Annotated in this window: 32 protein-coding genes and 2 tRNA genes; 21 read left to right on the plus strand and 13 right to left on the minus strand. The window is 42.3% G+C overall.

All coding sequences use genetic code 11. From position 1 onward, the window contains the following. From G3KMM_RS00335 to G3KMM_RS00365, 7 genes are all read left to right on the plus strand, one after another. On the plus strand, positions 1–504 hold a 504-nt coding region (locus G3KMM_RS00335; RefSeq protein ID WP_206660618.1), incomplete at its 5' end, for a pyruvate kinase alpha/beta domain-containing protein. A gap of 95 nt (positions 505–599) precedes the next feature. After that, positions 600–1355 carry a hypothetical protein gene (locus G3KMM_RS00340; RefSeq protein ID WP_129603916.1) on the plus strand — a complete coding sequence of 252 codons (756 nt, stop codon included), beginning with the start codon at positions 600–602 and terminating at the stop codon, positions 1353–1355. A 26-nt stretch (positions 1356–1381) separates the two neighbouring features. Then, positions 1382–2479: a phosphoglycerate kinase gene (locus tag G3KMM_RS00345; RefSeq protein ID WP_129603919.1), complete on the plus strand. Its 1098-nt coding sequence runs from the start codon at positions 1382–1384 to the stop codon at positions 2477–2479. A 44-nt stretch (positions 2480–2523) separates the two neighbouring features. Then, positions 2524–5004, plus strand: a complete 2481-nt coding sequence (locus G3KMM_RS00350) for an ATP-dependent Clp protease ATP-binding subunit (RefSeq protein WP_129603921.1) — start codon at positions 2524–2526, stop codon at positions 5002–5004. Between the two features lie 3 nt (positions 5005–5007). Continuing rightward, entirely contained in the window at positions 5008–5991 is a 984-nt protein-coding gene (locus tag G3KMM_RS00355) for a hypothetical protein (RefSeq protein ID WP_129603924.1), read from the plus strand. Positions 5992–6007: 16 nt separating this feature from the next. Next, entirely contained in the window at positions 6008–6613 is a 606-nt protein-coding gene (locus G3KMM_RS00360; RefSeq protein ID WP_129603928.1) for an ATP-dependent Clp protease proteolytic subunit, read from the plus strand. A gap of 18 nt (positions 6614–6631) precedes the next feature. Further along, on the plus strand, positions 6632–7240 hold the full coding sequence (locus G3KMM_RS00365; protein WP_129603930.1) for a non-canonical purine NTP pyrophosphatase: 609 nt from the start codon (positions 6632–6634) through the stop codon (positions 7238–7240). Between the two features lie 38 nt (positions 7241–7278). Here the strand turns inward: G3KMM_RS00365 and G3KMM_RS00370 are convergent, their stop codons facing one another. Both G3KMM_RS00370 and G3KMM_RS00375 read right to left on the minus strand, forming a co-directional pair. After that, positions 7279–7677: a type II secretion system protein gene (locus tag G3KMM_RS00370; RefSeq protein WP_164998450.1), complete on the minus strand. Its 399-nt coding sequence runs from the start codon at positions 7675–7677 to the stop codon at positions 7279–7281. Positions 7678–7684: 7 nt separating this feature from the next. After that, complete coding sequence (locus G3KMM_RS00375) at positions 7685–8272, minus strand: NUDIX hydrolase (protein ID WP_129603934.1); 588 nt, start codon at positions 8270–8272, stop codon at positions 7685–7687. A 38-nt stretch (positions 8273–8310) separates the two neighbouring features. Here G3KMM_RS00375 and radA point away from each other — a divergent pair, with 38 nt between their 5' ends. After that, a complete protein-coding gene (gene radA, locus G3KMM_RS00380; RefSeq protein ID WP_129603936.1) occupies positions 8311–9666 on the plus strand; it encodes a DNA repair protein RadA in 1356 nt (451 codons plus the stop codon). Positions 9667–9749: 83 nt separating this feature from the next. After that, positions 9750–10244 (plus strand): crossover junction endodeoxyribonuclease RuvC, encoded by a 495-nt coding sequence (gene ruvC, locus G3KMM_RS00385; RefSeq protein WP_129603938.1) that lies wholly within the window; start codon positions 9750–9752, stop codon positions 10242–10244. Between the two features lie 96 nt (positions 10245–10340). On the opposite strand, the gene rbr is transcribed toward ruvC, so the two are convergent. Beyond that, on the minus strand, positions 10341–10898 hold the full coding sequence (gene rbr / locus G3KMM_RS00390) for a rubrerythrin (RefSeq protein ID WP_129603940.1): 558 nt from the start codon (positions 10896–10898) through the stop codon (positions 10341–10343). A gap of 101 nt (positions 10899–10999) precedes the next feature. Here rbr and ruvB point away from each other — a divergent pair, with 101 nt between their 5' ends. Then, complete coding sequence (gene ruvB, locus G3KMM_RS00395) at positions 11000–12016, plus strand: Holliday junction branch migration DNA helicase RuvB (protein ID WP_129603942.1); 1017 nt, start codon at positions 11000–11002, stop codon at positions 12014–12016. A gap of 97 nt (positions 12017–12113) precedes the next feature. Further along, a complete protein-coding gene (locus tag G3KMM_RS00400; RefSeq protein WP_129603944.1) occupies positions 12114–12872 on the plus strand; it encodes a PH domain-containing protein in 759 nt (252 codons plus the stop codon). A gap of 52 nt (positions 12873–12924) precedes the next feature. On the opposite strand, the gene ruvA is transcribed toward G3KMM_RS00400, so the two are convergent. Next, the gene (gene ruvA / locus G3KMM_RS00405) at positions 12925–13503 is read right to left on the minus strand and encodes a Holliday junction branch migration protein RuvA (protein WP_129603946.1); all 579 of its coding nucleotides are present in this window, start codon (positions 13501–13503) and stop codon (positions 12925–12927) included. A 76-nt stretch (positions 13504–13579) separates the two neighbouring features. Here ruvA and G3KMM_RS00410 point away from each other — a divergent pair, with 76 nt between their 5' ends. Next, entirely contained in the window at positions 13580–14899 is a 1320-nt protein-coding gene (locus tag G3KMM_RS00410; protein WP_129603948.1) for a hypothetical protein, read from the plus strand. Between the two features lie 100 nt (positions 14900–14999). On the opposite strand, the gene G3KMM_RS00415 is transcribed toward G3KMM_RS00410, so the two are convergent. The 4 genes from G3KMM_RS00415 to tilS all read right to left on the minus strand — a co-directional run bounded on the left by G3KMM_RS00415 (position 15000) and on the right by tilS (position 16791). Continuing rightward, a tRNA-Met gene (locus G3KMM_RS00415) sits at positions 15000–15076 on the minus strand. 3 nt (positions 15077–15079) lie between these two features. Continuing rightward, positions 15080–15165 (minus strand) — tRNA-Ser (locus tag G3KMM_RS00420). 18 nt (positions 15166–15183) lie between these two features. Next, complete coding sequence (locus tag G3KMM_RS00425) at positions 15184–15885, minus strand: YebC/PmpR family DNA-binding transcriptional regulator (RefSeq protein WP_129603949.1); 702 nt, start codon at positions 15883–15885, stop codon at positions 15184–15186. Positions 15886–15930: 45 nt separating this feature from the next. Further along, positions 15931–16791, minus strand: coding sequence for a tRNA lysidine(34) synthetase TilS (gene tilS / locus G3KMM_RS00430; protein WP_164998451.1), 861 nt, complete (start codon positions 16789–16791; stop codon positions 15931–15933). A 61-nt stretch (positions 16792–16852) separates the two neighbouring features. Between tilS and lepA the strand changes: the two genes are divergently transcribed. Further along, on the plus strand, positions 16853–18652 hold the full coding sequence (gene lepA / locus G3KMM_RS00435) for a translation elongation factor 4 (RefSeq protein ID WP_129603953.1): 1800 nt from the start codon (positions 16853–16855) through the stop codon (positions 18650–18652). A 444-nt stretch (positions 18653–19096) separates the two neighbouring features. On the opposite strand, the gene G3KMM_RS00440 is transcribed toward lepA, so the two are convergent. After that, positions 19097–19729 (minus strand): AAA family ATPase, encoded by a 633-nt coding sequence (locus G3KMM_RS00440; protein WP_129603955.1) that lies wholly within the window; start codon positions 19727–19729, stop codon positions 19097–19099. Between the two features lie 131 nt (positions 19730–19860). Between G3KMM_RS00440 and G3KMM_RS00445 the strand changes: the two genes are divergently transcribed. The 7 genes from G3KMM_RS00445 to G3KMM_RS00475 all read left to right on the plus strand — a co-directional run bounded on the left by G3KMM_RS00445 (position 19861) and on the right by G3KMM_RS00475 (position 30056). After that, the gene (locus G3KMM_RS00445; RefSeq protein ID WP_129603957.1) at positions 19861–21909 is read left to right on the plus strand and encodes a BspA family leucine-rich repeat surface protein; all 2049 of its coding nucleotides are present in this window, start codon (positions 19861–19863) and stop codon (positions 21907–21909) included. 266 nt (positions 21910–22175) lie between these two features. Then, on the plus strand, positions 22176–23885 hold the full coding sequence (locus tag G3KMM_RS00450; protein WP_129603958.1) for a BspA family leucine-rich repeat surface protein: 1710 nt from the start codon (positions 22176–22178) through the stop codon (positions 23883–23885). Positions 23886–24021: 136 nt separating this feature from the next. Continuing rightward, a complete protein-coding gene (locus G3KMM_RS00455) occupies positions 24022–26091 on the plus strand; it encodes a BspA family leucine-rich repeat surface protein (RefSeq protein ID WP_129603960.1) in 2070 nt (689 codons plus the stop codon). 61 nt (positions 26092–26152) lie between these two features. After that, positions 26153–27040 carry an HrcA family transcriptional regulator gene (locus G3KMM_RS00460; protein WP_206660619.1) on the plus strand — a complete coding sequence of 296 codons (888 nt, stop codon included), beginning with the start codon at positions 26153–26155 and terminating at the stop codon, positions 27038–27040. A gap of 12 nt (positions 27041–27052) precedes the next feature. Next, positions 27053–27628 (plus strand): nucleotide exchange factor GrpE, encoded by a 576-nt coding sequence (locus tag G3KMM_RS00465; protein WP_129603961.1) that lies wholly within the window; start codon positions 27053–27055, stop codon positions 27626–27628. A gap of 66 nt (positions 27629–27694) precedes the next feature. After that, a complete protein-coding gene (locus G3KMM_RS00470; protein ID WP_129603963.1) occupies positions 27695–28870 on the plus strand; it encodes a phosphoketolase family protein in 1176 nt (391 codons plus the stop codon). Further along, on the plus strand, positions 28863–30056 hold the full coding sequence (locus G3KMM_RS00475; RefSeq protein WP_164998452.1) for a phosphoketolase family protein: 1194 nt from the start codon (positions 28863–28865) through the stop codon (positions 30054–30056). The genes G3KMM_RS00470 and G3KMM_RS00475 overlap by 8 nt, the downstream gene beginning before the upstream one ends. A 78-nt stretch (positions 30057–30134) precedes the next feature. On the opposite strand, the gene G3KMM_RS00480 is transcribed toward G3KMM_RS00475, so the two are convergent. From G3KMM_RS00480 to G3KMM_RS00495, 4 genes are all read right to left on the minus strand, one after another. Further along, on the minus strand, positions 30135–30872 hold the full coding sequence (locus G3KMM_RS00480) for a PIN/TRAM domain-containing protein (protein ID WP_129603967.1): 738 nt from the start codon (positions 30870–30872) through the stop codon (positions 30135–30137). Positions 30873–31021: 149 nt separating this feature from the next. Then, positions 31022–33274: a glycine-rich protein gene (locus G3KMM_RS00485; protein WP_129603969.1), complete on the minus strand. Its 2253-nt coding sequence runs from the start codon at positions 33272–33274 to the stop codon at positions 31022–31024. A 15-nt stretch (positions 33275–33289) separates the two neighbouring features. After that, entirely contained in the window at positions 33290–35539 is a 2250-nt protein-coding gene (locus G3KMM_RS00490; RefSeq protein WP_164998453.1) for a glycine rich domain-containing protein, read from the minus strand. Between the two features lie 22 nt (positions 35540–35561). Further along, on the minus strand, positions 35562–37799 hold the full coding sequence (locus tag G3KMM_RS00495; RefSeq protein WP_129603974.1) for a glycine rich domain-containing protein: 2238 nt from the start codon (positions 37797–37799) through the stop codon (positions 35562–35564). A 207-nt stretch (positions 37800–38006) separates the two neighbouring features. On the opposite strand from G3KMM_RS00495, the gene G3KMM_RS00500 reads away from it, so the two are divergent. Beyond that, positions 38007–40532, plus strand: a 2526-nt coding sequence (locus G3KMM_RS00500) for a transglycosylase domain-containing protein (RefSeq protein ID WP_164998454.1), incomplete at its 3' end; no start/stop codon positions are given.

Consider the following 40532-nt stretch of genomic DNA (forward strand, 5'->3'; position numbering starts at 1 on the left):
GCTGACGTTGTCATGCTTTCAGATGAGACCGCTCAGGGTAAATACCCAGTTGAAGCTGTTAAACAGATGAAGAAGATTATTCTTTACACTCAGAATCACGTTGGTGTTAATCCACTTGACACTGATCCAAAGGGTGACAATGAGAGCTACAACGCAGTCGCTAGTGCCGCTGTTAAATTAGCAGAAAAAATTAACGCTGACGTCATTGTCTGCGAAACTGCTTCTGGTGCCATCGCTGACTCAATCGCCGCTGAGCGCCCAACTCTCCCTATCATTTCCGTTACAAGTAGCGCCCGTGTTGCTGGTCAGCTCGCTCTCACTTACGCCAATGCTAGCTTCGTTCGTCCATACTCTGAGAATTACGGCATTGATCTAATTCAAGAGCTCAAAGCTGCTGGCTATGTTGCTCCAAAGGAAGGTTCCGATCAGGTCCTTGCAGTTATCGTTTCCGGTCAGCCGAACACCGTCTCTGGTACCGATACTATCCAGATTCGCAATATCTAATTTTTATAGGAAATTAGTTTTCATAAAATAATACCCAGCACTGGGTATTATTTTTTATACTTGCATAAAAAAATAACATCATAAATAATTGTTTTATGAAACATACAGTTATCTTTACTTTAAATGATTTTGATTCCGCCTATTCTTTTGATACCAAACAAGACGCAATTGATTATATTCATCAATGTTCTAGTCTTCTTGGTGACTCCATTACTGAGCTGAAGCAAGTTAGTGATATTAAATACGAAGCTAAGGTTGTCAAGACTGGTGGCAAGGTTAAATTTGATTTACTAGAATCCCAAGAATCTGATATTGCCTACGAGCTTGTCATCTCTGAGAACGATAAAATCATTGACACTCAACGTTTTGATAATCGCAAGTCCGCTCTCGAGTCTGTTGCAGAAAAGCTCGCTGATGAAAATTCTGAATTAACGCCAGGCTCTAGTGAAATGGGTCGATGGTATGTTATGGATGAAGAAAAAAAGATTAAAAAAATATATTCTCTCAATTTTCTATTCCTGGATCCCAATAAAACCTTGAAGAGTGCTCCAAATAAGGCTCCAGAACGTCTTGTCATGATGCGTTTTCCAAATACCGACATGCGCCAATTTATTGAAAAACAGAGGGAGTCTCTTGATTTAACCAAAGATGCAGTAAAACGTGCCAAGGCAGCTTCCGGCTCTGGAAGTATCGTGGGCGGTTTGCTAATGATGATTATTGGTGGCGCCCTTACATTTGGCTCATACTCCAGTACCAGACCAGGCGGCCGCTACTTTGTCTTCTCCGGACTCATGATTTACGGCTTCTTCTACTTTATTGCTGGCGTCGTTAGTAAGTTAAGGAAAAAATAAGCATAAAGATATATACTATAGATACTATGTTTGATAAAACTACTATCCGTGATATTGATCCGAAAAACAAAAACATTCTTGTACGTACCGATTTTAACGTGCCGATCAAAGATGGCCAGGTTACTAGCGATTTTCGCTTACGGGCTGCCCTCCCTACTATTCAATATCTAATAGACAGACAAGCAAACCATATCATCCTCATCTCTCATCTTGGTCGCCCAAAAGGTCAGGCAGACCCCTCGCTTTCCTTAGCTCCTGTCGCTCGGAAATTATCTCTCCTTCTTAATCGCCCAGTCACTTTTATTCCACATCTTACAGGTAGTCTAATAAAGGATCAGATAGATTCTCTTCCACAAGGCTCTGTGGTTCTTCTCGAAAACCTTCGCTTCTCCGCGGCAGAAGAAGAGAACAGTCTAGATTTTGCCAGGGAAATTGTCCATTCCACCTCCGCCGATCTCTATGTTCAGGATGGTTTTGCTGTTATTCATCGCGCGCATGCCTCTACGGCGCAAATTCCTCAACTTCTTCCTACTGTTGCAGGGTTTTTAATTGAAAAAGAAGTTACTAATTTAAGTCAAGTCCTTCAGCACCCAAAACCACAAGTCACGGTCATTATTGGTGGCGCCAAAATTAGTGATAAACAGCCGTTGATTGATCGTTTTTTGCCAATTGCTGACCATATTCTTGTGGTTGGTAAAATTGCCGCCGATGGCTACGTTTCTAATGATCCTAAAATCTACGTTGCTGAAGATTTTCGTCAGGATCAAGAGGGAAATAAACTGGATATTGGCGATCTATCACTATCTAAGATTCTCCCTACGATTAAATACAGTCACACAATTATCTGGAATGGCACTGCCGGCAAGACCGAGGAACCAGGCTTTGACTTATCCTCAAAAGCCATCGCCGAGGCTATTGGTCAGAAAAATCCAGAGTACAATCAGACAATTATCTTAGGTGGCGATACTTCTGGTTATGTTGAGAAACTTCTTGAAGAGCAGCCTGGCGCTTCACTAGGTCACGTCTCTAATCCTCTCGAATATAGCTTAATTTCTACTGGTGGTGGTGCCAGCCTCGAATTTCTCCTTGGCCTCCCGCTACCAGGTCTTGATGCAATTAATTAGCACTCTTATCTTGACAGTGCTAATTTTTGCTTTACAATAGAACTATGCAAGATGATTTTACAGAAATTATGAACAATTTGACCGAGAATGCCCGTTTTGCACTCCAAAAATCTGATTATTATGCCAAACGATATAATAACGGCTACATGAGTACAGAACACCTTCTCCTTGGTATCCTCTCTCAGGATACCAGTACTGGTGCCCGCTTTCTCGCGGACGAGGATATTAATCTCGAGTCAGTAGAAAAAACCATTAATCATACCGCTGTGGAGGTTCCAGGCTCCCAGATGGCTATGATGTCCCTTTCTGAAGCTGCGGTCCTTACTCTCCGTATGGCCGCCAATTTTACTAAGGAACAGGGAATCAAGATTATTGGTACCGAGCATATCCTCTATGCTCTCTTACGCCAACCAAACTCTCGTGCCAGTCTCATTCTTCAAGGCCTTAAAGTAGATTTAAATAGTCTTACTAATGCCATCGAGGAATACACTGAAAAACAGGCTGAAGACGCTAAGGTTGACCAGAAAAAAGCTGGCTTCACTCGTAAGGCTCCATTAAAATGGCTGACCAAGTATGGCCAAGACCTCACTGAAATGGCCAAGCAGGGAAAACTTGATACCGTCATTGGGCGTGATCAGGAAATTGAACGCACCGTTACCATTCTTTGTCGTCGCACCAAATCAAATCCTGTTCTCATCGGCGAAGCCGGTGTTGGTAAAACTGCCATCGTCGAGGGTCTCGCCACTCGCATTGTTAAAAATGAAGTCCCTGGTAGCCTAATTGGCAAACATATCTACCAGGTTGACCTCAGCTCTGTTGTGGCTGGTACTAAGTTCCGCGGTGAGTTTGAGGAGCGCATTAAAGGCATTATTGATGAAGCTTCCGGCAATAAAGATCTTATCCTCTTTATTGATGAGATTCACCTACTCTCAGGAGCCGGTTCTGGCGAAGGTAGTCTTGATGCTGCCAATATTCTAAAACCCGCTCTAGCACGTGGTCATATTCGTCTAATCGGTGCCTCTACTATGGATGAATATCGTAAAACCATCGAAAAAGATAAGGCACTCTCTCGCCGTTTTCAAACTGTCATCGTCGAGGAACCTACTGATACTGTTGTTCTACGTATCTTAAAAGGCGTCAAATCTCATTATGAAAAACATCATGGTGTAGTTATCCCTGATGAAATTTTAGACACTGCGATTAATATGTCCAAGCGCTACATCAATGATCGCTTTATGCCAGATAAGGTTATCGATGTGATTGATGAGGCTAGTGCCATTGCTAAGGTCGCTGCTGATAAAAAAGGCGGTGGTGAATACAAGAAACTTAAGATTGAGCGTGAAGACCTTCAGAAGAAGATTGAAGAGACCGCCGAGGCTGAGGATTTTGAAAAAGCAGCACTCTATAAGACTCGTGTAGCCAAAATTGATGAAGAGATTGAAAAACTTGAAAAAGCTGGCGTTAATGATCAGGTATCTCCTGTTCTCACCGAGGAAAATCTCGCTACTGCCATTAGCTTAAAAACTGGCATTCCTGTCTCTAAGGTCCACGGTTCTGAGGTGAAAATGCTCACCGATCTCGAAAAACACCTAGATAAAGCTGTTATCGGTCAAGAAGAGGCTATTAGGGCTGTCGCCAAAGCTATTCGCCGAGGACGCTCTGGTATTAGTGATCCAAAACGTCCAATCGGTTCCTTCTTATTTATGGGACCAACTGGTGTCGGTAAGACTGAGCTGGCCCGTGTTATTGCACGCGAGGTCTTTGGTGGTGATAATTCATTAATTAAGATTGACATGTCTGAATTTGGTGAAAAACATAATGTTTCTCGTCTTGTTGGTGCTCCAGCTGGCTATGTCGGTTATGATGACGGTGGTAAACTCACCGAAGCTGTTCGTCGTCATCCATATTCCGTCGTTCTCTTTGACGAGATCGAGAAGGCTCATCCTGAAGTCTTCAATATGTTGCTCCAGGTCTTAGAAGATGGTGTTTTAACCGACGGACAAGGTAATCATATCAAGTTTAATAACACTATTATTATTCTCACCTCAAACCTTGGTGCCGACGAAATGTATGATGATGCTGAGTTCGGTTTTGGTAATAAAGACAAAAAGAGCGATAAATTTATCGAAGAAGAATATGAGGCCAGTAAGAATGCAGCCATGAAGGCTCTCAAGAAATCTATGCGACCAGAACTTATTAATCGCCTTGATGCCATTGAGGTCTTCCACGCTTTGACTAAGAAGCAAGTTGAGCAAATTTTTGACAATATGATCTCAGACCTTAAGAAGCGTCTTGCTACTAAGTCATTTGGTCTAAAACTCACCAAAAAAGCTTCTGAATTTCTCATCGAAAAAGGCTTCGACCCAAAGAATGGTGCCCGTCCACTTCGTCGTGCCATCGAGGATCATCTTGAATCCATCATCTCCGACGCCATCATCTCTGAGAAGATTAAAAAAGGTGAGATTGCCGTTGTCGATCTTAAAGATGATAAACTCACGCTAGAAATTGAAAAGAAGGAAAAATAATCTATGAAGCATCGCGCAAGGTTTGGTAGTTTTCTCGTCAGCCTAATAATCATCGCTATCCTTCTTTGCGCCTATGCTTTTCAAGATGAATTTAAAGCGGGAGATTATGTCCTGACCGGCGATCTTTCATCTATCGCTTCCTCTCTCAATCTAACCAGTCGTGCGAAGCTCATCCTTCGTGCCACTCACCCAGAGTTGCAGGAAAAGGCTAGTTTCAATCAAAATTGTAATAGTCACAGCCAGGAGATCTATGTTCTTGGTTGCTATCGTGAAGATCAGGATCGCCTCTATGTCTACAATGTAAATTCATCTGAGATCCCTGGTGTTCGCGAGGTGACAACGGCACACGAAATGTTGCATGCCGCCTATCATCGCCTGCTTTTTTGGGAAAAGTTAGATCTAAAAGATCAGCTACAATCAGTTTACGATCATCTTCCTGCCGATTCTGATCTTCGCACTTCTATGCAAAATTATCATCCTGACGAATTTTATGATGAGCTGCATTCTCGCATTGGTACCGAGGTTAAAGATCTTCCCGCACCACTTGAGCGTTATTACCAGAGATATTTTACCGATCGTCAGCTAATCGTAAAATTTAACGAGCAATATCACAATGTCTTTACTGAGCTTCAGCGCCAAACCGATCGCCTCAAAGAATCTATTGAAGCTAAAAAGCAATCCATAGAAAATAAAACTAAAGAATATCAAACTCAAAAGCAGCAGTTAAATGAAGTAATTTCCGACTTCAATTCACGCGCCGCTCGTGGTGACTTCAGTAGTCAATCTGATTTTAATACTAAACGCCAATCCATTGTTTCTCGTATTGATACGCTTAATCGAGAGTATGATCAATTAAAGCAGGCTATCGAGGAGCTTAACTCAGAGATCGCAAAATATAATCAAAGCATCTATCATAACAATGAACTCATTGATCAGATTAATTCCAATTCCATTCCTAAAGTCGATAAGGGTTTATCCAATAGTTAATAAATAAAGGAGTAATATGAAAAATCAACTAAATAAAGCAAACGACTATCTCGTTCCTACTGTTATCGAGACCACTAATCGCGGTGAAAGATCGTACGATATTTATTCGCGTCTCTTAAACGACCGCATTATTTTTATGGGCGAAGATGTGAATTCCCACACCGCTAATCTTGTAATCGCGCAATTACTTTTCCTAGCCCACGAAGATCCTAAGAAAGACATCAAGCTCTACATTAACTCTCCTGGTGGCTCAGTTTATGACGGTCTTGCTATTATTGATACCATGAATTATATTGAGCCAGATGTTCAGACTATCGGTATTGGCCTGCAAGCCTCTATGGGGGCTATGTTACTTAGCTGTGGCGCCAAGGGCAAACGTTTTGCTCTGCCAAATGCTCGCGTTATGATTCATCAGCCAAGCTCTGGCACTGAAGGTAAAATTACCGACCAGGAAATCATGTTAAAGGAAGGTATTTTCTTAAAGAAGCGCCTCGCTGAGATTATGGCTAAGAATACTGGTAAAACCGTTGCTCAAGTCATCAAAGATATGGATCGCGATAATTGGATGTCCGCCGAAGAAGCCAAAGCATACGGCATCATCGACCAAGTTATCGAAAAGTAATAGACTTAATCAAAACTTATGAAAACAATTTTTATCGCAACTGGCAACACCTCTAAACTTCAAGATTTTGAGTTATATTTAGGTGATAACTTTAATATAGAATCGCCAAAATCCCTCAATATTAAAATCAATGTCCCGGAGGGCATCAATTCAATTGAAGACAACGCAATAGCAAAAGCACGAGCTTACGCCTACAAGACTGGGTTAGTTAGTATTGGTGACGACACAGGTTTCTTTATCGAAGAGTTAAACGGAGAGCCTGGAGTTGCCTTAAGGCGCTGGGGAGGAGAATTGCCTGAAGAAACTACTGGGGCTGAGTTTTGGAAATATCTTCAAGAAAAAACCAAAAATCTGAACAATTACAAGTGTTATTTTAAGCAATGCGTTGCTGTTGTTTCGCCATCGGGAAAAACGGAATTGGTATACAATATCAACCACGGAATTCTTAATAAAGAAAAATTGAAATTGCCATACAACGGCACGGAATATCCGTTGGCGGCAGCGTTCGAATCAGAAAACCGTAAAAAGACTTGGGATGAAATGAGTGATCAGGAAAAGAAAGATTTTGACAAGGTTTTTATTAATGAATTAGTAAAAGCAATCGACCAAGTCATCGAAAAGCAATAAAAAATATCCACCAACTCGGTGGATATTTTTTAAGTCTCCTAGCTTCTATTTTTCTTGATGTAGGTATCCTCTTTTTCCATCTGCGCCTTTAAAGTGTATTCCTTACATTTTCCATTAGAACAGTTCGCTGCTTCATAAGAATATGTACTTCCTTCACGTCCCAAGTTTACTCCACCTGGATCCGTAAAAAGGCTTGGATCCATCACTGTCAAATTCTCCTCAGAGATTTTCTCAGGGTAGTATCCATTCTTTGCGTGGAAGCCCTCCTCAAGTGCATAATACATGGCATTAATCGCCTCTTTGCGCTGTTCATCGCGGTGCATCGCATCCAAATTCAGCTTCTGTAAGAAGAATAGCACAAGTAACAGGGAAGCAAAAAAGATTACCACCACCAATTCAATAATCGTAAACCCCCTCTTTGTTTTTTGTTCAACCATACCCATATTATACACGATTTTCTGCTAAGAACTTTTTCACCTTCGGGGCGATTGCTGCAAAATGTGGCTGTTTATAGAATTCTTCCAGGTCAACCCACTGAAAACCATCAGATTCATTTGGATCGATTATTATTTCTTGCATTTCATTTATGTCAAACAAATAACCAAAATCATGATGCAAGTGTGCTGGCTCACCCTTTTTGGGATTTTCTGGAATCTCATGAGTACTAATATGAAATGGCACCAGTGGGTCATCTGGAAGAACTGCGAGATAGTTTATTTTATCCAAATCAAGACACCCTGTCTCTTCTTCAAGCTCTCGTAGTGCTGCTGCAAATGGCGTAGCGTCCTCTTTTTCGATATGTCCACCCGGTTGTAACAAAATATCTAAGGACTTATGTTTTAAGAGCAAAATTTTGCCAGAATTAGGGCAGAGAATAAAAGCTGAGGCCGTAAAATGGCCATCCGAGTTTTTTCTATCAAATATCCTTTCTTCATCCGTCCCCGCCTTTTCGGCCAGCTTCCTTGCCATCAGCAGATCTTCTGCTTCTTCCGGATAAAGCTCCAAATATTCGTTAATTAACTCTCTTATCATAAATTTATTTTACCACTAAAGCCTGCTATAATTTTAGTATGGGAAAAAACACTAGCCAGTTTGTCTGTCAGAATTGTGGAGCCAAATACTCAAAGTGGGCGGGTCATTGTAATAACTGTGATGCCTGGAATTCCATCATTGAAGATCTTGTGGTTAGTGAAGCTAGTGGAAAAAACGCCATCTCTCAGGCCAAGACTAGTGGCCAAATTCTTAAATTCACAAAGATTAATGAGATTACGGTTACTAGCGACAAGGAACGTCTTAAAACTGAATTTCCCGGCCTCAATGAAGTACTTGGTGGCGGTATTCTACGCGGTTCCGTCACACTTCTTGCCGGGCAGCCGGGAATCGGCAAGTCCACTATTTTAATGCAAATTTGTGCTGAAGTTGCCAAAAAACATCAGGTACTTTATGTCTCTGGTGAAGAGTCGGCCAGTCAAGTCAAAATGCGTGCCGCTCGTCTCGGTGCTGATTCTGATAAGTTGGTTTTTGTCAGCTCTACCTCTGGTAATGATATTGCCAAGACTATCCGTGAAGGTGACTTTGATCTTGTTATTGTTGACTCAATTCAGACTCTTGCCATCAATGAAATTTCTTCCGCACCCGGCACCGTCTCTCAAATTACTAATGCCGGCAACCTCATCATCCAGGCCGCCAAGTCCACAGACACCGCTGTGATCATTGTCGGTCATGTCACTAAGGAAGGTACTCTTGCTGGTCCAAAAGTGCTTGAGCACCTCGTTGATGTGGTCGTTAATTTTGAGGGCGATCGTTATGGTGGCTTTAAAACCATCCGTGCCGTGAAGAATCGTTTTGGTCCCACCTCTGAAGCTGCGATTTTTGAAATGAACGAAAAAGGCTTAAGCGAAGTGCAGAATCCTTCCGCCGCTCTACTCGCCGAGCGTCAAAATACTGATGGCTCGATCATTCTCGCCACTCTAGAGGGTACTCGTCCACTTTTGGTTGAGATTCAGGCACTTTGTACCACCACTAACTTTGGCTATCCTAAACGCGCCGCTTCTGGTTTTGATCTTAACCGTCTCAATCTCCTCATTGCCGTCATCGAACAGCGCACCAAACTAAATCTCAGTGATAAAGATATTTTCTTAAACGTGGTTGGTGGTATCAAAATCAAAGATTCCGCCGCAGACCTTGCAGTCTGTCTTGCCATCGCCTCTGCCGCCGCCGGCCGTAAGCTCTCCGAAGAATATGTGGTCTTTGGCGAGGTTGGACTTGGTGGCGAAATTCGTTCTGCCTTCCGCCCTGATCAGCGAATCAATGAAGCGAAGAAGCTCGGGTTCAAACACGCCATCGCTCCCGCTACCATCCGCGATCCCTTCGTTATTCCTGTCAAGGATCTTCGTTCCACTCTGATCCAATATGTTAATGAATAAATATATCACCAGATGAATAATAATTCTAAAATTTTCGCCAAACAAATCTCACTTCAGCTTCTCAAAAATCAGGAAACTAATCCATGCGTATTCTAGGAATTGACCCTGGTACTGGTATCTGCGGCTTTGGTGTTATTGAGATTAAGCAGCAAAATGGTCGCACTACTGGCCGTGCTAAGATGATTGATAATGGTGTAATTACTACTCCCGCCCACACTCCTCTTCAGGAGCGTCTCCTCGATATTTATGAGTCACTTCATGAAATCATTAAACTAGATCAACCTGACTGCGTTAGTATTGAAAAACTTTTCTTTACTAAAAATATCACCACAGGTATATCTGTTGCTGAAGCTAGGGGTGTCGCCCTTCTTGTTTGTCGGCAGCATAATCTTCCTACCTTTGAATATACGCCAAACGAAATTAAAAAGACCATGACTGGTTACGGTAGTGCCGATAAGAAACAAATGCAGGAAATGGTTAAGCTTCACTTAAATCTCTCCGAAGTGCCAAAACCAGATGATGCCGCCGATGCTCTTGCCGCCGCCATCACTCACTCACTAATGCATCTTGGGGAATAGTAAAACCCTCGCTCGTAACATCATCAGTTTGTTCCGCCTTTAGCTACATCTACACAAAAAATAAGCCCCACGTGAGGCTTATTTTCTAATACACTCTTAGTAATTAATTGCGCGAATCTCAAAGAAGGCCTGAGGATGGGCACAAACTGGGCAAACTTCAGGCGCTTCTTCGCCTACAAAAGTATAACCACAGTTGCGGCACTTCCAGACAGTTACTTTGTCTGACTTAAATACGACGTCATCATCAATATTCTTCATTAGCTTCAAATAACGCTCTTCATGGGATTTTTCAATCGCCGCCACACCTTCAAACTTGGTTGCAATCTCGATAAAGCCTTCTTCGCGTGCTATTTTTGCAAACTCGGCATACATCTCAGTCCACTCGTAATCTTCACCAGCTGCTGCCGCCTCAAGATTACTTCTCGTGTCGCCCACTTTTCCGCCGTGAAGGTATTTAAACCACAGCTTTGCATGTTCTTTTTCGTTGTCTGAGGTTTCATTAAAAATCGCAGAGATCTGTTCATAGCCTTCTTTTTTGGCCTGAGAAGCGTAAAACTGGTATTTCACTCTAGCCTGCGCCTCGCCGGCAAAAGCGGTTTGTAAATTCAAATAAGTCTTACTGTTCTTGAAAGTCTCAGTATCAATATCAGACATATAATCCTCCTTTAGTTAAACATAGATGTTACAATATATTATATAATACAGAACCCTCTAGCGCCAGCAGATAAAAGAGTAACCCGGAAGAAAGGACGACCATGGCAATTGAACGCGTAATTGATAATGTCTCGCATCAAGATGATGCTGAAGAGCAGGTGATTGAAGTCAGTCTACGTCCGACTAGTTTTCAGGAGTATGTGGGGCAAGAACGCCTCAAGCGCAACCTTAAAATTGCCATCGACGCCGTCAAAAAACGTGCCGACGGAACTTCGCTCGATCATGTTTTACTATATGGCCCTCCGGGTCTTGGTAAAACCACCATGGCTAACGTCATTGCCCATGAACTTGGCGCCAATCTTCGTGTTACCTCTGGTCCTGCCATTGAGCGTGCTGGTGATCTCGCCTCTATCCTCACCAATCTTCAAGATGGCGACGTTCTTTTTATTGACGAGATCCACCGTCTGCGTCGTGCAGTTGAGGAGATTCTTTATTCAGCTATGGAAGACTACAAGCTCGATATTGTTATTGGTAAAGGTCCGGCCGCTCGTTCCGTTCGTCTCGATCTCCCTCATTTTACCGTTATCGGCGCCACTACTCGTACTGGCTCTCTTGCTGGTCCGCTTCGTGACCGCTTCGGCATCACCCACCGTTTAGAATATTATAAGGTTCCAGAAATTGAACAAATTGTTTCTCGTACCGCTGCCATTTTAAATACTGAAATCAAGCCTGAGGCCACCGCTCTTCTCGCCACTCGCTCTCGTCTCACTCCCCGCATCGCTAACCGCCTAACCAAACGTGTTCGTGATTTTGCTGATGTTAATGGCGACGGCATTATTGATTCTGAAACCGCCACTCGTGCCCTCGCTCTTCTTGAGATTGACGATCTTGGCCTTGATCCCGCTGATCGCAACATGCTAGAACTAATGCTTGAAAATTATGAGGATCGCCCCGTTGGCCTCACTACTATTGCTGCTCTCACTGGTGATGAAACTACAACCATCGAGGATTATTATGAACCATACCTAATCCAGCTCGGCTTTATTGAAAAAACTCCTCGTGGCCGTCGTGTTACTGAAAAAGCTAAGCGCCACCTCGAGAAAATTAAAACCAGCTAATCTTTATCAAGTCCTTACGTATTCCGAACCACTTAAATAAATTTGCAAAAACTCCCTGAAAATGCTATAATAAATACCAATTAATTGGGACCAGATTATGGCAAAAACCTCCAAAAAACAGTTACCAGGCATCGCCTTTGAAAAAGGTGAGCATCTTGTTTTAGTAATTAAACGAACCAAGCTCATTCCTCTCGGTTTTTGGGCCGGTGCTTTTATCTGCTCGATCGTTCTGATCGCCGCAAGCATCCTTATCAATGGCGGCAGTTCATTTATTTTTAACCTTGATCCCACCTCTCGCTCTTTCTTCCTTATGATTATTCTTGTCGTGCTTGGTACTATCTGGATCGCTACTTTAATCTCCACTCATGTTTACTCTGGTAACTGCCTCTACGTCACCAATAAACGCCTTATTCAGAATTCTGTCACCTCTCTTTTCTCAAGCTCCACCAATGTGATTGATCTTGTCGCCGTAGAAGATGTTAGTTTCAAGCAATCTGGGATTTTTGAACATATGTTCAGTGTTGGTACACTTCGTATGTCCACCATCGGTTCTGAAACTACATATACCTTTGAGAATGTTGATACGCCAACTGATGAGCTTGAGATTATCACTCATCTTGTCCATGTTGAGAAAGGTGAAGCTCCAGCTGAGGCCTGTGTCGTAAATGGTGCGGCCAATACTGCATCCACCGTAATTAATTCTAGTGCTCCTACCACCGTTGTTGCCACCCAGCCAGTCACCTTTGCAAGCACTAACGACTCAGTCCCTCCAGTCATCGAAGTAATCGCTCCCAACACTCCATCAGCCGAAGGTGTTGATACTAGTAGTACAACTTTTAATCCTCCAGCCAATTAGCCCCCATAAAACAAAAAAATACCTGGCAGTACCAGGTATTTTTTATGTATATTTATCGTTGCTTGAGTGCTAGTCTAATACGCTCTTCAATCGGCAGGTTCGCATCAACCTTCGACAGTGCATCGGTCGCCTCCTTCAACGGGAAGCCGAGCGCCATCAAGGCATCCAGCGCCTCATCATTTTCTGGCTGATTTTGTACTGATACAACCTCAGTTGCGCCGTATCTTGTCGGAAGACCCACTTTGTCTTTCAAATCCACGATTACACGTTCTGCAGATTTCTTACCCACGCCTGTTGCCTTACTCACAAATGTTGCATCTGCATTAGCGATTGCGTTGCGTACTTCTTCTGGTGCCGCCAAAGAAAGAATTGCCATAGCCGCCTTCGGTCCCACTCCGTTCACTGAGATCAGCATTTCAAATATTTTCTTCGCCATTAAACTCGAAAAACCATACAGATCTTCAGAATTCTCCCTTATCGCATGGTATGTATAAAATTTCTTCTTCTCGCCCACGTTAGTTTCTTCAGAGTCAATCTGTGATAACCCAAGCTCATATCCCACTCCATGAACATCAACAATAATTGAATTTAAAAATTTTTCGGAAACTTCTCCCTCGATGTGTGCAATCATATCACTATTTTATCACAGACAGATTTTCTCTTTCAGCCATGACTTTCTTTGGTATAATAAGCGTAAAGGTTTTAAAATGGCTGAACAACTTAATCAATTCTATTCCGTAGAGAATCAAGACTCCCAGGTCGTCAATGGAGAAGCGTCGCTCTCGACCTTCTATCAGCCCGAGCTACAACAACAATTTTCTGATCCCGAACTTGATCTTCTTTTAACACTCTCTTCAAGTCTTCAAAGACAAATTGGCATAAAAATGGAAGACTTTAATTTAGACGCCACAGAACAGGATGATAGTCCTGAAGATGAATATGATGATAATGATGGCTTTGAGGAAGAAGAGAACTACGAAAATGAATATGACGACGAAGATGAGCGTATCGAATTCCGTGATAGCTACAAGAAAATCAATCAATATCCCCTCACTCCTGAAATTTACGAACGATTTCCATTTCTTCACGAACTCCCGCAAGGTGTCGCTGTTATGGGTGGCGTCGCCAGGAGTATTACTAGGCAATTTCTCACCGGTGACATAGAACCGATCCGCGACATTGATCTCGTCCATATCAATGATCGTGAAGGTGATCAACCAGTTTCTCCTGAAGAGCTAGAGCATCTCTCTCAAAAGTTCATGCCGGAAGATTATGCTTTTGGCCATGGTATCCAACCAGAGTCTTTCGAACATTACTTCCGTACTCGTGACTTCACCGTTAATGAAAGTCTAATTTTAAATAATCAGCTTTATTTTACCGAGTCTGCCAAGAATGATTTTCTGGAAAACATCATCCGACCTACTTACAAGGAATTACCAAATTATCAAGATGAACTAAGTAGTCGTCTCTTTCTCAAGGCCCTGATGATGCAAAGTGTCATCGCTGAATTCACCGACTCCATTCCGACCCTAGAAGATATTAATTATGTTGACCGTATCCGCACTTTTGATATAGCTCTAATGCTTAATAAATGCATTAGTCGTGGTGCCGAGGTCGCCCAAAGTTTTACAGCTAACCTAGTCGACTGGGATGTTATCTCAGAAGATTTTCTGGGCCGCCCACTTGCCGCTGCCAGGGACCTTCGTCAGGACTTATATAATTTTAACTACTATCCATCCGCCTATAAGCCAAATCAGGATTCATCCTCAAATGAAAAATCTGATCGCGAGATTAAGGAGTATCTCAAATCAATCAACTTTAAGGAATTTGATCTGCCAGACTCAATGTCTAGGTTTCATACCTCAGATCCCAGTATTCGACTGGCTATCAAAGAATATGAAGAAGGCTCGACCGATCAAATCCGTCTACCTATTGATAAAGTTCCGATTGATCCCGATGATTATCCAGAGCGTTTTCACGGCCAATATGAAGACTATGATTTTGACTTTATTAATTCTGAGGACTAAGCGCTTACGCCTTTAAATATCTAATCTTTTATCTTCGAGCGATATAAGACTTCGCTCAATAAAAAATAACGAATCTCTTCGTTATTATCCTGCTATATCTTGGTAGCACCAACTGGGATCGAACCAGTGACCTTAGGCTTATGAGTCCTACGCTCTAACCAGCTGAGCTATGGTGCCACTTGGCGGAAGGGACAGGATTCGAACCTGCGAAGCGTTAACTTGCTGGTTTTCAAGACCAGTGCCATCAACCACTCGGCCACCCTTCCGCTAACTATTCTAACAGATTATTCGGCGTTCGTAAATACGTTTGTTACATCGTCGAGGTCATCAATTGCATTTAGTAATTTATCAACTTTTTCTGCATCATCCTCGCTCACAGGTACTGAAGTGTTCGCAATGTAGCGAAGTTCTGCGTTATCAACCGAGAGACCAGCATCAATTAAAGCTTGTCTGACTTTCATCAAGTCAGTCGCCTCTGTAATGACTTCGATACCTTCCTCACCTTCATTAGCATCCTCAGCTCCGCAATCAAGAGCTGTCATCAAAGCGTCTTCACCTTTTTCGGCAATTTCAATCACGCCCTTCCTAGCAAACTGGAACATCACGCTTCCTGGATCAGCCATGCGCCCACCATTTTTAGATAGAGCATTGCGTACCTCTGGCATAGTGCGGTTCTTGTTGTCGGTTGCAACTTCAATAATAATTCCGATTCCAGCTGGTCCGTAAGCCTCGTAGGTTTCCTCAATCATCGCCGCCGCACTCTTGTCGGTTGCCCTTGCAATTGCGCGCTCGATATTCGCCTTAGGCATATTTGCCTTACGTGCTTTTTCAAGCACCATCGCAAGTGTAGGGTTCATCGTCGGGTCGCCACCACTTCTTGCGGCAATCGCAATCTGGTTTGCAATCTTCGTAAAAGCTGCGCCGCGTTTTGCATCGACAATAGCTTTCTGGCGTTTAGTTGTCGCCCATTTACTGTGTCCTGACATCTTTTGACCTTCCTATTTTTATAATTTCTTCTCTATATTATACCATTAAAGTCGTACGAAATCTCTAGTGATTGTCGCCATCTTATCTTTTGGTAAATTAAATTTCTTTCCAGGCTGGTAATTTTTAATAGCCTCCAAGAAATTTAGTAGTTGAGGTCTGGTCAGCGATATGTTAGCCTCAAGACAAATCGACCTCAAAATTTCAGAACTCACAGCAGATTCTTCGGCTTGAAAACAATCTCTTCTAAAAAATATCTCACCTTGTGAATTTTTCATCACTATTGTTTCTAATAGGTTTCCAAGATTTTTCTCGATCTCCTCACGTAGAATCTTCTGCTTCTCAGTAAGTTCCAACACTGCCACTTTCTTTTCTTTCTCCAGGCTTTTTAAGGATTCTCTGACTCGGTTGCGTAAATAGTCATTCTGATAATTTGTTGGGTCCTGCCGAAAACAGAGGTGATTCTCGCCCGCATAACGTAAAATATCAGTCTTGTTCATTTTAAGATCGACAAGTGGTCTTCTTATTTTGCTATTACCAAAAGGTGCCAAGCCCCGCCAGAAAGTTCCTCTAATCAAATTGATTACCACCGACTCTAAAAGGTCATCAAGGTGGTGTGCCGTACAAATTTCCCCTTGATATTTATTCGCCACATGATATAAAAAAGCGTATCTTTTTTCTCTAGCTTCTTCCTCTGAAACACCTTCACCTAGTAACAACTTTGATGATTCAAACGGTACTCCATATTCTTTACATTTTCGCATAACAAAATCCTCGTCGAGATCTGCCGACTCTCTGGTGCCGTGATTAAAATGTGCCACCAAAATATTACTAGGTTCACTCTTGTAAAACATATCGAGTAACACCATCGAATCAATCCCACCCGAAACTGCTAGAATTTTCTTCACTCTCAAATTATACCAAAATCTGCTCATTCCATCTCTACTCCATATCTGTTATAATTAACACATGAATTCAGACCATATTCGTAACTTCTGCATTATCGCTCACATCGACCACGGTAAATCCACTCTTGCTGATCGCATGATGGAAATCACTGCCACGGTCGAGAAGCGACATATGAAGTCTCAGCTTCTTGACTCCATGGAATTAGAGCGCGAAAAGGGCATTACAATTAAGCTCACCCCAGTTCAGATGCATTACAAAGGTTTTGAATTAAATCTTATCGACACTCCTGGCCACGTCGACTTTTCTTACGAGGTTTCCCGCTCGCTCCAGGCTGTTGAGTCAGCAATTCTTGTGGTTGACGCCACTCAGGGTATTCAGGCCCAAACTCTCGCCAATGTTTATCTCGCGCTCGAGCAGGATCTGACAATTATCCCTGTTATCAATAAAATTGATCTTCCAGCCGCCGATGTTGAAAAAGTTTCAAATGAGATTATTAATCTTCTTGGCTGCAAGAAAGAGGAAATTATTCCAGTCTCTGCTAAAACTGGCCTCAATGTCGAAGCGGTACTTGATGCTATCATTAATAAAGCTCCAAGTCCGAAATCCCCGCTCAACCTTGAAGCCACCGTCGTTCCTGATGAGACTCGCGCCCTCATTTTCGACTCCTATTTTGATGATTATCGTGGCGTTGTTCTCTATGTCCGCATCTTCAATGGCCAAATCAAAAAGAATGATAATATTTTTATGATGGCGTCAAAAATTAATGGCATTGCTCTCGAGGTCGGCGTTTTAAAACCAGGTATGCAGCCAAAGGATAGTCTTTCTGAAGGTGAGGTCGGCTATATAGTGACCAACCTAAAAACCACTCGTGAGGCAAAAGTTGGTGATACTGTTACTCTCCATAAGAAATCCGCCAAAACTCCACTCCCCGGTTATAAGAATGTTCTTCCTTTTGTTTACGCTGGGTTTTTCCCAGTTTCCAATGATCAGTACAAAGATCTCAAAGAGGCTATCGAGAAACTTTCCTTAAGTGACTCCGCCCTTCGTTTTGAACCTGAAAATAGTCCAGTTTTGGGCTTCGGTCTACGTATTGGCTTCCTTGGTCTGCTCCATATGGATATTATTAAGGAGCGTCTCGAGCGCGAGTTTAAACTTGATCTGGTTGTTACTAATCCTTCTACAAACTACCAAGTCCGCCTAAATTCTGGCGAGGAGCTCGAAATTAAGTCTGCCTCCAATCTTCCTGATACCAGTTATGTCGCCGAGATTCGTGAGCCATGGGTCAAGGGCGAAATTATTTTGCCAGTTTCCATGATTGGCAATGTCTTAACTTTGATTGTTGAAAAACGTGGTCTTCAGAAGAATATCTCATATCTTGAAGATCGCGCCGTCATTAATTTTGAAGCTCCAATGGCTAACTTGCTTACCGATTTTTATGATCAGCTAAAGTCTCTCACTTCTGGTTACGCTAGTTTTAATTATGAAATTTCCGACTATCGTCCTGAAGACTTGGTACGTGTCGATTTTTTGATTGGCGGCGAACGTATGGATGCTTTGGCGCTGATGTGTCACCGCTCCGAAGCAGATGCTATTGGTCGCACAATCACCAAGAAGCTAAAAGAAGTAATCCCTCGTCAGAACTTCGAGGTCGCCCTGCAGGCTGCCATCGGTGCCAGAATTATTGCTCGCGAAACCATCGGTGCCTTCCGTAAAGATGTCACGGTGAAGATTCACACGGGTGACCGCGACCGTAAGGCCAAGTTGCTTGAGAAACAAAAGCGTGGTAAAGCCAGGATGAAGCGTTTTGGCAAGATCGACATTCCATCCGAAGCCTTCACTGTTATGCTAAAACGCGACTAAGCGTGTGGTATTTATTTCTTCGACACGCTCAAGGCCGCTCGGCCAAGCTGATGGTCTCATCAATAAATACGCACACAAGAATTTTTCATCAAAAACTAGCATCTTCACAATGCTAGTTTTATTTTTAATGAGAGGACTCAATAATCATAAGTAGAATTGGTTATTGTTCCGCAATCCTAAGTCCGAGGTATTTGATTTGTATTTTTAGGTTCTGTTATTTTTTCCGAGACCATAATCTTATGGAGATGATCTGTGTTATCAGGGTTTACTATTTATTTTTCTAAGACCATAAGTTTTGAGCGTATTTTGGATTTTATAGTGGTTTAGTATTTATTTTTCTGAGACCATAAGCACGGCCGAGCGGCCTCGAGCGTGTCGAAGAAAAATAAATATAAACCTACATCAACAAATATAAACCTATCTCAATAAACCTATCTCAGATATCTATAATGAATCAATAAACTCAACCAATCGATCAATAACATTGGTATATACCTCATCACGACTTCCAATCGCTGGCACCTTAACCAACATCTTTAACTCATCGTAGTGATTAAGTACTGGCATGGTTTTTTCACGAAATTCCGCCAATCTTGTTTCGAATACCTCAATATTAGAGTCATCAGCTCGTTCTCCGCGATCGTTCAAAATCTTAGCGGCTTCAAAGCGATTTTTCACTTCTTCCTCTGTAAGATCAAGCATTACAACTGCTTTGATCTCGTGTCCACCTGCCTTTGCAGCTTCCATAATTTTGTCTTCTTCACCAGACCATCTTCCTACACTTGATAAAACCAGGGAATCATTACTTAGCTCTTCTCGCGAAAAATAAGGCAAAATTATATCATAAAAGGTATTTGTTGGAATCAGCTTTCCGCTACCAGTCATATCATCATTCTGCTCTGCCTCGTAAGCCCGAATAATAATGCCGGAAGATAAAAACTTTGCTTGAAGATCCTCAGCCAGTCGCATTCCCACCGTATCCTTACCGCTCATCGGTAATCCAAAAATGTTTAGGCTCCCAGTTTCCAGCCAACTTTTAATTTTTTCAAGTTTTTCATTCAAGTTCATTTTTTCCATATCTAATTATATCATGGCCTAGGCTTGTTGATTTTCATGTTCTCGTGGAGCCAAAACTGCCCTTTCTTTTTTAAACTGTTTATGCTATAACTGAAATATATAAGGTCATAAAAATCCCAAAGGGGAATCATATGTTTATTAAAATAAACACCAAAAACAAACAAAAATTAGCTATAAATAAATTTTTTCATTTACTCCCACCTATTCTTTTAGGCTTTGCCACTCTTATTTTTTCCATTACAACACTTTTATTTTCACAGATAAAAACTTTTGCTGCTCCCGGAACCCCTTCAGGAACGCCTGGTATCTTGGCTTTCTCAGTCAACAAGCCAACAATCGATCTCCACTTCACTAACTCTGAAATTCAATCTAATACTTTCAAATCCGACGCCGCAGTTCTATGGTGTGACGCCCCTAACCCTACGGGTTTCTCTGTATTTCTTTCCAGCATTGACGAAGATACTAGTCTAAAACACTCAGAATCATCAGTCACGACTCAGATACCGTCAATCACGGCGCCTCAATTTGGCAGCATCTCTACTCCACAAACCTGGGGCTATCGCATACCAAATAAGGCAACTGAGGGCTGGAAGCCAATTCCAAAAAATAGTAATCCAGATATCATCTATACAACCAATTATGGCGGTGCGATGAAAATTGGTGCTGAATTTGGTGTTAAAACTAGTTCCAATCTCCCATCTGGAGTTTATTCTAAGCAGGTTGTTTTTACCCTTGTCACAAATCGCGCTCCCACCACCGCTACTTTAAAAGTCGGTAAAGATTTCGTATTCGTCATTAACTCCCTAGATGGATTATCAGGTATCAAAGAATTTAAGAAAGCCTCCTCTGCTCCCGCTCCAGGCACTAGTACAAAAATTGCCTCCACTACAGATTCCGAAGTGCCTGCCTATCTCTGGTATGATGCCCCTTCAAAGACCGTCTTCTGGTGGAGTGATGCAGACACCGTGTATGCAAACGAAGACTCCAGTTCAATGTTCAACAGTTTAGGCGATGTTGAAAAAATTGATATGGATGGCATCAACACTAGTCGCGTTAAAAATATGTCCGGGATGTTTCATAGCGGTAAAAATTTATATAGAGAAATCAATTTGACCAATTTTGATACAAGTAATGTTGAAGACATGAGTTATATGTTTGCAACATATGGTATGAAAACTATGGAGAATCTTGTCCCAATCAATTTCTCCAATTTTAATACGAGTAAGGTTAAAAATATGGAGCACATGTTCTCTTATTCGTTTCTTCCATCTTTAGACATCAGAAATTTTGATACAAGTAATGTTGAAAATATGGGATGGATGTTTGATGCTCTTAATAATGTCAGAAACCTTGACTTATCAGGCTGGAATGTGAAGAAAGTTAATAATGTTCAAGGTATATTTTCTCGTTTAAATAAACTCCAGTCCTTAAATCTTTCAGGTTGGCAGATGGATTCGGTGACTGATATGCAATTTATGTTTAGCGGTCTTGCCGATCTTACTTCTCTAAACTTAACAGGCTTCACTACAAAAAATGTCACCAATATGGCGCATATGTTTGTTGGCGTAAGTAAGCTTGCAGACCTCGATCTCTCGAGCTTCGATACTAGTAAAGTTACAAATATGCAAGGCATGTTTAATAATATGGGTTCCCTCAATAATATCAACCTCTCGAGTTTTGATACTAGAAATGTTACTGATATGTCGCTAATGTTTTCGATGAATGTCGCAATGACTCCTCCAATCTCCAGACTTGACCTCTCCAACTTCGATACTAGCAACGTTACAAATATGTATAGAATGTTTACGGGGCTTTCAAACTTAACAGAACTTAAGATTCAATCATTTAATACAAAAAAGGTTACGAATATGACCAGTATGTTCTCTAGGTCCTTCATGAATCCAGCTAATGGTATTCTAGATATCTCAAACTTTGATACCAGTAATGTCACCGATATGAGCGGTATGTTCTTCTACTCTAAGCTTAAAACTATCTATGCTAGCCCAAGTTTTGTAACAACTGCTATTATAGTTTCACCAACTTCACCGAATAACCCATTCATGAACAACACTAATCTAGTCGGCGGCAATGGCACCCAGTATATTTCTCCAAATAATAGTATTCAGTATGCTCACATTGATGCACCAGGCAACCCAGGCTACTTCACTCAGAAACCATAAAAGCCTTTTGAATATGAAATTGTTATGTTAAAATTAAACAGAATCATTTAGTATAGGTCATATATGTTTTTAAGCAAAAAATACAAACACAACTTCTTGAAACCGCAGTTCCTCCTCACATCCTTTTTTGTGTCTATTCTAAGTGTTCTATTTTCTGTACATTCGTCAGTATCAGCTCTCTCTCTCTCTCTCTCTCTCTCTCGACGCCGACCGTAAATTTTCAGTTTAATCAAGCTGAGAATGCCGCCTCCGCATTTAAGGAAGACATGGCCGTGGTTCAATACGATACCGATAATAAGACTGGTTTTACCGCCTATGTCTCTAGTATTGATGAGGATACAAGTCTGAACCATACAGACTCTTCTGTGGCTCAAAAGATTACTTCAATCACTTCGCCGAGCAATGCTTCTTCCTTTAATTCCAAAAACTGGGGGTATCTGGCTGATCAGGCCTCCTTTAACAGCACTTTTAAGCCAATCCCAAAAGCAAGTCAGCCTGACCAGGCGCTCAACATTAGTCTTCCAGAACAAGCTAAATTTTTTCTACATTTTGGTGTCAAGACTGGCCCAGATCTTCCCGCTGGTACTTATTCTAAAAAGATACTAGTAACCGCCATCACAAATTATGTCCCTACCTCGGCCACATTTATTCCAGGTCCCAATGTTAATAGTGCAATTCGTAATGCTAATATAGGCCACGATGTAGAATATTTTAAGAAATCGAACATTGCTCCAGCAAATCTAGCCACAGCTACGGTAGTTTCTACTACAGACTCAGATGTTCCCATCTATCTTTGGTATGACCAAGCTGCAAGGACCATATTTTGGTGGAGTGCTGCTGATACAGTTTATGCTAATGAAGACTCCAGTCTTATGCTTGCAAACCTTAATGATAATGCAACACTCGTGCAGTTAATTGATACTCGTGGCATTGATACTAGTAGGGTGAAAAATATGCACCATATGTTTTGGACTAAAGATGGTTTAGTTAAACACATTAATCTTGATGAGTTCGATACCTCGAACGTGGAGGATATGGGCTACATGTTCTCCACTCCGTATGAAAACAATTTAACCACACAAATTGATCCTGTTGATTTTTCACGATTTAATACTGGAAGGCTAAAAAACATGACTGGTATGTTTGCCGGTTCTCATCTTCCGTCAATTGACATTAGAAACTTCAGAACTAGTAACGTGACTAATATGGAGCATCTTTTTAATGGTCTTAAAAATGTTACCGACCTAAACCTATCAGGTCTAAATGTGAGAGAAGTAAATAACATCGGCTCACTCTTTGCCAGAAACCCAGGCCGTATTTCACTCAATCTCTCAGGTTGGCAACTTGACTCTGTCCATGATATGAGCTACATGTTTAATCAATTACACGCACTTAACACCTTAAATCTTACTGGTTTCACCACCAAGAATGTTGTAGATATGAATCACATGTTTAACGAGTGTCACAACCTCACCGCTCTTGATCTCTCTAGTTTCGATACTAGGAATGTGACAGACATGAATAATATGTTCCGCGATGACTTTGCTCTTAAAAATCTCAATCTCTCTAGTTTTAGTACTAGCAATGTTACTAATATGAAGGAAATGTTTAGACATTCTGGTGTTATCTACCCACTAGATGTTTCTACCTTTGATACTAGAAAGGTCACAAATATGGACGGTATGTTTTACTGGACGCTTATGGCTCCTGAGAATGCTACTCTTGATATATCAAACTTCGACACGAGAAGTTTGACCTCTGCTCTTGGCATGTTCAACTATACAAAAGCCAAGACCATCTATGTTTCTGATCAATTTACTGTTAATAATCTAGCGCCCATCCCTCACGAGATGTTCATGTCTAACACAAACTTAGTTGGCGGTAACGGTACGCAATATGCCTATCCAAATAATAATAGTGGTTTTGCTCACATCGACGCGCCAGGCAACCCAGGTTATTTCACCCGAAAACCATAATCATTAACAAGTTATCCTCAGTTCATCCTCTAAAGCTTTTTGCCAACTAAATCCCCGCAAAATCCCTTGTCCTTGATTTTCCGCTCATGCTATAATTAATAATACTTAAGGTTATTTAAAAGGGGGAAAGGGAAATATGAATTTTAGTAACACCAAACGTGCTAACGTTTTGCGCCGGTTTCAGTTTAGTAAGATTTTCTATCTAATTCCTTTTCTCACATTGAGTTTTTTGGTCACTCTGCTTGGTATATTCGTTATTGAAAGTTCTGATCGTACCACTTTTGCTACTCCTGGCGCCCCAGGCTCCCCGGGTCATCCCGCCACTTTGATCACTTCGGTTTCTAGTCCAACAGTCAACTTTCATTTTAGCGCCGCTGAGCTTCAATCTTCCGCTTTCAAAACCTCTTCCGTTACTGTAAATATAAGTACCAACAACGAAACTGGGGCTACGACCTATCTCTCTAGCGTAGATGAAGATACAAGCTTAAATTCAACTGACCCAACAATTTCCCAGAAGTTTACAAGCATCACTTCAGAGACTAGCTCTTCTGGTTTTACTCAAAATAAATGGGGCTATCGTGCATCTACCTCTGCTCCAAATGGTAATTACAAGCCAATAGCCAAGGCTAGTCAGGCGGACCTTCTTTATACTGAAAATATTCCTAACACAGTTACTTATAATTTGGAATTTGGCGTCAAGCCTAGTCCAGATCTCCCATCCGGTACTTATACAAAGCGAATTCTCATCTCTTCTGTCACCAATCACGTCCCTACTTCCACCGTCCTTATTCCAGGCCAAAACTTCAAGAACGCAATTACAAGTCTCGGCCCGACCGGCGTAGTTAAATCCTTTAAGCGTGCTAATGCAGCCCCTCCTGCCGGGGCGGCTACGACGGTAGTCTCTACTGCAGATTCAGAAGTCCCAGCTTATGCTTGGTATGATCCAGCTGCTCAGAGTATTCTTTGGTGGAGCGACGCCGATACCGCCTATGCTAACGAAGACTCTAGTTATATGTTCCATGATATTGGCGATAATTACTCAGATATGGACTTGATTGATATGACCGGTATCAATACCAGCCGCGTCAAAAATATGTCCTGGATGTTTCATGGTGGTAAATGGATCGTTAAACATATTAACCTCACCGGCTTTGATACTAGTAATGTAGAAGATATGAGTTATATGTTCGGCAGCTTTACAATGGGTGCCAACTTCGATATTGATCCAATTGATTTTTCAAGTTTTGATACCAGCAAGGTGACTAATATGGAAGCTATGTTTGATGGATCATATTTACCATCAATCGATATTCGCAACTTCAATACTTCAAGTGTAACGAATATGAGACGTATGTTTGCTGAACAGGGTAAGTTAAAAGAGTTGGATCTTACTGGTTTAAACGTGAGCAATGTAACATATATTGATGGTTTTCTTTGGCAAACCAAAGAAAAACTGACTTCATTAAGTATGTCTGGATGGGATCTAAGTCACATTACGGACATGTCAGGATTCTTCTCCAATATGACAAATCTTGAGTATTTAAATCTTCAGGATTTTAAAACTACAAATGTTACGAATATGAAAGCCATGTTTAAAGGAACAAAAAAACTTAGAGACCTTGATCTTTTTAGTTTCGATACTAGCCAAGTTTCCAATATGTCATCTATGTTTGAGGACATGGAATCTCTCACCACAATTAATCTCTCGAGCTTCGATACAAGTAATGTTACTACAATGAACCGCATGTTCTTTATGAACGCAGAGAACCCCCCAATTACTGAGCTCGATCTCTCCAGCTTCAATACTAGCCAGGTCACCGACATGGAGCGCATGTTTGTCGGTCTTGCCTACCTTCAGAACCTCAATGTCAGTTCCTTCGATACTAGAAATGTTGAGAATATGGAGGCTATGTTCTATTACACTTTCGTCGTTAACCAAAACGATACTCAGCTTGATATCTCAAACTTTGATACTCATAATCTGAGAAGAGCCGATGGTATGTTCAACTATATGAAAGTGAAAACCATCTACGCTTCTCCAAACTTCGTTACCGACAATCTCACTCCAAATCCTGCCAACATCTTTATGGACAATAGCAATCTTACTGGCGGCAATGGTACCACCTGGGCCTGGCCAAACTACACCTCAAACTTCGCTCATATCGACGCCCCAGGCAACCCTGGCTATTTCACCCAGAAACCATAATTGAAAATTTTGGCACTCTTGTATTTTGAGTGCCAAAGCGCTATAATATCCTTAATAAATTATGGAAAAACAACCTCAAATTCATCTCACTGACCGTCAGCAATCCATTCTTTTTGCCATCATCGAAGAGTATGCCGAGATGGCTGCACCGGTTGGCAGCGTCACTCTTGCTAAACTTTTTGATGTATCGAGTGCCACTATTCGTTCCGAGATGGCTCGTCTTGAAGAACTTGGCCTCATCGCCTCTCCCCATACTTCTGCCGGCCGTATCCCCACCGACGCGGGCTATCGTTTTTACGTCAATAATCTTGTTGAACGCGAAAATCTTAGCTCGGCCAACTCCTCTGAGTCCGATACCGACTTCAACGTCCCTTCTCAAGAAGACTATAATGAAGAAGAGTCAGATCCTGCCTATCTTGACGATTCCGTCAGCCTTTACCTCGACTCTTCCTATCGCAGAATCAGCCCCAGTCGCGCTCTTTCTTCGGGCCAACAAGACAGGAATCGTGGCCTACATGCCCTTGAGGTCCGCATTAATTCTCAGGCTCAAGCTGAATATGCCATCCGTACTGCTGTTGATATGCTGGTTGAACTAACAGGCAATCTCGGCCTCGCCACCATCGGTAACCAGCTCTATCTTTCTGGCATTTCTAAGCTCTTCTCACAGCCTGAATTTACAGATTATCAGCGTATCCAAAATGTTTCCAAGCTCCTAGATAATCTTGAGCCATGGTTAAGAGAAGCTAGGCCAGGACAGCCCCTCAATATTTTTATTGGTCGCGAAAATCCCATTGGCAAAAATTCGGACGTCTCCCTCATTATCAGCAAATTCCGCTCCCCCTACTCCGACTCCAGTTATATTGGCATCCTTGGCCCCACGCGCCAGAACTACGCTCAAGTCATGAGTCTCGTTCGTCACGCTGGTCAATATCTAGAAAATATGTACTAAAGAAAGGAAATTATGACTCAACCACAAACCGAACCACATAAAGCATCACAAACTACGCCTCATTTTGCATCACAGCCTGAAGCGCAAGCAAAATCATCCTCCGTGCCACACTCTACTCCGCATTCTAATCCGCATTTAGGTCAGGTATCCGATTCTTCTATAAACCCAGAGCTTGAAAAACTTGCACAGCAAAACGCTGAACTCATTGGCGACCTTCAGCGCACTCGTGCCGACTTTGAAAATTTTCGCAAACAAGTCGACCTCCAAAGGGAACAGGCAAAAAATCTCGCCAAGCATGCCACGGTCAGTAAATTCTTGCCCTTAATCGATGATATGTCTCGCGCCATTAAGGCCCACCCAGACTTATTAGCTCCCGTCCAAAAAACCCTCGATAAAACCCTCAAGTCTCTCAATCTTTCCATCATCGACTCCAGTGTCGGTACTACTTTTAATCCTGAATTTCATAACGCTATCTCTATGGAAGACGATGAATCCGGCAAAGAAGTAATTGCCGAAGAGTTAATTCCAGGTTATCTTTACGAAGGGCAGGTTCTTCGCGCCGCTATGGTTCGCGTTAAGCACCAGTAGTCAGAGGTCTCTGCTTCATTATGATTACACTGTCTGACCTTAGGTCCTTCGTGCTATAATAAACATATGAATTATCAACAAGACGAGGCAAAATTGCAACGCACCATGGAACGTATTCGTGCCTGCAACTACCTCACCGTTACCCAAATTTTTCTTAAAGACAATTTTCTTCTCGAGCGACCACTAGCCTTTGATGATGTAAAACCCCGCCTTCTTGGGCACTGGGGCACCTGTCCAGGCATCAATCTGGTCTATGCATCTATGCGCAATGTTTTTGCTGACCAAAAAGAGCAAACCACTTTTGTTCTTGGTCCCGGCCATGGGTTTCCAGCTCTTCAGGCCAACCTTTTTTATGATGGTGATCTAGCCGCAGTCGACTCCACTCTTTCTCGCGACTATGCTGGTCTTGCCAAAATCTCAGAACTATTTTCTCGCATCGGCGGCTTTCCGTCCCATGCTAGTCCTTCTGCTCCTGGCGTCATCTGTGAAGGTGGCGAACTTGGCTACTCTCTCGCCACTGCCTATGGCTACTGCCTCGGGCACCCTGAACGCACTGCTGTTGTGTTGATTGGTGACGGTGAATTTGAGACTGCCACCACTCTCGCCAGCCTAAACTTAAACGACCTGCTCTCCTCTCCGAATAATGGCAAAATTATTCCAGTTCTACATCTCAACGGTTATAAAATCTCTGGCCCCACCGTCGCCAGTCGTCGCTCCGCACATCAACTCAATGAACTCATCCGTGGTTTTGGTTTTCAGCCAGTCCGCATCGAAGAACGCTTAAGTCCAGTCGACACCGAAGAGCTTGATCTTGTCGATTCCTTTGACGATTCCGATGAGGATTCTTCTGTCTCAACTTTTGAAGAAGTTGAACACAAAATCACAAACCTCATTCGTGAAGAATATGATGAAATGGCCCCAGATTCTGCCCGTACCGCCTTTGAATTAACCAGTCAGGATACCGACTTAATCACCAGAAACCTTATTCTTGATCTTGAATCCGCGCTTCATCAGGCTAAGAATAGTGAGAAGCCTATCTTTATTATTCTTGAAACCGAGAAGGGACTCACTGGCCCACTTATTGCTGAAGACCTGAAGGTACGCGGCAACTTCAAAGCCCACCAAGTGCCACTTCCAAAAGCCAAAAGCGATGAGCACGAACTTCGCGCCTTGGAATCATGGCTTCGTTCCTATCAATTCAATCAACTATTTACTCGTGAGAAAGGTTTTATCAATGAATAATTTTGAGCCAGGCTCCACTAAGAAATCCATTGCCAAAGTTTTTGGCCATAAATTAAAAGAGCAGGCTGAGCAGGATTCCAGCTTCTATCTTTTTAGTCCCGACGAGACCACCAGCAATAAACTTGATGAAATCTATCAGGCCACCACTAGGGCTTGGGGTGTTTCGCTTCCCAAAAAGAAATGGGATCTTCCAGAATCCCCAGATGGCCGCATTGTCGAGCTACTTTCCGAGAATGTTCTTTTCTCAGTGATGATCGGCCACCTTCTTTCCAACGAACCTGCCATGATGACTAGCTATGAGGCCTTCTTTACCATTATTCTTTCGCAGATTATTCAGCATCTAAAATTTCTCGAGCAATCTGAAGAGGTTTCTTGGCGTCCTCAATATCCCTCGGTCAATCTTTTAAGTACTAGTACCTGCTGGCGTCAGGATCACAACGGTTTTTCTCATCAATCGCCAATGCTGATCTCGTCTTTGCTTGATCGTCCAGGTCATCATGTCAACTGTTTCTTTCCAGTTGATGCAAGCTCGGTTGCTCCATGTTTTGATTTTCTCATGCAATCCAAAAGCCAGGTCAATCTTGTCACCTTTAATAAGACCGACGAGCCAATCTGGCAGACCGAGCAAGAAGCAAAACAAAACTTTGAGACGGGCTGCAGCTTATTTGAATTTATTTCAAACAAAAAGGATGACGACACCTTCGACTACCTCTTTGTTACTGCTGGCGATATCGCTACTCGTGAAGCCGTCGAAGCAATCAAAATCCTTCGCCAAGATCTTCCTGAGATGCACTTTGGTTTAATCAATATTTCAGCTCTCACTTATGGTGCCATTGGTACAACTAAAAATCCACTCTCACAAGCCGATTTCAATCAGCTCTTCGGCCAATCCGCTCCTATTTCTACCAGTTTCCATGGTTATCCAAACACCTTCACTGATATTCTCAGTAATTACACCGACAAAAAACGCATTAAAGGTCATGGCTTCGAGGAACAGGGAAGCACTGTCACTCCATTCGCTATGTTGACTATGAATCATGCTTCAAGATTACATCTGGCTCTTGATGTGGCAGCTGAGTTTGATCGTAACGATCTTATTGAGAAATATCAGAAGCAATTAGGCAAATATCAAGATTACGCCCTTGAGCATGGCATTGATCACCCTGAACTTGGCATCGATAACTAAAGCTTCACAAAAAAATAACCTATATAAACTAAACTAAAAACTCGCGAACTTCTCCGCGAGTTTTTAGATTAATCGATTTTATCTTTTACGCCCACGCCCCTTCACAAAGCTTACATTAGGCTTACTGGTTTCGGATATTTTAGCAAACATCATGCGGCCCGAACTAGTTTGAAAGAAACGCACAAATTCAACTTCGATTGTCTTTCCAATTTTGGAAGAGGCATCGTCGACAACTACCATCATTCCGTCTGGGAGATAGCCCACGCCTTGTTTTGGATTACTTCCAGCCGCTACAATCTTTAGTTTAAGCTTTTCTCCAGGTAGAAAATCAGCTCGCAGTTCCATCGCGAGATCATTAATATTTAGTACATCGATATCGAGAGTAGCCGCCACTTTACCAAGATTATAATCATTAGTCATGATCAGGCCACGATTTTCCTTAGCTAACTGAATTAGTCGATCGTCTACTGGCGTACGATCGAGTGGATCGGACAGAATAACCACGTCGACATGGACCACTCTCTCAAGCTCCCGTACGATATCAAGTCCTGCACGAGCTCGGTTTCTCTTTTCGGAATCCTTACCGTCTGCCAGTAGTTGCATTTCACGCAAAACACTACGTGGAATAATTAAGACCCCGCCAAGAAAGCCAGTCTTTGCCACATTTAAAATTCTTCCATCCATCAAAGTTGATGAATCAATATATATCTTACGGTTTTGGCCGTAGTAGTTAAAACTCTTCTTGAACGAGCGAATCGCCAGAAACGTCGTCTGCAAGAAAATCACTACCACTAATATTAAAATAATTTCAGTCATGTATCAATTATATCACTTGACGCGATCTCAAACTAGAACTACTCAAATTATGTCTTACATGCTCCATTGTATATAAAAATAAATATCTCAAATATGAGATATTTATTCAGAAATACTATAACAGACAATATAGTGTACCGACTAAATAATTAATTTTCCATCCCAAGATAATCGACGAGCTTAAAACGAACAATTCCATTCTTATCTGCAGGCTGCAAAGTACTCCATGGCGTCATATCTTTTCCAGATTCTCCATATCCATAAGTAGTCCCATTTCTCACCATAAAATAGAGGTGTCCAGAGCCTCCACCCGCTCCAGCTCCAATCACTGGACTAGTGCTGTAATCGCTTTGTTCGGCATAACCTCCAAACCAACCTCCACCCGCTCCAGCTCTGCCTGCTGATTCAACTGATCCATTGGGGTAGATTGCCCCGTGTGTCGGTGCAGATGCCCCAAATCCAGCACCACCACCTGCAATTTGATTGCCTCCGTTCGGGAATCTAAATCTACTATACATTGCGTCTCCAGTACTGCCAAGATAAGATGGTTTCATACCTGTCGCTCCACCTCCATTTCCGCCTTTTGCAATATAAGATCCACCCGCTCCCCCTCCGGCTACTAATAATCTATCAGTTGTTTTATAAAACTTCATACTGGTTATATCAGCGGCCTGATTAGTCGTCTTTACTTTTAGTCGAATCTCAATTGCTGGACCAGCATTTCCAGCAGGCAAATGAGTGGCTGCTGGTACCCCAGTATAGTTAAAATAAACAAGAATATAATCCCCAAATTTTTGGGTATAAACATCGCTGAGATTAGCATTGCCAAGGTCGTAATAGGCTGAAACTCCTTCAAAATCAGAATCTGGCAAGTTCACGGTTTTTATTACCGCCTGATATGTTCCCCGAATTAGGTTTGCCCATGGCCCATCATTAAGAAAAATGCTTGACGGATCTCGCCAACCGTCCGTACGTTTATCACGATGATGAATGAATTGTACATAATCATCTATTTCGTAAGGTCTAACATCAGAGCTTCCTCCACCCCCTGCACCACCCCAGCTATATATATTAGTTCCAGGCACAAGCAGTCCGCTTGCTCCATTACCTCCCCCATTAAATCCACCTTTGGCATCATAAGGCGCTGCTCCTCTGTCATGGCCAGATTGGCCCTTTCCACCCACAAAAACCATGTATTTTTCATTCTCAAACATTCCCTTAATTCCGGAAGTATAGCCTCCAATACCGGGAGCTAATACTTCATTCGAACCATACCAGTGCTCATTCGCTTGGGCCGGCGTTTGATCTCCGCCATTAGCACCCATCGCCTCAATCCTATAGTTTCCAGTAATCTCAGACACCATTTCTTGAGGAGTTCCCGTGTAGTTAAAAGTTTTTTCACCAGCAATAAACTCAACTGCATTCTGTTTTAAATATGTATATCCGTATGGAATGGTATCGACCACTAAATCAGCCTTTTGTCCTGGGAGAAACCTTGGGCTAGCTGTATTAAAATCTGCTATACAATCGAATGTAAGACCTTTAGCAGAATGCACCCTTCCATTGGTGGTAGCTTTACAATCAAGTCTATTTCCAATTGTAACTTTGTATCGTTTATCTATAGCATCTCCAAGAACTTCAGATTGATTTTCAAGTATTGGTATTGTTATTTTAAATCTGTGCTTTGTTGAACTTGTTAATTGATTACCATTAGCAAGTAGTGGTACCTTTGAGTTTGTTAATTCTGTTACTGGAAATTCACCAGTTGTGCTTGAGTTGGCAATTGCAGTGTAAACTAGACCTGCCGAGGAATAATGACCTGGAACAGCCATTTCGGAATTAACATTTACACCGTATTCAATTGGCGCTTTTTCGTTAGTAACAGGTACTGAGCTTTTAGAGATTAAACACTCCTCAGTTAACTGTGCTGATTCGCAAATTGGAATAATATAGTTAACATTATTTCGTTTTACAAAAACGCCCCAACTATCATCGTCTAAGCTAGATTTCTGAATAGAAGTATTACCCGGATTCGCATAATTAATTTGATTTAAACCATTTACGTGTGTTAATTCTTTCGAGTGTGAGGTGAGGTATAGCTTATATCCAGTTACGGAGTTAGTCGTCACAATGACCTTGGCATCTGCTTTTATAGTTTGGCTAGAATTAGTGCCATCAATACCAAAAGTGACCGACTTAGGCATAGTAAGGCTCACTGAATACCCTTGTGTGGAAGTAAATGATGAACTAGTATTGGTTTCACTACTATATGTCACTACCGCATAAGTATTTGAGTATATAAATACAAACGTACTAATTATTAGTAAGCCAGCAAAGAATAGCGCAGTTGGTAGCAAAACAACGGGGAACCAACTTTTTATTGTAAATTTTTTTATACTCATTTTTTAGTAGTCTCCTTAATATGAAACCCCAGCTTCATAATCAACGATAGTCATTCTTACAATCCCATTTTTATCAGATGGTTGGAGTGTATTCCATGGTTCTTGGCTTTTGCCCGCATCTCCGTATCCGGAAATCTCAAATGAAGACATTTGTCTAACAAGTCCGCTACCTCCACCCGCTCCAGCTCCAAGAACCGGACTAGTACTGTAGTCACTTTGCTCGGCACAACCTCCGAACCATCCACCACCTGCTCCTGGGCGTCCAGCTGATTCTACTGGAACTCTAGGGTAAATCGCTCCATGAGAGGGCGCAGATGCTCCATAGGCAAAGAAGCAGCCTCTATATCCTATTCCTCCTTCAGGAAATCTAAAGTTAGAAAAGTTCGGATCAGACGTGCTTCCCAGGTACTTCGGATTTGTATCGGCACCCCCGCCATTGCCGCCCTTAGCAATATAAGATCCACCCGCCCCACCTCCAGCCACTATTAATCTATTAATCGACATATTATAAAATTTCATGCTCGTAATATCAGCGGCTTGATTAGTCGTCTTTACTTTTAACCTAATCTCTATCGCAGGTCCAGGGTTTCCAGCCTCCAAATGAGTTGCAGCTGGTGTGCCCGCGTAGGCAAAATAAACAAGAATATAATCCCCAAATTTTTGGGTATAAACATCGCTGAGATTAGCATTGCCAAGGTCGTAATAGGCTGAAACTCCTTCAAAATCAGAATCTGGCAAGTTCACGGTTTTTATTACCGCCTGATATGTTCCCCGAATTAGGTTTGCCCATGGCCCATCATTAAGAAAAATGCTTGACGGATCTCGCCAACCGTCCGTACGTTTATCACGATGGTGAATAAATTGTGCATAATCATCTATTTCGTAAGGTCTAATATCGGAACTTCCTCCACCCCCTGCACCACCCCAGCTATATATATTAGTTCCAGGCACAAGTAGTCCGCTTGATCCATTACCTCCCCCATTAAATCCACCTTTGGCATCATAAGGCGCTGCTCCCCTATCATGTGCAGATTGGCCCTTTCCACCCACAAAAACCATTACCTTCTCATTTTCATTGAACGACCTAGTGCCTTTAGCATATCCACCAATCCCAGGCATCATTACTTCATTTGATCCGTACCAGGTTTGGCTTGCCTGTAATGGTGTTCTATCTCCACCATTAGCACCCATCGCTTCAATCATGTAAGAAGCTGAAATAGGGAAAATCATTTCTTGTGGTGTTCCAGTGTAATTAAATGTCGTCACTGCATTGATAAATTCCACTGCGTTCTGTTTTGAAAATGTGTATCCATATGGTTTAGTTGTAATCACAACTTCCGCCTTTTGCCCAGGTGTGAATTTAGGGTTTGCTGTATTAAAATCGGATACACACTTAAAAGTAACTCCATCCTTATTCTTTACAAAAGAGTTCGCAATGATTTCACAGTCAACACCTCCCACGGATATCGTATACATGCTCTGGTCCGGTCTTGTCATTGTTTGATCAAATTCTAGGAGTGGCACTTCAATTTCAAATAAGTGCCTTAATTTTAGATTTGAAGGTTTTTTTGTTACAGTTTCACCGTTCGGCATCAAAGGTACCTTAGTATTTTTTATACTGCGAATCGGAAACTCCGCTGTTGAGTTAGTATTAATTACCGCAGAATACACTAGTGGTACAGAGTGATAAGAACCAGTTGGAAGGTCTGTTCCTACATGGGCCGCAAATTCCACTGACGCATGTTTATTAGTCACTGGGCCATTGTTCTCTGAAATCAAACAAGATTCACTTAACGTAGCTATCGTACAAAGTGGAATTAAATAATCCTGGCTTCCTTTCTTTACAAATATTCCCCAAGAATTTCTATCCAAATTTGATTTCTGAATTTGGTTAGTTGTTAGATTGTTATAAGGTATCTCATGTAACCCATCAGAGGTCTTTAATTTATTATCAGCCCCTGTGATATATAGCTTATATCCAGTTGGGGAGTTTGTAGTGACATGCACCCCTGCATCGGCTCTTAAGGTTTGATTAAAGGAGGTATTATCAATTCCAAAATTCACGGCTTTTTGATATGCCATAGTAAAATATGCACCACTTGTCGCGGTTTCAGTACTTTTAGTCTCCTGGCCACCATATGTTACTACCGCATAAGTATTCGATTGAACTATCAAAACTACTCCCAATGTTAATACCACAATTAGTAACATCATTATCGGAGCAAATAAACGAAGTACCCTGCCATTAATTCTATTTTTATTCATTCGTCTCATTGAGCTTCTTTCCTTATTCAACACCGCCTTGATAGTCAGTGATTCTTATTTTAACAACCCCGTTTTTATCAGCAGGTTCCAGATTATCCCAAATAGTTGTAGGTCGCCCAGCCTCTCCGAATGCAAACGACACTCCATCGCTAACACCACCAACATAACCTGAGCCACCGCCAGCACCCGCGCTAACATGGAAACGATCATAAGTACCTTGACCAGTAAATCCTCCGTGCCATCCTCCGCCAGCCCCAGGTCGACCAAGAATATCACCTGTAGCTCCAAGTTCTGGATAGCCGTTATTATGTTTAGGCGCGGAAGCACCATATCCAAAGCCGCCGCCGCCACGTGTTACATTGTCGGCACCAAGTCCAGTGTGGAAGTTATTATAGTTAGGTTCAGAAGTTGGCCCAATATACTGGCTATCACCTGCAGATGTTCCACCACCGTTTCCACCCATATGCGTTAGAGACCCGCCACCGCCACCACCGGCAACGATGTAGCGCTCGTCAAGTTTATAGAATTTCATGCTTGTTATATCGGCGACTTGATTGGTTGTTTTTACTTTTAATCGAATCTCAACTGCAGGGCCAGGATTCCCACCAGGAAGATGCGTTGCTGCTGGCGAGCTGGCTGGATAACTGAAGTAGACTAAAATATAATCACCAAACTTCTGTATATAAACATCAGGAAGATAGTGATATCCATAATCATAGTATACTAATGCCCCCTCAAAATCAGAATCAGGTAGATTGGTTGTTTTAAGAACAGCCTGATATATCCCATATTCAATATTAGCCCACGGTCCAGCGTTAAGCAGTATATCTGAAGAGTTAAAACCTGGAGAATATCTAAGATTTTTATATTGGCCATAATCTATTACATCTGGTCTCACATCGCTACCTCCACCGCCACCATTGCCACCCCATGCATTCGTAGTGGTTCCATGTGTTAGTAGTCCAGGTGATCCATTTCCACCACCGTTAAAACCGCCTTTTGCATAGTAACCAACGGTGCCTATACTATTTCCAGGTTCACCCTTGCCTCCGACAAAAATCATTGATTTTTCGCCTGTCTCAAAATCTTTATATCCTGCCGAATATCCACCTCTTCCTCCAAGGAATGTATTAGGTGAACCATACCAGTATAATCCTGCCTGAGCGGCTGTACGGTCTGCGCCATTAGCTCCCATTGCTTGAATAAGATACTTGCCCTTTATTGGAGCCACCATTTCCTGTGGTCCTCCAGTATAACTAAAGGTCGATTCCGCAGATATAAACTCCACCGCATTCTGCTTTGAGAAGGTGTATCCGTATGGTTTAGTAGTTACCACTACTTCTGCTTTTTGGCCTGCATGAAACTTAGGATTTGCAGTGCTAAAATCAGCCACGCAGGCAAAAGTAACCCCATCCTTAGTTTTTTCAAATAAATCCTCGATATCGCATTTTATCCCACCGACGGTTGCAGTGTACATACTTGGATCAGGCCTTACCATTGCACGGTCAAGCTCCAAAATTGGTACCTCAATTTTAAAACGATGTTTTAATTTTTTATTTGTCGAACTGGTTACTGTATCGCCGTTTTGCATCAAGGGAACTTTAGTGTTCGTGATATTGCGAATCGGGAACTCAGCTGTTGAGCTAGTATTTAGGACTGCCGAATAAACTAACGGTACTGAATGATAAGATCCACTTGCAATATTAGTACCTACATGTACACCAAACGATACGTCTGGCTGCGCATTTGTTACAGGTGTATTACTTTCGGCAATCAAACAGGCTTCAGTTAATTCGCTAATCGTGCAGAGTGGAATTACATAATCCTGCCCACTCTTCTTTACAAAGATCCCCCAACTATTTTGCGTTAAGTTGGTTTTCTGGACCGGGCTTGCCGTTAAGTTGTCATATGGAATCGTATGCAATCCGTCATCTGTTTTTAGATTACTGTCAGCTCCCGTTATATACAGCTTATATCCAGTTAAAGAATTTGTCGTTACACCAATCTGTGCAGGTGCTTTTAATGTTTGATTGAACGAAGTGTTGTCTATTCCAAATGTAACCGCGTTCCTATGTGAAATCGTCAGATAATATCCATTCGTAGATGTATCAGTACTAGCAGTATTTTGGTTGCCATACGTCACTACCGCATAAGTACTAGAATAAATTAGCAGGGAGATTGCAAAAACTGCAAGGCAGCCCAAGAGACTAAAGACTGGTGCTAGATTTTTACCCAGCGTTCTCCTTGTAATTTTTTTCATATTTATTTTTGACCTTCCTGTTTATATATTCTTATGACCTCCTAAGAATATAACCATTACCATTATAAAGAAAATAAAAATATAAGTCCATCATTTTGGCCCACAATTTTTGGGTTTTAATCTACTGAAAATGCAAGAATTTTTAGTTGCCGTAACTAAAACACAAGTGTATAATTATATAAAATTGTCAATAAAACGGAGGACAGGGTGGTTAATACTGGTAAGGATAAAGAAAAAACCGCTATGGAAAAACAGGGAAAAACAACAAGGGCTAGTGGCGACCCCCTAGTGGGGCGATCGATCAATCGCGAGACTGATCATCTGCAAACTCGCACCTCAAGTCGTGCGGGAACTAGCTCTTCTCAAAGAACAGTTCGTCAAGAACCTGTCAAAACTGAAAAAACTTCTACTATGAAAAAATCTGAAACTAAAGCTCCAAAGCGTTCGATCTTCCATAAAAAAGATCAGAAAATGAATCTCTATTCATCTCTTATTTATCGCTCTCGTGCCAAGAAAGAAGCAAAAGCTCGTAAAGATGCAGAAGAGCTTGCCAAGCTTCCTAAAGATCCAGTTAAGCGCTTCTTTGCCAGACTTCATCCAAAGCGTGTTTTCCGTTTCATCTTCTCAAAGAAAGGTCTCTTCTTCTTCCTTAAATCTGCCGCCGTCCTCTTCCTTATCTCTGTTATTGCTATTGGTGGCCTTTTCCTCTATTACAAAAAAGATCTCGACGAAATCCGTCTCGACCAGATGAAAGTTTCCGGAACGGTCAATACCTATCTCGATCGTAATGGTCAGGTCCTCTGGGAAGATAGGGGTGACGGTGACTATCGTCTAGTTGTTGAAGGTGAAAATATCTCCACCTACATGCGTCAGGCCACAGTTGCTATCGAGGATCGCGAATTCTATAACCACCCAGGTGTTAACTTCTTTGCCCTCATCCGCGCCAGTCTTTCCACTCTCTCAGGTCACGGTGTTCAAGGTGGCTCTACTTTGACTCAGCAGCTGATCAAGCAGGTTTATTTCTCCGATGAAGCCAGCAACCGTACCGTCACTGGTCTCCCTCGCAAGATTAAGGAGATGATCCTCGCCCTCGAGCTCGAGAAGATGTATTCTAAGGAACAGATTATCACCATGTATCTTAACGAGTCTCCATACGGCGGCCGCCGTAACGGTGTAGAAAGCGCCGCACAGGCCTACTTCAAGAAATCTGCTAAAGACCTCACTCTAGCTGAGTCCGCTCTCCTTGCTTCTATTCCAAACAACCCGTCCTATCTCAGCCCATACAATACTGCCGCCAACAAAGCTCTCATCGCCAGGCAGCAAAAGACTCTCGATGTCATGGAAAAAATGGGCTATATCACCGCTGAACAGGCTGAAGAAGCTAAAAAAGTTAATATTCTTGACGAGATTCAACCTGAGGTCAGCCGCTACACTAATATCAAAGCCCCTCACTTTGTTCTTGAGGTAAAGAAGCAACTTGAGGCAAAGTATGGTGTCAAAACTATGCGCGCTGGTGGCTTCACTATTAAGACATCCCTAGATCTTCGTGCACAGGAATACGCTGAGGCAGCCGTCGCCAATGGCGTCAAGCTCATGCGTACTAACGGTAGCGATAATATCTCACTCTCCTCAGTTGATGTCGAAACTGGACAGGTCATCGCCATGGTTGGCTCTGCCGATTGGAATAAGCCAGTTTATGGTGAAGTTAATGCCGCTACTGCCCTACTTGAACCAGGTTCCACCATCAAGCCAATCCTCGACTACGCCCCTCTCTTTGCTCAGCGTGAAGGTGTCAATTATGGCGCTGGCTCCATTCTGAAAGATGAGAATATTGATAAATACTACTGTGCTGGCTTCACTGGCGCCTGCCAACTCCGAAACTATACCGGCGCCTTCTATGGTAGTATTCCAATCCGTAAAGCTCTCGCCAACTCCCTCAACATTCCAGCCGTTAAAGCACTCTACATTAACGGTATCGAAAATAGCTTGAAGGTCGTACATGACCTCGGTGATCTCTCATATTGTACTGATACCTCAGGCGGTCGCTCTGTTGCTATTGGTTCTGGTTGTAACGTTCGCCCAATCGAGCACGCCAACGCCTATGCCTCTATCGCTCGTGGTGGTGTTTATAAACCTCTCACCTATATCCTCGAAGTCAAAAACTCTTCTGGTGATGTCGTCGAAAAATGGGAAGATACCGCCGGTAAGCGTGTCCTCGATGCCCAGGCTGCCTACATGGTCACCGATATTCTTGGCGACGCCAACGCTCGTAATCTCGTCTTTGGCTCTCTCGCTCGCTCTGCTGGTTTCGTTGTTCCTGGTGTCTGGACTGCCTCCAAAACTGGTACCACCACCACCTCAAACTCTGCAATCACCAAAGATTCTCTCATGGCCTCTTATTCATCCGCTATCGCCACTATTGTCTGGAACGGCAATCATGATGGTTCCGGCCTCTGGAATAGCTCGAACACCATCGTCCGTACAGTTGTTAACGACTATATGGGCCCAGTTCATACCAAAGTTTATGCTGCCGAGGGTAAATGGAAACCTGGTGATAAACCAGCTCAACCCGCTGGGATGCAAACCCTCACCGTGAATGGCGTTACCGATATTTGGCCAAGCTGGTTCAATAGTAAGAATAACGGCATCCAAAAGGAAGCCATGAAATTCAATAAATACACTAAGAAGAAGGCCGCTAGCTGTACTCTTCCAGCTCTCACCGTAGACGTTGAT

This window comes from Candidatus Nanosyncoccus nanoralicus, from assembly GCF_004138405.1.
Taxonomy (GTDB): domain Bacteria; phylum Patescibacteriota; class Saccharimonadia; order Saccharimonadales; family Saccharimonadaceae; genus Nanosyncoccus; species Nanosyncoccus nanoralicus.

Excerpts from the sequence above, each read along its gene's own strand:
- G3KMM_RS00360 (WP_129603928.1), top strand. The coding sequence starts at position 6,008 with ATGAAAAATCAACTAAATAAAGCAAACGACTATCTCGTTCCTACTGTT.
- G3KMM_RS00355 (WP_129603924.1), top strand. The coding sequence starts at position 5,008 with ATGAAGCATCGCGCAAGGTTTGGTAGTTTTCTCGTCAGCCTAATAATC.
- G3KMM_RS00410 (WP_129603948.1), top strand. The coding sequence starts at position 13,580 with ATGGCTGAACAACTTAATCAATTCTATTCCGTAGAGAATCAAGACTCC.
- ruvB (WP_129603942.1), top strand. The coding sequence starts at position 11,000 with ATGGCAATTGAACGCGTAATTGATAATGTCTCGCATCAAGATGATGCT.
- G3KMM_RS00350 (WP_129603921.1), top strand. The coding sequence starts at position 2,524 with ATGCAAGATGATTTTACAGAAATTATGAACAATTTGACCGAGAATGCC.
- G3KMM_RS00455 (WP_129603960.1), top strand. The coding sequence starts at position 24,022 with ATGAATTTTAGTAACACCAAACGTGCTAACGTTTTGCGCCGGTTTCAG.
- G3KMM_RS00370 (WP_164998450.1), bottom strand. The coding sequence starts at position 7,677 with ATGGTTGAACAAAAAACAAAGAGGGGGTTTACGATTATTGAATTGGTG.
- G3KMM_RS00475 (WP_164998452.1), top strand. The coding sequence starts at position 28,863 with ATGAATAATTTTGAGCCAGGCTCCACTAAGAAATCCATTGCCAAAGTT.
- ruvA (WP_129603946.1), bottom strand. The coding sequence starts at position 13,503 with ATGATTGCACACATCGAGGGAGAAGTTTCCGAAAAATTTTTAAATTCA.
- G3KMM_RS00485 (WP_129603969.1), bottom strand. The coding sequence starts at position 33,274 with ATGAGTATAAAAAAATTTACAATAAAAAGTTGGTTCCCCGTTGTTTTG.
- G3KMM_RS00425 (WP_129603949.1), bottom strand. The coding sequence starts at position 15,885 with ATGTCAGGACACAGTAAATGGGCGACAACTAAACGCCAGAAAGCTATT.
- G3KMM_RS00480 (WP_129603967.1), bottom strand. The coding sequence starts at position 30,872 with ATGACTGAAATTATTTTAATATTAGTGGTAGTGATTTTCTTGCAGACG.
- G3KMM_RS00340 (WP_129603916.1), top strand. The coding sequence starts at position 600 with ATGAAACATACAGTTATCTTTACTTTAAATGATTTTGATTCCGCCTAT.
- G3KMM_RS00345 (WP_129603919.1), top strand. The coding sequence starts at position 1,382 with ATGTTTGATAAAACTACTATCCGTGATATTGATCCGAAAAACAAAAAC.
- G3KMM_RS00465 (WP_129603961.1), top strand. The coding sequence starts at position 27,053 with ATGACTCAACCACAAACCGAACCACATAAAGCATCACAAACTACGCCT.
- G3KMM_RS00365 (WP_129603930.1), top strand. The coding sequence starts at position 6,632 with ATGAAAACAATTTTTATCGCAACTGGCAACACCTCTAAACTTCAAGAT.
- G3KMM_RS00445 (WP_129603957.1), top strand. The coding sequence starts at position 19,861 with ATGTTTATTAAAATAAACACCAAAAACAAACAAAAATTAGCTATAAAT.
- G3KMM_RS00470 (WP_129603963.1), top strand. The coding sequence starts at position 27,695 with ATGAATTATCAACAAGACGAGGCAAAATTGCAACGCACCATGGAACGT.
- G3KMM_RS00400 (WP_129603944.1), top strand. The coding sequence starts at position 12,114 with ATGGCAAAAACCTCCAAAAAACAGTTACCAGGCATCGCCTTTGAAAAA.
- radA (WP_129603936.1), top strand. The coding sequence starts at position 8,311 with ATGGGAAAAAACACTAGCCAGTTTGTCTGTCAGAATTGTGGAGCCAAA.
- G3KMM_RS00490 (WP_164998453.1), bottom strand. The coding sequence starts at position 35,539 with ATGAATAAAAATAGAATTAATGGCAGGGTACTTCGTTTATTTGCTCCG.
- G3KMM_RS00375 (WP_129603934.1), bottom strand. The coding sequence starts at position 8,272 with ATGATAAGAGAGTTAATTAACGAATATTTGGAGCTTTATCCGGAAGAA.
- rbr (WP_129603940.1), bottom strand. The coding sequence starts at position 10,898 with ATGTCTGATATTGATACTGAGACTTTCAAGAACAGTAAGACTTATTTG.
- lepA (WP_129603953.1), top strand. The coding sequence starts at position 16,853 with ATGAATTCAGACCATATTCGTAACTTCTGCATTATCGCTCACATCGAC.
- G3KMM_RS00450 (WP_129603958.1), top strand. The coding sequence starts at position 22,176 with ATGGCCGTGGTTCAATACGATACCGATAATAAGACTGGTTTTACCGCC.
- G3KMM_RS00440 (WP_129603955.1), bottom strand. The coding sequence starts at position 19,729 with ATGGAAAAAATGAACTTGAATGAAAAACTTGAAAAAATTAAAAGTTGG.
- ruvC (WP_129603938.1), top strand. The coding sequence starts at position 9,750 with ATGCGTATTCTAGGAATTGACCCTGGTACTGGTATCTGCGGCTTTGGT.
- G3KMM_RS00495 (WP_129603974.1), bottom strand. The coding sequence starts at position 37,799 with ATGAAAAAAATTACAAGGAGAACGCTGGGTAAAAATCTAGCACCAGTC.
- G3KMM_RS00460 (WP_206660619.1), top strand. The coding sequence starts at position 26,153 with ATGGAAAAACAACCTCAAATTCATCTCACTGACCGTCAGCAATCCATT.